The following is a 55327-nucleotide window of genomic DNA, read 5'->3' as shown; positions in this document are numbered from 1 at the left end:
TCGATCGGGTACTTGGTGGAGGAATTGTTCCAGGTTCGCTTGTACTTGTGGGTGGAGACCCTGGAATTGGGAAGTCAACGCTTTTGCTGCAACTTTCCTCTAAATTAGCAGAAACGAAGCACAAGGTTTTATATATTTCTGGGGAAGAGTCAGTAAAACAGACGAAATTACGTTCGGAACGGTTAGGTGTTTCTTCTGGAGATTTATACGTTTTGGCCGAGACGGATATCTCCTTTATAGAACGTGCGATAGATGAAGTGAAACCAACACTAGTTATTATTGACTCTATTCAAACAGTCTACCAAGAAGATATTACGTCTGCACCAGGAAGTGTGGCGCAAGTTAGAGAGTGTACGGCAGCCTTTATGAGAATTGCCAAAACAAGGGGAATTGCTATTTTTATTGTAGGGCATGTTACAAAACAAGGATCAATAGCAGGACCGAAATTGTTAGAACATATGGTTGATTCTGTTCTATACTTTGAGGGAGAACGCCACCATACGTATCGTATTTTACGGGCCGTGAAAAATCGGTTCGGTTCCACGAATGAAATGGGTATATTTGAAATGAAAGAAACTGGACTAGAAGAAGTTCTTAACCCTTCTGAGATTTTTTTAGAAGAACGGTCTCAAGGAGCAGCCGGATCAATTGTTGTTGCTTCCATGGAAGGAACAAGGCCTGTTCTCGTAGAATTACAAGCACTAATATCACCGACGAGCTTTGGAAACCCAAGACGAATGGCTACTGGAGTTGACCATAACCGGGTATCGCTGTTGATGGCTGTACTTGAAAAAAGAGTAGGGCTATTACTACAAAATCAGGATGCTTATTTAAATGTTGCTGGCGGAATTCGGTTAGATGAACCTGCAATTGACTTGGCTATTGCCCTTAGCATTGCTTCAAGCTTCCGTAATCAAATAACGAGTCCTACAGATGTTGCTATTGGTGAGGTAGGATTAACGGGAGAAATTAGGCGTGTTTCGCGAATTGACCAAAGGGTGAATGAGGCAGCCAAATTGGGATTTAAGCGGGCAATCATTCCAGAGAAGAATCTAGGGGGCTGGACGTATCCAAAGGACATTGAAGTCATTGGTGTACCAACATTAGAAAGAGCGTTAGAGGTCGGCTTAGGAGGTTAGTAAATGAATGAGGGGAAAAAGCGGCAAGCTTTTATCCAAAACGTACTGAAGTTAGTTGCGCCTGGAACGGATTTACGAGCAGGAATTGATAATGTTCTTCGTGCAAAAACGGGAGGTTTGATTGTCATTGGCTATGACAATGCAATGATTCCCGTTGTAGACGGTGGCTTTTTCATCAATTGTGATTTTTCCCCTGCCTACTTGTACGAACTGGCAAAAATGGATGGGGCCATCATTTTAAGTGAAGATGGAAAACGAATTTTATATGCGAATACGCAACTAGTACCAAACAATGGCATTACATCGAATGAAACGGGTATTAGACACCGTACAGCTGAACGGGTTGCTAAACAAACAGGTAACTTAGTGATTTCGATTTCACAAAGGCGGAATGTGATAACCCTCTATCAGGGAGATCATCGCTATTCTTTAAAGGATATTGGAGTTATTTTGACGAAGGCCAATCAAGCAATTCAGACGCTTGAAAAATATAAAGTCGTTCTAGATCAAGGGATCACCAATTTAGGGGCACTTGAATTTGAACAACTCGTTACTCTCCATGAAGTGACACAAGTCATTCACAGGGTACAGATGGTTTTAAGAATAAAAAGTGAGATACTAAATTATATTAACGAGCTCGGAAATGAAGGTCGACTCATTACGATGCAGTTAAATGAACTAGTAGCGAATACAGAAAAAGAAGCGATTCATTTGATAAAAGATTATATGAAAAACGATAGTCAAAACCCAAAAGAAATTTTAAAAGAACTAACGAAGTTCCAAACGGAAGAATTATTTGATGAACAAGAGATTGTGAAGACACTTGGTTATAGCAAAAGCATTAACATTCAAGAGCAAGCTGTTTCACCAAGAGGCTACCGGATCTTACACCGTATCCCGAGACTGCCATCAATTATTATAGAAAACCTAATTGAGAAATATGAGAACTTATCCAATATTATGTTTGCGAGTATTAATGAGTTAGACGAAGTGGAAGGAATTGGTGAACCGAGGGCTAAGATGATTAAAGATGGATTAAATCGTATTCAAGAACAATTGTTCGTAGATCGACATATTTAAGCATAACTTGACAACATGACGTCTTAACTGTATAATAATAGGTTTTCAAAATTGACAAACAATTAAGTGTTTGTTACGTTTAAGGGAGTATGGAAGAATTTTGAGAATTTATGTGAAATACAGTTTGATAGGTTTCAAATGAGCAATCTTGTCTATAATAATAAAAGGAGGTGAATATGGATGCTAAAGCGAATTGTACAGCTTTTCTTCGTTCTAGTTGGAGGCACTTTGGGTTTTATCTTCATTCCAGAACTTATCCATATATTAAATTTTGGCGAAGTCCCTGTTTGGGTTACAAGTTCTTATGCTGGTGCAGTATTCGGTGCTATTATTTTCTTTTTTGCTACGTTTTGGTTGGCTGACTATATCGTGAATCTCATGAAGCTTTTAGAGGAAGCGATTGTACGGGCTCCAGTCACAGATGTTTTGTTTGGTACGATGGGATTAATTGTTGGTCTAATTGTTGCTTATTTAATTGGTATTCCATTAAACGCCATCAACATACCGATTGTAAGTACGGTACTTCCTATTTTTGTGACGATTTTCGTTGGGTATTTTGGATTCCAAATTGGCTTCAAAAAACGGGATGAGCTTATTAATTTGTTTACATTAACAAGAAATTTAGGCAAGAAAAAAGAAGAAGAGGTTGATGTTTCCGTAGGGAAGCAATTAAAAATATTAGACACAAGTGTTATTATTGATGGGCGTATTGCAGATATTTGCAAAACCGGCTTCTTAGAAGGAACACTTGTTATTCCTGGGTTTGTGTTAGAAGAATTACAACATATAGCCGATTCATCTGATGTATTAAAACGCAATCGAGGACGTCGTGGGCTAGATATATTAAATAAAATTCAAAAAGAACTACCGATTAATGTCGAGATCTATGAAGGGGACTTTGAAGATATTTCTGAGGTAGATAGCAAATTAGTGAAATTAGCTAAAGTTTCCTCGGGAATGGTTGTAACAAATGACTTTAATTTAAATAAAGTATGTGAGTTGCAAGGAGTTTCTGTATTAAATATTAATGATTTAGCAAATGCAGTTAAGCCGGTAGTCTTGCCTGGTGAAGAGCTGAAAGTTCAAGTTATTAAAGATGGGAAAGAACAACATCAAGGGGTTGCTTATCTTGACGATGGCACGATGATTGTTGTAGAGGGTGGACGTGACTATATTGGAAAACAAATTGATGTAGTCGTTACAAGTGTGCTGCAAACGAGTGCGGGCCGAATGATTTTTGCCAAGCCTAAAGTACTTGAGAAAGCACTTTAAAGATGTTACCTGAGAATAGAAAAGAATGAAATTTCATAAGCGCTATGCTCTTAATAGAGGATAGCGTTTTTCTTTTTCGCTGGTTGTGTACAAGCTCTACTAAACAAACATATGCAATTAAATGGGAGATCATGCTAAAATAAATATCGGTTAAAAAAGTATGCCAATATGAGTAGTAAAGATCATTTGATAGGTATAATAAATGATTATTATATATTGCTTTTGATAGGAGAGAATGAAATGGAGTATCGTGTTGTCATCCCTGCAGCTGGACAAGGGAAAAGAATGAAGGCAGGGAAAAATAAGCAATTCCTTAAATTAAGAGGAGAACCGCTTATTGTGCATACTATTCGCTTGTTTCAGGAAGATCCTTGGTGCGAACAGGTGATCCTTGTAGCGAATCCCGAAGAGCTTGAAATCATGAATGAGTTAGCTAAGAAACACTCCCTATCGAAAGTAACAGTAGTTGAAGGTGGTAAAGAACGTCAGCATAGTGTGAGAAAGGGGATTAACTCTATTGAGGGAGATATGATTGTTTTGGTCCATGATGGGGCAAGGCCCTTTGTTACTAGGGATGTCATTCATTCTCTAGTACAAAAAGCTGCTGAGATGGGGGCTGTTACAGCAGCTGTACCCGTTAAAGAGACAATTAAACGAGTTCTCTCCAAAAGAGTTGTGAATACATTGAAGCGTGAGGAACTATGGACCATTCAAACACCACAAGCGTTTCAATTAAAGTTAGTAAAAGAAGCGCATGAAAAGGCACAAGCTGCTGATATGCTCGGAACCGATGATGCGAGTCTAGTTGAATGGTTAGGGCATGAGGTCGCAATTGTTGAAGGTGATTATCAAAACATTAAGTTAACGACCCCGGATGATCTGTTATTTGCTGAAGCGATTATGAAGGAAAGAGAGATGAGGAAGTCATGAGAATTGGACAAGGGTTTGATGTTCATCAGTTAGTAGAAGGAAGACCACTTATTCTAGGAGGGATTACGATTCCCTACGAATTAGGTCTCCTCGGGCATTCTGATGCAGATGTACTTTTGCATACAGTTGCAGATGCAGCACTAGGCGCAATTGGTGAAGGAGATATTGGTAAGCACTTTCCTGATACAGACAACGCGTTCAAAGATGCAGACTCTGCCAAACTTCTTACACATGTTTGGGAACTTGTGAAGGAAAAAGGATACAAATTAGGGAATATTGATTGTACAATCATAGCGCAAAAGCCGAAAATGGCTCCGCACATCGAAACGATGCGAGCTAGAATTGCTGAACTGTTAGAAGCGGATGTCAGTCAAGTAAACGTAAAAGCAACGACTACAGAAAAATTAGGGTTTACAGGGAGAGGCGAAGGAATTGCTTCACAGGCAACGATTCTTTTAGTCGAGCAGTCATAAAAAAAGCATAAGTTGACCAAAGTAGTGATATAGTGATATAGGTAATTAACATAATTAACATAAGCATGTTAATATGCATAATAGGATGATAGAAATGGAAGGTGTTTATTATGGGAAGTGACGTTCGCGTTCGTTTTGCTCCTAGTCCGACTGGACATTTACATATTGGTGGTGCTCGTTCTGCCTTATTTAATTATTTGTTTGCGAAAAGTCAGGGTGGGAAATTTATTTTACGTATTGAAGATACTGATCAAGCTCGGAATGTCGATCAAGCAAAAGAGAAACTATTAGATAGTTTGAAATGGCTCGGAATGGATTGGGATGAGAGTATCGATGTAGGTGGAGAGTATGGCCCGTATAGTTGTATGGAGCGTGTTGGGTTGTACAAAGAATATCTTGACCACCTTCTTAAAGAGGGAAAAGCATACTATTGTTATATGACGGAGGAAGAGTTAGAGGCAGAGCGTGAAGAGCAAAAAGCACGTGGGGAGTTACCTAAATATAGTGGCCGTGATCGAGACTTAACCGAAGAGCAACGTAAAGAATATGAAGAGAAAGGTCTTAAACCGGTAGTGCGTTTCCGTGTACCAGAAGGAAAGCTTATTCAAATAAAAGATGCAGTTCGGGGCGATGTAACGTTTGAATCAGACGGCATTGGGGATTTTGTTATTGCGCGTAAGGATGGCATTCCAATGTATAACTTTGCTGTAGTGATCGATGACCATCTAATGAAAATTTCTCATGTCATTCGTGGAGAAGAGCATTTATCAAATACACCTAGACAAGTATTGCTTTATGAAGCATTCGGATGGGATGTGCCAAAATTTGCTCATGCATCATTAATCTTAAATCCGGACCGTCAAAAAATGAGTAAGCGAGATGAGTCGATTATTCAATTTGTTGAGCAATATAAAGAACTTGGCTACATGCCAGAAGCAATCGTTAATTTCCTTGCATTATTAGGCTGGTCTCCTGTTGGGGAAGAGGAGATTTTCTCTGTAAAAGAGCTAGGAGAACAATTCACATTAGACCGAGTGGCAAAAGCTCCTGCTGTTTTTGATACAGACAAACTAGCTTGGATGAATAATCAATACATAAAAAATGCTGAACTTGATAAGGTCGTTGAGCTTGCGTTGCCACACTTAGTCAAAGCTGGAAAGCTGCCAGAAAACATGACAGACGAACAAAAAGACTGGGCTAAGCGTTTAATTGCTTTGTATCAAGAGCAAATGCATTATGGTGCAGAGATCGTTGAGTTAACAGAACTTTTCTTTAAAACAGAAATTGGGTATAATGAGGAAGCACAAACCGTTTTAGATGAAGAGCAAGTTCCTGAAGTGTTAGCTCAATTATTAAAAGAGCTAGAAGCGATTGAAGAGTTTACAGCTAGTAACATTAAAGCTGCTATGAAAGCAACTCAAAAAGCTACAGGTCATAAGGGCAAGAAATTATTTATGCCGATTCGTGTTGCAACGACAGGGCAAACTCATGGTCGTGACTTACCTGAATCAATGGAGCTTATAGGGAAAGATGTTGTCAATAGAAGAATTAAAAGCTTATTAAATAAATAATGTTACCGTGTTGAGAGGGAAAAGTAGAAGTGAGCCATTCCTTGCAGAGAGAACCATCAATGGCTGAGAGTGGTTTAGGGATCTCGCTTTGAACATGCACCCTTGAGTCTCTTTTTGAACGATTCATTCTAAGTAGGAAAGAGCGAGTTGCTTCGTTACAGGCTAGTAAAGATGAGTAGGTATTGCCTTCTCTAAGCAGAGTGGAACCGCGCAAAAAGCGCCTCTGTGCATCTAAGATGCACAGAGGCGCTTTTTATTTGCTAAGCACAGCTGGTTCCCTAAAAGGGGGATGAGAACACATGGGGAAAAAATTTCGCACTCTATTAAATGATGTAGACGTTGTATTTGAACAGGACCCTGCCGCGAGGAGTCGACTTGAAGTGATTTTTACGTACTCGGGTGTTCATGCAATATGGGCACATCGCGTGGCACACTGGCTTTGGAAAAGGAAAATGTGCTTCTTAGCTAGATCTATTTCACAAATTAGTCGTTTTTTTACAGGGATTGAAATTCATCCTGGTGCAGTGATTGGTCAACGCTTGTTTATTGACCATGGAATGGGAGTAGTTATCGGAGAAACATGTGAGATTGGAAATAATGTCACGATCTATCAAGGGGTCACTCTCGGAGGAACAGGAAAGGAAAAAGGGAAGCGTCATCCAACGGTAGAGGATGGTGTCTTGATTGCATCAGGGGCAAAAATACTTGGTTCGTTTACAATTGGAGAAAATGCGCGAATAGGTGCTGGTTCCGTTGTATTAAAAGAAGTTCCAGCTAATTCTACCGTTGTTGGCATTCCAGGTAAAATTGTTATCCAAGACGGAGTGAAGGTTGAACATGGACTGAATCACCATCTTTTGCCGGATCCAATTGCTGATAAATTGAAAGAATTGGAAGAAGAAATAAAAGCATTAAAAGAAGAACGAGAGCAATTGTTAAGGTCATCAACAAGAGATTAGCTATTTGCATACTGTAATAGAAATAAGAAAGAGGGAGTAGATCCAATGTCTATTCATGTTTACAACAGTTTAACAAAGAAGAAAGAACCTTTTATTCCGATGGAAGAAGGAAAAGTAAAGATGTATGTTTGTGGACCGACTGTATACAACTACATTCATATTGGGAATGCAAGGCCTCCGATTGTGTATGATATGGTCAGAAGATATTTAGAATACCGTGGGTATGATGTCACGTTTATTTCAAATTTTACAGATGTTGACGATAAAATTATTCGTGCAGCAAATGAACTGGGTGAAGATGTATTTCAAGTCGCAAACCGGTTTATTGAAGCGTATCACCAAGATACATGTGCACTTGGTGTGAAAGAGGCCGATATTCACCCTCGTGTTACAGAAACAATTCCAGAAATTATCTCATTCATTGACGCGTTAGTTCAAAAGGGATATGCATATGAATCAAGTGGTGATGTGTACTTTAGAACGAGAAAATTTAAGGACTATGGTAAATTATCCTCTCAATCGCTTGATGACTTACGATCTGGAGCTCGTATTGAAGTTGATGAAAGAAAAGAAGATGCTCTTGACTTTGTGCTTTGGAAGGCGGCAAAAGAGGGTGAAGTCTCATGGAAGAGTCCTTGGGGAGAGGGAAGACCAGGGTGGCACATCGAATGTTCTGCTATGGTCAAAAAATATTTAGGTGACACAATCGACATTCATGCAGGTGGGCAAGATTTATCTTTCCCTCATCATGAAAATGAAATTGCTCAATCGGAAGCATTAACAGAAAAACCAATGGCAAATTATTGGCTTCATAACGGTTTTATTAACATAGATAATGAAAAAATGTCGAAATCACTCGGAAATTTTGTTTTGGCAAAAGATATAATTCGACAACATTCAGCAGAAGTCGTACGTTTCTTCATGTTGACGGCCCATTATCGTAGCCCGATCAACTTTAGTGATGAGTTATTAGAGGGGGCAAAAAGTGGACTTGAGCGATTAAGGACAGCTGTGGCTAGTTTAGAACATAGGTTAGAGGAATCAGCTGGGTTTGGTGAGAAGGGGGATTGGTTAGAGAGAATCCATGCCTTAAAAGCCCGGTTTATTCAGGAGATGGATGATGACTTTAATAGTGCTAATGGAATCTCTGTTCTCTTTGATTTGGCAAAGGAAGCAAATCGTTACCTTCGTGAGGAGAAAACGTCAAAAGAAATATTAGAAGCATTTTTGCAGCAATTTACGGAGTTCTCTAATGTATTGGGTCTTACGCTACACTCACAAAAAGAGTTACTGGATGCTGATATTGAAGAGTTAATAGAAAAACGTAATGAAGCACGTAAACAAAAGGACTTTGCTCTTGCTGACCAAATTCGTGATGAGTTAAAAGAGCAAGGGATTGTGCTAGAGGATACAGCTCAAGGTGTTCGCTGGAAACGAGGCTAGTATGAAGATTATTGAAGCAAAGACAGACTTGAAACAGCTCAATGCGCTCGCGCTCGCTTACATGGGAGATTCGGTGCTTGATATGTATGTACGCTACTATTTAATTGCACAAGGAAACGTTAGACCGCACCGACTTCATGTTGAAGCAACAAAATACGTATCAGCTAAGTCACAAGCGTATATTATGGGCAGGCTATTAGAAGAAAAGTTTTTATCTGAAGATGAGATTTCTGTGTTTAAACGTGGACGCAATGCCAAATCAGGCTCGATACCTAAAAACACAGATTTAAACACATATCGTTATTCAACTGGGTTTGAAGCGATGTTAGGCTATCATTATTTTCAAGGCGAGCACGATCGTCTCGATGAAATCATTAAAAAAGCTGTTGAAGTTGTTGAAGCAAGATCACGGTTATAGAAAGGAGGAAATAAGATGAGTCAAGAATTTATTGTAGGTAAGAACCCTATTATTGAAGCTTTAAAAGCAGGACATTCGATCAATAAAATTTGGATTGCTGAAGGTTCGCAGAAAGGACAAATGACCAAGGTAGTGCAGCTTGCTAAGGAAAATGGCGTATTGATTCAACATGCTCCAAAAAAGAAATTAGCTCAACTTGTTGACACTGATAATCATCAAGGAGTGGTGGCATCCATTGCTGCCTATGAGTATGCAGAGATGGAGGATTTATTTCAAGCAGCAGAAAAGCGTGGGGAGGAGCCATTTTTCTTACTATTAGATGAAGTGGAAGATCCACATAATCTAGGATCAATTTTACGTACAGCAGATGCTGTTGGTGCTCACGGAGTTATTATTCCAAAACGCAGAGCGGTCGGGCTTACGCAAACGGTGGCGAAATCTTCAACGGGGGCAATTGAATATGTTCCGGTTGTACGTGTGACGAACTTAGCAAGAACAATGGATGACTTAAAGAAACGCGGTCTCTGGTTTGCTGGGACAGATGCAAAAGGAACAGCTGATTACCGCCAAGCATCATTTGATATGCCGATTGGCCTTGTCATTGGAAGTGAAGGGAAGGGAATAAGCCGTTTAGTTAAAGAGAAATGCGATTTTCTAATTCGGATTCCGATGGTTGGCCATGTTACATCGTTAAATGCTTCAGTTGCAGCTAGTTTGCTTATGTATGAAGTATACCGGAGACGTCATGAAGTAGGCAGTGAGTAGAATGAAAGATATTTTGCTCGTCGATGGCTATAACATGATTGGGGCCTGGCCTGAGCTTCGCGAGTTAAAAGACAAAGACCTTGGTTTAGCACGAGATCGCCTTGTGGAAATGATGGCTGAGTATCAAGCATATACTGGTTATCAGGTGAAGGTGATCTTTGATGCGCACATGGTTCAGGGGATAGGCAAGAGCTATAAGAACCACCGGGTTGATGTATTATATACCCGTAAAAATGAGACAGCGGATGAGCGAATTGAAAAGCTGGTTCTTGAATTAAAGCGAATCGATACAACGATTCATGTTGCTACCTCTGATATGGCAGAGCAATCGATGATCTTTGGGAGTGGAGCTTTGCGTAAGTCTGCCAGGGAATTATTAATGGAAATTGAAACGACAGAAAAAGGAATCGACAAAGAAGTCCAAAATACGCAAAAGAAGAAAAATTCGACAAAAATCCCGCTTAGTAAAGAAGTTGCTGAAATTTTTGAAAAATGGCGTCGACAGCGCTGATACGTGGTTGACCGGCTGGAAAACTGTGCTATATAATGGGTCTATAATTTAGACAACAGCCAAGGTCGGAGGGATTGTCATGAGCATGGGCCTTCAAGAAACCAAACTAAAACCAATTTATGACACTGTGGAAGATGATGAATTAGTCGTTCTTGTAAGAAATGGAGATAGTGGTGCACTCGAATACCTAATCAATAAATATAAGAATTTTGTTCGTGCAAAGGCAAGATCTTATTTTTTGATTGGTGCTGATCATGAGGATATTGTTCAAGAAGGAATGATCGGTCTTTACAAAGCAGTCCGTGACTTTAATGGGGACAAGCTCTCTTCCTTTAAAGCCTTTGCTGAACTTTGTATTACAAGACAAATCATTACTGCAATTAAGACGGCAACAAGGCAAAAGCACATACCGTTAAACTCCTATGTTTCACTGGACAAGCCGTTATACGATGAAGAATCAGACCGTACTTTGTTAGATGTAATTTGTGGTACGAGAGTAACCGACCCGGAAGAGTTGCTCATTAATCAAGAGGAATTTGAAGACATTGAGTTAAAAATGGGAGAACTTCTAAGTGATTTAGAAAGGCAAGTTCTTATGCTATACTTAGATGGCAGATCCTATCAAGAAATCTCTGCTGACTTAAATAGACATGTTAAATCTATCGATAATGCATTGCAACGAGTAAAACGAAAGCTAGAGCGCTATGTTGAGCTTAAAGGTGTTTCAATTTCATAAGTAGCTAGGGGTGGCGAAAGAATCTATTCGGCACCCTCTTTGCAACGCAAGAGCTTACAGATTGTTCTAATAATTGACACAGGAATTTCCGTGTGATAGATTTAGATAGTATGTACTTTGAGCGTTGGAGGTGCGTTATGCGAACAAAAGTAGTACTAGCTTGCGAGGTTTGTCAGTCAAGAAATTATGTAACAGAAAAGAATAAACAGTCGCATAGCAATCGCATTGAGATGAAGAAGTTTTGTAAAACCTGCCAAGAACACACCCTTCATCGTGAAACAAAGTAAATAGAATTCCTTAAATTGACTATACACATGTAAATATTTCGAATAGATGAACGTATATTTGTCTATATTGATTGATGCTGGAGGTGTCTTTGGTGGCTGGTGGAGAAAGAGGTGTCGGGAAGTTTTTCCGAGATGTAGTGCAAGAGATGAAACGCGTATCATGGCCTACTCGTAAGGAATTAACACGTTATACTTGGGTTGTTTTAGGAACGGTAGCTTTTATTTCTGTTTTCTTCTTTGTGGTTGATTACGGGATTTCTGAGCTTGTTCGAATCCTACTCGGGTAATTTATAAGTATAATCTTGGAACTGCTTCTAAAAGGCCGTTCAAAGTGAGAATTGCTTGGACAGCCTCGCTAATGAAGAGGAGGGAAGGACAAAACCGTCCTATTTAACATGGAAAAAAATTGGTATGTGCTTCATACGTATTCGGGGTACGAAAACAAAGTAAAGACAAATCTTGAAAAGCGCGTTGAATCTATGGATATGACGGACAAGATCTTTCGTGTGCTTGTGCCTGTTGAAGAAGAGACAGAAGTGAAAAACGGGAAAAGTAAAACGGTAACAAAAAAGGTATTCCCAGGGTATGTCATTGTGGAAATGATCATGACTGATGACTCGTGGTATGTTGTGAGGAATACCCCGGGAGTAACAGGGTTTGTTGGATCTGCGGGAGCGGGTTCTAAACCAACGCCGCTTTTACAAGAAGAAGTTGACTCTCTATTGAAACAGATGGGAGTAGAACAACCAAAGGCGGATATAGACTTTGAATTGAAAGAATCTGTCAAAGTAAAAGAAGGTCCGTTTGCTAACTTCGTTGGTTCGATTGAAGAGATTCAAGTGGACAAGCAAAAGGTAAAGGTTCATGTAAACATGTTTGGTCGTGAAACCCCTGTGGAACTGGACTTTAATCAAGTGGAAAAGATTTAATTCGAAAAAAACTTGCTATCTTTTGTTGAAAGTGATAGAATCTTCATGGTTGACAATGGTTTCAGTAAATGAGCCATCGGGTGCAGATGCATTGCATCCGTTTTTTGAGTGGGAGGGTGCAAATATAAACACCCGGATAACCACATCACGGACTTTAAGGAGGTGTGTCACGTGGCTAAAAAGGTAATTAAAATGGTTAAGTTACAAATTCCTGCTGGGAAAGCTAATCCAGCGCCACCAGTTGGTCCTGCATTAGGTCAAGCAGGTGTAAATATCATGGGATTCTGTAAGGAATTCAACGCTCGTACTTCAGATCAAGCAGGTCTTATCATCCCTGTTGAAATCACTGTATTTGAAGACCGTTCGTTTACATTCATCACGAAAACTCCACCTGCTGCTGTTCTTTTAAAGAAAGCTGCTGGGATTGAGTCGGGTTCTGGAGAGCCTCACATTAAGAAGGTTGCTACAGTAAAGCGTGATAAAGTACGCGAGATTGCTGAGACGAAAATGCCAGATCTTAACGCAGCTGATGTTGAAGCAGCTATGCGTATGGTAGAAGGTACTGCTCGCAGCATGGGTATTGTGATTGAAGACTAATTGGTAAGTGTTTCGGAGGTTGCGATGAGGTATGACCCTCTTTGCCTAGTTACTAGGTTCGCAACCTTTAATAGTGGGAGGTATTACCGCTAAAACCACATTCGAGGAGGAAATATAGCATGGCTAAGAAAAGTAAAAAGTATACAGATGCTCTTAAGCTTGTTGACCGTGAAACGGCATATCAAGTGGAAGAAGCAATTGAATTAGTAAAGAAAACTGCAACAGCGAAATTCGATGAAACTGTTGAAGTAGCTGTACGTCTTGGTGTTGATCCTAAGAAAGCAGACCAACAAATTCGTGGTGCTGTTGTACTTCCAAACGGAACTGGTAAAACACAACGCGTTCTAGTTTTCGCTAAAGGTGAAAAAGCAAAAGAAGCAGAAGCTGCTGGAGCTGATTTCGTAGGTGATGAGGATTTCATCAACAAGATCAACCAAGGTTGGTTCGAATTTGATGTTATCGTAGCTACACCAGACATGATGGCTCAAGTTGGTAAATTAGGTCGTGTCCTTGGACCAAAAGGCTTAATGCCAAACCCTAAAACTGGTACAGTAACATTTGATGTAACAAAAGCTGTAGCTGAAATCAAAGCTGGTAAAGTAGAATACCGCGTTGATAAAGCTGGTAACATTCACGTACCAATCGGGAAAGTTTCTTTTGAAACTGAAAAGCTAGTTGAGAACTTTAAGACAATCATTGAAACTCTTGTAAAGGTTAAACCTGCAGCTGCAAAAGGTACGTACATGAAGAATGTAGCGATTGCATCTACAATGGGACCTGGAGTTCGTGTAAATGCATCAGTTTTTGCAAGATAATGATTGACTTATTTGCTTAGTGTGTGTATACTCTTAAGAGTGTCTTACGCAAGGCGCATAAATTTGAATGTCATACCGTAGACCGTAGGGGTGTCTCGCACTTAATTTCCTACCGAGGTAAGCAATAGATACAGGAACTCTTAACTGTGTTTTTATGCCCTCATGTCTACATGGGGGCTTTTTATATGCTTCTTAAGCGGTATGGTGAAAAACCATAGGAGGTGTAAGGATGAGCGTATTAGAACAAAAAAAGCAAGTTGTTGCAGATATTGCGACAAAACTACGTGAAAGTAAATCAACAGTAGTTGTTGACTACCGTGGATTAACTGTTGCTGAAGTGACAGAACTTCGTAAGCAACTTCGTGAAGCTGGTGTTGAGTTCAAGGTGTATAAAAACACGTTAGCTCGTCGTGCAACTGCTGAGGCTGAATTAACTGCTCTTGATGAGCAATTAGTTGGTCCTACAGCAATTGCGTTTAGTACAGATGATGTTATTGCTCCTGCGAAGGTCATTAACGAATTTGCTAAAAAGAACGAAGCTCTTGAAATTAAAGCTGGTGTCATTGAAGGACAAGTAGCTTCAGTTGCTGAAGTAAAAGCTCTTGCAGAACTTCCATCACGCGAAGGACTACTTTCAATGCTTGCAAACGTACTTCAAGCTCCGGTTCGTCAGTTTGCTTTGGCTACAAAAGCTGTTGCAGAGCAAAAAGAAGAACAAGGCGCTTAATATTTTTCCTGCCTAAGGCTACCGCTGTGTAGATAGGTTGTGAATATTTACATCTAATTTGTATGCAAATATACAAAGAGTATGTGTGAAACAAAATGCGTTAATCAAATAAATTATCAAAACGATAACAGGGAGGATTTACAAAATGAGTAAAGATCAAATCATTGAAGCGATTAAAGAAATGACAGTTTTAGAACTTAACGACCTAGTTAAAGCAATTGAAGAAGAGTTTGGCGTAACTGCTGCTGCTCCTGTAGCTGTAGCTGCTGCTGGTGGAGACGCTGGTGCTGCTGAGCAAACTGAGTTTGATGTAGTTCTTGAATCTGCTGGTGGTTCAAAAATCAACGTTATCAAAGTTGTTCGTGAAATCACAGGCCTTGGTCTTAAAGAAGCAAAAGCACTTGTTGATGGTGCTCCTGCTCCAATTAAAGAAGGCGTTTCTAAAGAAGAAGCTGAAGAATTCAAAGCTAAGCTTGAAGAAGCTGGCGCATCTGTTGAAGTTAAGTAATAAACCTGCACATAAGGGGCTCGCTTTTTGCGAGTCCTTTTTGTTTCGGATTTTATTTGGTTATACTGTATATCGATGTTAAGAAAAGGAGCGATCATATGTCTAACCATTACTATTCGGAAAACCCAACAGTGGGTAGTGAGGAAAGAGATTGGACTTTTACGTTAAGGGGTCAAACGTTTAATTTCTATTCTGATCGAGGGGTTTTTTCGAAAAATGAGGTTGATTTTGGGAGTAAGCTATTAATTGATGCTTTTGAATTTCCTTCCATAGAAGGGGATCTGTTAGATGTTGGTTGCGGTTATGGACCGATTGGCTTATCGCTGGCTGCGAGTGAAAAAAATAGACTTGTGCATATGGTCGATGTAAATGAAAGGGCATTGCATTTATCAGAACGCAACGCCGAGCGGAACGCCATTAGCAATGTGGACATTTACAAAAGTAATTGTCTTGATGGTGTATCAAAAATAGACTTTGCAGTTATTTTGACGAACCCTCCTATTCGTGCGGGGAAAAAAGTGGTTCATACGATTTTTGAACAGTCTTATGGACATTTAAAGGAACAAGGTGAGCTTTGGGTTGTTATTCAGAAGAAGCAAGGGGCACCTTCTGCCATTGAAAAACTAGAATCTCATTTTGGAGAAGTGACTGTAGTAGAAAAGAAAAAAGGTTATTTTATTATAAAAGCAAAAAAAGTTTGACCCAGCTTGTCTTTTGTGATATTGTTATTTAATGCGTATAACTACCTATTTTTAGATCGTATTTTCAGGAAAAGTCAAGAGGAAATATATGAATAGCGATGGATGATAGTGGTTATACTGGTATAATCGTTGAATTTTATGAAATAGATATCTATCTATTTCTTGTTATTAAGAAAGAAATCGAACTTTCTTTTAACGTCCGTACATAATTAGTGTGCGAGTTCTGCTTAATCTATAAAAATGTATAACCTAGCTTTACTTTTAGGTTTTATTCTTTTAAGTGGATAGGTTGCATTTTTAGATACTATAACGCGAGATTTGAGGGGTGAATCAGTTGACAGGTCAACTAGTTCAGTATGGACGCCACCGCCAGCGAAGAAGCTATGCAAGGATTAACGAAGTATTGGAGCTGCCGAATTTAATTGAGATTCAAACAGCATCCTATCAGTGGTTTCTTGATGAGGGCCTTAGAGAGATGTTCCAAGATATTTCTCCTATTCAAGACTTCACAGGAAACTTGGTTCTAGAATTTATTGACTATAGTCTTGGAGAGCCAAAATATCCAGTGGATGAATCAAAAGAGCGTGATGTGACGTTTGCGGCACCATTACGTGTGAAGGTTCGTTTAATTAATAAGGAAACTGGAGAAGTAAAGGAACAAGAAGTGTTCATGGGTGATTTCCCATTAATGACTGAGACAGGGACGTTTGTTATCAATGGGGCAGAGCGTGTCATTGTATCTCAGCTTGTTCGTTCGCCAAGTGTATACTACAGTCAAAAAACGGATAAGAACGGTAAGAAAGGTTTTACAGCTACTGTTATCCCAAACCGTGGTGCATGGTTGGAACTTGAAACAGATGCCAAAGATATCGTTTACGTTCGTATCGACCGCACAAGAAAAATACCAGTGACGGTTCTTTTGCGTGCATTAGGTTTTGGATCTGATCAAGAGATCATTGATTTACTTGGCGAAGATGAGTACCTTCGCAATTCGTTAGAAAAAGACAACACCGATGGAACAGATAAAGCGTTACTAGAAATTTATGAGCGCCTACGTCCAGGTGAGCCTCCAACAGTAGAAAACGCGAAAAGTCTTTTAGATTCACGTTTCTTTGATCCGAAACGTTATGACTTAGCGAATGTTGGACGTTATAAGATTAATAAGAAGCTTCATATAAAAAATCGTTTGTTTAACCAACGTCTAGCAGAAACTTTAGTAGACCCTGAAACAGGAGAAGTGATTGCTGAAGAAGGAACTCTACTAGATCGTCGTACACTTGACCGTATTTTGCCTTACCTTGAAAATAACGTAGGGTTCCGTCATGTACATGCTTCAGGCGGCGTTGTTGAAGACGATGATATTGCACTACAATCAATTAAAATTTACGCTCCTGATGATCAAGATGGAGAAAAGACAATCCGTGTTATTGGAAATGGAATGGTAGAGCGCGATGTGAAGCACATTACACCTTCAGATATCATTGCATCGATTAACTATTTCTTCAATCTATTACATGGTGTAGGGGACACGGATGACATTGACCATCTAGGAAACCGTCGTCTTCGTTCTGTCGGCGAACTTCTTCAAAATCAATTCCGTATTGGTTTATCTCGTATGGAACGTGTTGTTCGTGAGCGTATGTCGATTCAAGATCCGAATATGATTACACCTCAGGCGCTAATTAATATTCGTCCGGTGATTGCCTCTATTAAAGAGTTCTTTGGTAGCTCGCAATTATCGCAGTTCATGGATCAGACGAATCCTTTAGCAGAATTAACGCACAAACGTCGTCTATCGGCGTTAGGTCCAGGTGGTTTGACACGTGAACGTGCCGGCTTTGAGGTGCGTGACGTTCACTATTCTCACTATGGCCGTATGTGTCCGATTGAAACTCCTGAGGGACCGAACATCGGGTTAATTAACTCACTTTCATCTTTTGCGAAAGTGAATGAATTTGGATTTATGGAAACACCTTACCGTAGAGTAGATCCTGAAACAGGAAAAGTAACATCACAAATTGATTACTTAACTGCGGACGAAGAGGACAACTATGTTGTTGCCCAAGCAAACGCTCGCCTTGCTGAGGATGGTTCATTTATTGATGATAATATCATTGCTCGTTTCCGTGGGGAAAACACTGTTGTACCACGTGAGCGTCTAGATTACATGGATGTATCACCAAAGCAAGTAGTTTCTGCTGCGACTTCATGTATTCCGTTCTTAGAAAACGATGACTCAAACCGTGCCCTTATGGGAGCGAACATGCAACGTCAAGCAGTTCCATTGCTAGTTCCGGAATCACCGATTGTTGGTACTGGTATGGAACATGTATCTGCAAGAGATTCAGGTGCTGCCATTGTTGCTAAGACAAGAGGAATTGTTGAGCGTGTTACAGCGAAGGAAATCTGGGTTCGCAGACTTGAAGAAGTCGATGGCCAAGAAGTTAAGGGAGACTTAGATAAGTATAAACTTCAAAAATTTATCCGTTCTAACCAAGGAACGAGCTATAATCAACGTCCAATCGTAGCTGAAGGAAACGTCGTTGAAAAACGTGAAATTTTAGCTGATGGGCCGTCTATGGAACTAGGAGAAATGGCTCTAGGACGTAATGTTATGGTCGGGTTCATGACATGGGATGGGTATAACTATGAGGATGCAATCATCTTAAGTGAGCGACTCGTAAAAGACGATGTTTATACATCTGTACACATTGAGGAATATGAATCAGAAGCTCGTGATACGAAGCTTGGACCTGAAGAAATCACACGTGATATCCCGAACGTTGGGGAAGATGCTCTTAAAAATTTAGATGAGCGCGGAATTATCCGTGTTGGTGCGGAAGTAAAAGATGGAGATATTCTAGTTGGTAAAGTTACACCTAAAGGGGTAACAGAATTAACTGCTGAAGAACGTCTATTACATGCTATCTTCGGTGAAAAAGCTCGTGAAGTACGTGATACATCTCTACGTGCGCCGCACGGTGGAGACGGAATTGTTCTTGATGTAAAAATCTTCAACCGTGAAGATGGAGATGAGCTTCCTCCTGGTGTGAATCAGCTTGTTCGTGTTTATATCGTTCAGAAACGTAAAATTCACGAAGGAGATAAGATGGCCGGTCGTCACGGAAACAAAGGGGTTATCTCTCGTATTCTTCCGGAAGAGGATATGCCTTATTTACCAGATGGTACGCCGATTGATATCATGTTAAACCCACTAGGGGTTCCATCTCGTATGAATATCGGTCAGGTGCTAGAGCTACATTTAGGCATGGCTGCACGTAAACTAGGTATTCATGTTGCATCTCCGGTATTTGATGGTGCGAACGAGGAAGATGTTTGGGGCACGATTGAAGAAGCGGGTATGGCACGCGATGGAAAAACAATTTTATATGATGGTCGTACGGGTGAACCGTTTGATAACCGTGTATCAGTTGGGATCATGTACATGATCAAACTTGCTCACATGGTTGATGATAAGTTGCATGCACGTTCTACTGGACCATACTCTCTAGTAACACAGCAACCACTAGGTGGTAAAGCGCAGTTTGGTGGACAGCGTTTTGGAGAGATGGAAGTTTGGGCTCTTGAAGCTTATGGAGCGGCGTATACATTGCAAGAAATATTAACTGTTAAATCCGATGATGTTGTTGGACGTGTGAAGACGTATGAAGCGATTGTTAAAGGGGAAAATGTCCCAGAGCCAGGTGTACCAGAATCATTCAAGGTACTTATTAAAGAGCTTCAATCGCTAGGTATGGATGTTAAGATGCTTTCAAGTAACGAAGAGGAAATTGAGATGAGAGAGCTTGATGATGAAGACGATCAAACGAGTGAAAAGCTCAATTTGAATTTTGAGTCAAGTGAATCGAATGTGTAATATAAGCTTGGGAGCTAGTATTAGCTAGTTCCCTAAAGCTTTCTTTAAAGACACGATTACTTTTGTATCAGGCATAAATATGTGCTCGAATAGACATGGAAACGAAAAGGGAGGTTAGCCCCTTGATAGATGTAAACAACTTCGAATATATGAAAATTGGTCTTGCTTCACCAAATAAAGTCCGCTCTTGGTCAAGAGGGGAAGTTAAGAAGCCTGAAACAATCAACTATCGTACGTTAAAACCGGAAAAGGACGGCCTTTTCTGTGAGCGTATTTTTGGACCCACTAAGGACTGGGAATGTCACTGTGGAAAATACAAACGCGTCCGTTATAAAGGTGTCGTTTGTGACCGCTGTGGTGTAGAAGTAACACGTGCGAAAGTACGTCGTGAACGTATGGGACACATTGAATTAGCTGCTCCTGTGTCTCACATTTGGTACTTTAAAGGGATCCCAAGCCGTATGGGGCTTGTTTTAGATATGTCACCTCGTTCGCTTGAAGAAGTTATTTACTTTGCTTCCTATGTAGTGACAGACCCAGGTGATACACCTCTTGAGAAGAAACAACTACTTTCTGAAAAAGAATATCGTACATACCGTGACAAATACGGTCGTTCGTTTAATGCACAAATGGGTGCAGAAGCGATTCGTAAGTTGCTTTCCGATATTGACTTAGAAAAAGAAGTTGGTTTATTAAAGGAAGAGCTTGTTACAGCGCAAGGGCAACGCCGTACACGTGCGGTAAAACGTCTTGAAGTGTTAGAAGCTTTCCGTCATTCTGGTAATGAACCATCTTGGATGATCCTTGATGTTCTTCCGGTTATTCCTCCTGAATTACGTCCAATGGTTCAATTAGATGGTGGTCGTTTTGCGACTTCTGATTTGAATGATCTATATCGTCGTGTGATTAACCGTAACAACCGCTTAAAGCGTCTTCTTGACTTAGGGGCACCGAATATCATTGTTCAAAATGAAAAGCGTATGCTTCAAGAAGCTGTTGATGCACTAATCGATAATGGCCGTCGTGGACGTCCAGTTACAGGACCAGGTAATCGCCCGCTTAAATCTCTTTCACATATGTTAAAAGGGAAGCAAGGGCGCTTCCGTCAAAATCTACTCGGTAAGCGTGTTGACTACTCAGGTCGTTCAGTTATCGTAGTAGGACCAAATTTAAAGATGTACCAATGTGGTCTTCCAAAAGAGATGGCACTTGAGTTATTTAAACCTTTTGTTATGAAAGAGCTTGTATCAAAAGGCCTTGCTCATAACATTAAGAGTGCAAAGCGTAAAGTAGAGAAAGTACAGCCGGAAGTTTGGGATGTGTTAGAAGAAGTAATCCGTGAACATCCTGTTCTTCTAAACCGAGCACCAACGCTTCACCGTCTAGGTATTCAAGCTTTTGAACCAACACTAGTTGAAGGTCGTGCAATCAAGCTTCATCCGCTTGTATGTACAGCTTATAATGCTGACTTTGATGGTGACCAAATGGCGGTACACGTACCTTTATCTGCCGAAGCACAAGCCGAAGCACGTATTTTAATGCTTGCTGCTCAAAACATTTTGAATCCAAAAGACGGGAAACCTGTTGTTACTCCATCACAGGATATGGTTCTTGGTAACTATTATTTAACGATGGAACGTGATAACGCAAAAGGTCAAGGGAAGATCTTTAAGGATACAAACGAAGCGCTAATCGCATATCAAAATGGATATGTTCATTTGCATTCTCGTATTGCTATTCCTGTTTCTTCATTAAATAAACCAACGTTCCGTGAAGATCAAAATGATAAGCTGTTATTAACGACAGTTGGTAAATTAATCTTCAATGAAATTTTACCTGAGTCGTTCCCGTATATTAATGAGCCGACAATGTATAACTTAGAGCAAGAGACTCCTGAGAAGTATATTGTTCCTAGTACAACAGACGTGAGTGAATATTTCGAAAACAACGAACTTGTTTTGCCGTTTAAGAAAGGTTTCTTAGGAAACGTTATCGCTGAAGTCTTTAAGAAGTTTGCGATTGCAGAAACTTCAAAAATGTTAGACCGAATGAAAGAATTAGGATTTAAATATTCTACAAGAGCTGGTATTACGGTTGGGGTTGCTGACATTGTCGTACTAGCAGAGAAGAAAGAAATCCTTGCAGAAGCTGAACAAAAAGTAGAGAAGATTTTAAAGCAGTTCCGTCGTGGTTTAATTACAGAGGAAGAGCGTTATGATCGTGTTATCTCAGTTTGGAGTGAAGCGAAGGATGTTATTCAAAATAAACTAATGGGAACACTTGACCGCTCGAACCCAATCTTCATGATGAGTGACTCTGGTGCCCGTGGTAACGCATCTAACTTTACTCAGCTTGCTGGTATGCGTGGTCTAATGGCGAACCCGTCTGGTCGTATTATTGAGTTACCGATCAAGTCAAGTTTCCGTGAGGGTCTTACCGTACTCGAGTACTTTATCTCGACACACGGTGCGCGTAAAGGTCTTGCCGATACAGCCCTTAAGACAGCTGACTCAGGTTACTTAACTCGTCGACTTGTTGACGTTGCTCAAGATGTTATTGTTCGTTCAGATGATTGTGGAACAGACAGAGGTTTAGCTGTTCAAGCAATTAAAGAAGGCAATGAAGTAATTGAGAATTTGTATGACCGTCTTGTTGGTCGTGTGGCATTTAAAACACTTAAGCACCCTGAAACTGGGGAAGTGTTGATTAAGAAGAACGAATTAATACATGAAGACATTGCAAAAACAATTGTTGATGCAGGCGTAGAAGAAGTGACGATTCGTTCAGTATTTACTTGTGATACTAGACACGGTGTGTGTAAGAAGTGTTACGGACGTAACTTAGCAACTGGTAGCGATGTAGAAGTTGGGGAAGCGGTAGGTATAATCGCTGCTCAATCAATCGGTGAGCCAGGAACTCAGCTTACAATGCGTACTTTCCATACCGGTGGGGTAGCAGGTGACGATATCACACAAGGTTTACCACGTATCCAAGAGTTATTTGAAGCGCGTAATCCAAAAGGTCAAGCGGTTATCTCTGAAATCGATGGTGAAATTATTGATTTCAAAGAAGGAGATAAGCGTGAAATTACAATTAAGAGTGAGATGGAAACGAAGAACTATGCGATTCCTTATGGCGCTCGTCTTAAGGTATCTGTTGGAGACTTCATTAAATTTGGTGAGCCAATCACGGAAGGTTCCATAGATCCTAAAGAATTATTGAAAGTAAAAGGCATGAGTGGTGTTCAAGAGTACCTACTTCGTGAGGTACAAAAGGTTTACCGTATGCAAGGGGTTGAAATCGGTGATAAGCACGTTGAAGTAATGGTTCGCCAAATGCTTCGTAAAGTACGTGTTGTTGATGCTGGTGAAACAAAGGTATTACCAGGTGCTCTAATTGAGATTCAACAGTTTAACGATGAGAATAAGAAAGTTCTTCTTGAACAACAACGCCCTGCAACAGGGAAGCCAGTGCTACTTGGTATTACAAAGGCGTCTCTTGAGACAGATTCATTCTTATCTGCTGCATCATTCCAAGAAACAACTCGTGTGTTAACAGATGCTGCAATTAAAGGTAAGCGCGATGAACTACTTGGCTTAAAAGAGAATGTTATTATTGGTAAGCTTGTACCAGCTGGAACAGGTATGCCAAGATACCGTCATTTAAATATTACTTCTGAATACGATCAAGTAGAAACTGAAGATTCAGAAGAAAAAATCGCTGAGGGTGCACTTACTCACGAATAATTTTTTAAAAAAGTTGACAGTGTTGTGCGAGAGTGGTAATATATCAAAGTGTGCCTGAGAGAAACCTGTTACTTTGGAGGATGAAAGATGTCTTATGATAAAGTTTTACAGGCAAAAGAACTGATTATAGGTACCAAACAAACGCTTAAGGCGCTTGATGATGGTATAGTTTCAGAGGTTTTAATTGCAAAAGATGCAGAATACCGTGTGATATACAAAGTAGAAGCATTAGCTAAGACCAAAGAAATACCACTTTTATATGTCGACTCAATGAAGAAGCTTGGAAAAGCATGTGGAATTGATGTCGGTGCTGCCACTGTTGCTTTAAGGAAATAATATGTTTTTGCCAGTCGGTGACATCCGCTTGGCAAAAACTTTCCTTTTGCCTAATAATGAACCACCAGGACCAGTGGTCTTAAATATTTTGAAGAGAGGAGGAAACAAAATGCCTACAATTAATCAATTGATTCGTAAAGGTCGTGTTGCGAAAGTTAAGAAGTCTGATTCACCAGCTCTTAACAAAGGGTTCAACAGTTTCAAAAAGTCTCAAACTAACCTATCATCTCCACAAAAACGTGGTGTTTGTACTCGTGTTGGTACAATGACTCCAAAGAAACCGAACTCAGCACTTCGTAAATATGCACGTGTACGTTTAACTAACCAAATCGAGGTAACAGCTTACATCCCAGGGATTGGTCACAACCTTCAAGAGCACAGTGTTGTTCTTATCCGTGGTGGACGTGTAAAGGATTTACCAGGGGTTCGTTATCACATCGTACGTGGAGCACTTGATACGGCAGGAGTTCAAAACCGTATGCAAGGTCGTTCTAAATATGGAACTAAGCGTCCAAAAGATAAAAAGTAATATTAACTAGTATGGAAGGGAGGGTAAATTATGCCTCGTAAAGGACCAGTCGCTCGTCGCGATGTATTACCAGATCCAATTTACAAGTCGAAGCTTGTTACACGTTTAATCAACCGTATTATGGAGGATGGAAAGCGTGGAAAAGCTCAAACAATTCTTTATAATGCATTTGAAATCGTTAAAGAACGTAGCGGAAATGACCCTATGGAAGTTTTCGATCAAGCATTAAAGAACATTATGCCAGTACTTGAGGTTAAAGCACGCCGTGTCGGTGGTGCTAACTATCAAGTGCCAATCGAAGTTAAGCCTGAGCGTCGTACAACATTAGGTCTTCGTTGGTTAGTAAACTATTCACGCCTTCGTGGTGAGAAGACAATGGAAGAGCGTCTAGCTAATGAAATTCTTGATGCTGCGAACAACACAGGTGCTTCTGTTAAGAAGCGTGAAGATACTCACAAGATGGCAGAAGCGAACAAAGCATTCGCTCACTATCGCTGGTAGGATTTATATTAATCTAAATAAAATGTTTCTTATAGGAAGGAGAAATACCCTATGGCAAGAGAGTTCTCCTTAAAAGATACACGTAATATCGGCATCATGGCTCACATCGATGCCGGTAAAACAACAACAACAGAACGTGTTCTTTTCTACACAGGACGTATCCATAAAATTGGTGAAACTCATGAAGGTGCATCTCAAATGGACTGGATGGCACAGGAGCAAGAGCGTGGTATCACAATCACTTCTGCTGCAACAACAGCATCATGGAAAGATCACCGTATTAATATCATCGATACACCTGGACACGTAGACTTCACGGTAGAAGTAGAACGTTCTTTACGTGTATTGGACGGAGCTGTAGCAGTACTTGATGCTCAATCTGGTGTTGAGCCTCAAACAGAAACAGTTTGGCGCCAAGCTACTACTTATGGTGTACCACGTGTCGTATTTGTTAACAAAATGGACAAGACAGGTGCAGATTTCCTTTATTCATTAGGAACTCTTCGTGATCGTCTACAAGCAAATGCACATGCAATCCAATTACCAATTGGTGCAGAAGACGAGTTTGAAGGAATCATTGATCTAGTTGAGATGGTTGCTTACTTCTATGAAGATGATCTTGGTACTCGTACTGAAGCAAAAGAAATTCCTGCTGAGTACAAAGATAAAGCTCAAGAATTACATGAGCAACTTGTTGAAGCAGTAGCTGAACTTGATGAAGAATTAATGATGAAATACCTAGAAGGTGAAGAATTAACGAAGGAAGAAATCAAAGCTGCAATCCGTAAAGGTACTTGTAACGTTGAGTTCTACCCAGTAATTTGTGGTTCTGCATTTAAGAACAAAGGTGTTCAACTTATGCTTGACGCTGTTCTTGATTACTTACCATCACCTTTAGATGTACCAGCGATCAAAGGTATTGTGCCTGAAACTGAGGAAGAAGTAACTCGTGAATCTAGCGATGAAGGTCCGTTCTCTGCTTTAGCATTTAAAGTTATGACTGACCCTTATGTTGGTAAACTTACATTCTTCCGTGTGTACTCTGGTACATTAAATTCAGGTTCTTATGTTAAGAACTCTACGAAAGACAAGCGTGAGCGTGTTGGACGTATCCTACAAATGCATGCGAACTCTCGTGAAGAGATCTCTACAGTTTATGCTGGCGATATCGCTGCTGCAGTAGGTTTGAAAGATACAACTACTGGTGATACTCTATGTGATGAAAAGAATCTTGTTATTCTAGAATCTATGGATTTCCCAGAGCCAGTTATCTCATTATCAGTTGAGCCTAAATCTAAGGCTGACCAAGATAAAATGGGTATGGCTTTAGCGAAGCTTGCTGAAGAGGATCCAACATTCCGTACTGAAACAAACGAAGAAACGGGACAAACAATTATTTCTGGTATGGGTGAGCTTCACCTTGATATCATTGTTGACCGTATGAAGCGTGAGTTTAAAGTGGAAGCTAACGTTGGTGCGCCTCAAGTATCTTATCGTGAAACAATTCGTCAAGCAGCTCAGGTTGAAGGTAAGTTCGTTCGTCAATCTGGTGGTCGTGGACAATTTGGTCACGTATGGGTTGAGTTCTCTCCGAATGAAGAGGGCGCAGGTTTTGAATTTGAAAATGCAATTGTCGGTGGTTCAGTACCACGTGAATACATTGGTTCTGTAGAACAAGGTATTGAAGAAGCTCTTGTTAACGGTATGATCGCTGGTTACCCAGTAATCGATATTAAAGCTAAGCTTTATGATGGTTCTTACCATGATGTCGATTCAAGTGAGATGGCGTTTAAGATCGCTGCTTCAATGGCACTGAAAAATGCAAAATCGAAATGTAGCCCAGTTTTACTTGAGCCATTAATGAAAGTTGAAATTGTTGTACCTGAAGAGTACATGGGAGACGTAATGGGTGACGTTACAGCTCGTCGTGGACGCGTAGAAGGTATGGAAGCTCGCGGTAACGCTCAAATCGTTAAAGCATTTGTTCCACTTGCTGAAATGTTTGGTTATGCGACTTCACTTCGTTCTCGTACGCAAGGTCGCGGAACTTACTCAATGTTCTTTGATCATTATGAGGAAGTACCTAAGAGTGTTGCTGAAGAGATCATCAAGAAACAAACTGGACAATAATTTTTGTTTATAATTGTTTCTAAAGTCTTTTTGTTGTAAGCTAAGAAAGGTGTGAATTTCGTAACGATATTTCACCTTTCTTATCCATAAAAATTATTTACATTATACTTATGTTCAATTAAGGGAGGAAATGAATCATGGCTAAAGAAAAATTCGACCGTTCCAAAACGCATGCCAATATCGGTACTATTGGACACGTTGACCACGGTAAAACTACACTTACTGCTGCAATCACAACAGTATTAGCTAAAAGATCTGGTAAAGGTAACGCAATGGCGTATGACGCTATTGATGGTGCTCCAGAAGAGCGTGAGCGTGGAATCACAATCTCAACTGCACACGTTGAGTACGAAACTGACAACCGTCACTATGCACACGTTGACTGCCCAGGACACGCTGACTATGTTAAAAACATGATCACTGGTGCTGCTCAAATGGACGGAGGAATCCTAGTAGTATCTGCTGCTGATGGTCCAATGCCACAAACTCGTGAGCACATCCTATTATCTCGTCAAGTAGGTGTACCTTACCTAGTTGTATTCTTAAACAAATGTGACATGGTAGACGACGAAGAGCTACTTGAATTAGTAGAAATGGAAGTTCGCGACCTACTTTCTGAGTACGATTTCCCTGGTGATGACGTACCAGTTATCCAAGGTTCTGCTCTTAAAGCTCTTGAAGGAGATGCTGAGTGGGAAGAAAAAATCATCGAGCTTATGGCTGCAGTTGATGACTACATCCCAACTCCTGAGCGTGACAAAGAGAAGCCTTTCATGATGCCAGTTGAGGATGTATTCTCAATCACTGGTCGTGGTACAGTTGCTACTGGTCGTGTTGAGCGTGGACAACTTAACGTTGGTGACACTATCGACATCATCGGTATCACTGAAGAGCCAAAATCAACTACTTGTACTGGAGTAGAAATGTTCCGTAAGCTTCTTGACTATGCTGAAGCTGGAGATAACATTGGTGCACTTCTTCGTGGGGTTGCTCGTGATGAAGTACAACGTGGTCAAGTACTTGCTAAGCCAGGTACAATCACTCCACACACAAACTTCAAAGCTGAAGTTTACGTTCTTTCTAAAGAAGAGGGTGGACGTCACACTCCATTCTTCACTAACTACCGTCCTCAGTTCTACTTCCGTACAACTGACGTAACTGGAATCGTTCAACTTCCAGAAGGCGTTGAGATGGTAATGCCTGGTGACAACATCGAGATGACTGTTGAGCTTATCGCTCCAATCGCTATCGAAGAAGGTACTAAGTTCTCTATCCGTGAGGGTGGACGTACTGTTGGTGCCGGCGTTGTTGCATCAATTCAAAAGTAATTACATTTATAAAGACACCTTGGTTTAATCCAAGGTGTCTTTTAGTGCTTAAACTAACTTTAATTTAATTAAGAGGTTTTCACTTTATTATTACGCTCTCTAGACAGAAGAATCATACAGATGGGAGCTACTAACGCAACTAAACCAATCGAAGTAAATGCTATTCCCCAAGAATAGTAATCTAAGATTATCCCAAAGATTAATGGTGCGAAGATTGTTGCACTAAATCCTAATACAGACTGTATACCTAAAGCGATTCCTAATAATTCAGGATCTGTCACGTCACTAATGGCTGTATTATAAATAGGGGAATCAGCAACAATTGTAAATCCGTATATGAAAGCAATTACTAACATAATAATTATAGGAACAAACGTCAGCCAACCAATAATAAGTGAGCACATAATACTAATAAGAAGAAACACAGTTGCCGTTTGCCCTCTTCCAAACTTATCCGATAGTCTTCCGCCTAAATATGTAGCAAGCCCACCAATAATAATTATTAGCGCACCTGTTGTATTGCCAAACTGTAGTGCAGCATCTTCTTCATAACCTTGATTGCTAAAATAAAAAACTAAAAACGGACCGATCCACGACCACATTGCATATAGTTCCCAGCAGTGACCGGTGTACCCTCCATTAATAAGTAGATTTTTCTTCTTAAACACACTTCTCATTTTAATTAGCGTTAAATTATATCCTTCTATTCTTATAGATGGTGGTATTCGAATAGATAAAATAAGTATGGCAGCAAAGATACTTAAAGACGATGTTAAAAGAATGACTCCTTGCCAGCCAATCCATTTAATGAATAAACCAGATATAAGAAGCGAACTACCAGAACCAACAACTAAAGATCCAACATAAATGCCGAGTGCTCGTCCGCGTTTCTCTGCTGGAAATAATTCAGCTACAATCTTCATTCCAGGAACATAAATACCAGCAACGCCTATACCAGACAACGTTCTAAGTAACAATGCAGACCAAAAGCCATCTGCTATAAGCGCGAATGCAATTCCGGAGGCTCCAGCTAGAAAAGCACCAACCACAAAGGAATATTTAGGATTATATGCTGTAATTAAAAAACTATAAAAGATAATAGCAATGACATAACCAATATGAAAGAATGCTAATATAAATCCAGACTGACTCGAAGTTAATCCCCACTCAACCTCAATTATCGGAATAATCGAAGAATAGTTAAACCAAACTTGCATGACGAAAAATTGTGCTAATGATAACACCCATAGTAATCGAACAGATCTCTCCATAAAACCTCCTATAGCCATTGCAAATAAACTACATAATTGTAGTTTACAACATTTGCTATTGGAAACTTAGAAATACATTGCATAAAGAAGTTGATTTTTAATAAAAAGGGCTATATAATAGTAAAAGTGTGATCAGCGTAGGTTTTCCACTTGCACTGGTTTTTATTTTTGTGTATAATGTGGAATGTTGGTCATTGGCAGCGATGATGTGGAAGGTTGCTGACACACCCGGCCCCATTGCCATGGCAGGGTGTAGGAAATTTCCACGGAGTATGTCTGTTTATAAAATGGACGAAAAAGGAGGGGCTATAATGGCAAAGCAAAAGATTCGCATTCGTTTGAAAGCATATGATCATAGAGTCCTTGATCAATCTGCAGAAAAGATTGTTGAAACAGCAAAACGTTCAGGTGCAAGTGTATCGGGTCCGATTCCACTTCCAACTGAGAAGTCTGTATATACAATCCTTCGTGCGGTTCACAAGTACAAAGATTCTCGTGAACAGTTCGAAATGCGTACTCACAAGCGTCTAATTGACATTGTGAATCCAACACCACAAACTGTGGATGCTTTAATGCGTTTGGATTTACCATCTGGTGTCGATATCGAAATTAAGCTTTAGTACTAACATTTAATTTAACTAATGAGTAATTAACTCATTATTATGATATGAAAAATGGCATAAAAATATGATTTTTATTAGGAGGTGTAACGGATGTCCAAAGGAATCTTAGGTAGAAAAATTGGTATGACACAAGTATTTGCTGAGAATGGTGAAGTAATCCCTGTAACAGTTATTGAAGCTGAACCAAACGTGGTTCTTCAAAAGAAAACTGTTGACTCTGATGGTTACGAAGCAATCCAAGTTGGATTTGCTGACCAAAAGAAAGCAAACACAAACAAACCAGCTGAAGGCCACGCGGCGAAAGCTAACACGGCTCCTAAGCGCTTCATCAAGGAAATCCGTAACGTAAATCTTGACGAGTATGAAGTAGGTCAAGAAGTTAAGGTAGATACATTTGCTGAAGGTGATGTAGTAGACGTAACAGGAACATCGAAAGGGAAAGGTTTCCAAGGTGCTATTAAGCGTCATAACCAATCTCGCGGACCGATGTCTCACGGTTCTCGCTATCACCGTCGCCCAGGTTCAATGGGTCCAGTTGCTCCAAACCGTGTATTCAAAGGGAAATTACTTCCTGGACGTATGGGTGGAGAAACGATCACAGTTCAAAATCTTGAAATCGTAAAAGTGGATGCAGAACGCAATCTTCTTTTAGTGAAAGGTAACGTACCTGGAGCTAAGAAGAGCTACGTGTCTATCCAAAGTGCGGTTAAAGTAAAATAAAGATTGAAAGAAAGGAGGACACATCATGCCGAAAGTAGCATTATTTAACCAAGCAGGTTCACAAGTTGGAGATATCGAACTGAATGATTCTGTATTTGGAATTGAACCAAACAAAAGTGTGCTTCATGACGCTGTAGTTATGCAACAAGCATCTCTTCGTCAAGGAACACACAAAACAAAAGGACGTTCTGAAGTACGTGGTGGTGGTCGTAAACCATGGCGTCAAAAGGGAACTGGTCGTGCACGTCAAGGGTCGATCCGTTCACCACAATGGGTAGGTGGTGGTGTAGTATTTGGTCCAACGCCAAGAAGCTACAGCTACAAATTACCTAAAAAAGTTCGTCGTTTAGCTATCAAATCTGCTCTTTCTAGTAAAGTGCAAGCTGAGGAAATCGTAGTACTTGATAACTTAGCATTTGATGCGCCAAAGACTAAGGAAATGGCTGCAGTACTTTCTAGCCTATCTGCTGACCGTAAAGCATTAGTAGTAACTGCTGACTATAATGAAGCTGTTGCTCTATCTGCACGTAACTTACCTGGTGTAACATTTGTTACAGCTGACGGAGTAAGTGTGCTTGATGTGCTTAAGCATGATAAGCTTGTTATTACGAAAGACGCCGTTGAAAAGGTAGAGGAGGTGCTTGCGTAATGTCAAACGCTCGTGATATCATTAAGCGCCCTGTGATTACTGAACGTTCAACAGATCTAATGAGTGAAAAGAGATATACGTTCGAAGTTGATGTTCGTGCTAATAAAACTCAAATTAAAGATGCGATCGAAGAAATCTTTGAAGTAAAAGTTGATAAAGTGAACACAATGAACTACAAAGGAAAATCAAAACGTTTTGGTCGTTACACGGGTTACACTGCTCGTCGTAAAAAAGCCATCGTTACATTAACACCTGAGAGCAAAGAACTTGAGTTCTTTGAAGGTGTATAAAAACACTAGCGAAGGAGGGAACTGAAAATGGCGATTAAAAAGTATAAACCAACCAGTGCCGGTCGTCGTGGTATGTCAGTATTAGACTTTGCTGAAATCACAACGGATAAACCGGAAAAATCGTTACTAGCACCTATACACAAAAAAGGCGGACGTAACAACCAAGGTAAATTAACTGTTCGTCACCAAGGTGGCGGTCATAAACGTCAATACCGTGTTATTGACTTCAAACGTAACAAAGATGGAATTCCAGGCCGCGTTGCTACGATCGAATACGATCCAAACCGTTCTGCAAACATCGCACTAATCAACTATGTTGATGGTGAAAAACGTTACATCCTAGCGCCAAAAGGCCTTAAAGTTGATATGATGATTGAATCAGGAGCTGAAGCGGATATCAAAGTAGGTAATGCATTACCACTTAAAAATATCCCTGTAGGTACTGTTATCCATAACATCGAGCTTAAGCCAGGGAAAGGCGGACAATTAGTTCGTTCTGCTGGAACTGAAGCACAACTATTAGGTAAAGAAGGCGATTACGTTCTTGTTCGTTTAAACTCTGGCGAGACTCGCTACATCTTAGCTACTTGCAGAGCTACAATCGGTCAAGTTGGTAATCTAGAGCATGAGCTTGTTAATATTGGTAAAGCAGGTCGTTCACGTTGGTTAGGCAAACGTCCAACTGTTCGTGGATCTGTTATGAACCCTAACGATCACCCACACGGTGGTGGTGAAGGTCGCTCACCAATCGGACGTAAGTCTCCAATGTCTCCATGGGGTAAACCAACTCTTGGATACAAGACTCGTAAGAAGAACAAAGCATCTGATAAGTATATTGTACGTCGTCGTAAAAAATAACGGGATTGCACTACGGTTCTAATTAGAACCGTGGGTAATCACGAAGGGAGGTTTTCTCATGGGTCGTAGTTTAAAAAAGGGACCTTTTGTCGATGATCATTTGATGAAAAAGGTTGAAGCAATGAACGAAGGGTCTGATAAGGACAAACGCGTTATCAAGACTTGGTCTCGCCGCTCAACAATTTTCCCTGAGTTTATTGGTCATACTATCGCAGTATATGATGGCCGTAAACACGTGCCTGTTTACGTTTCTGAGGACATGGTAGGACACAAACTAGGTGAATTCGCACCAACTCGTACGTATAAAGGTCATGCAGCTGATGATAAGAAAACAAGACGTTAATAGGTAAGTAAGAGAGGAGGTCAATCCTATGCAAGCTAAAGCGGTAGCAAAACAAGTTCGTATTGCTCCTCGTAAAGTTCGTTTAGTTATAGACTTGATTCGTGGAAAGCAAGTTGGTGAAGCTGTAGCAATCCTGCGTCACACACCAAAAGCTGCTTCTCCTGTTGTAGAAAAGCTTTTAAATTCTGCAATCGCGAATGCTGAACATAACTATGAAATGGAGCCAAACAACCTTGTAATTAGTGAAGCGTATGTTGATGAGGGTGTTACGTTGAAACGTTTCCGTCCACGTGCGATGGGTCGTGCAAGCCGAATTAACAAACGTACTAGTCATATTACATTAGTTGTAACTGAAAAGAAGGAGGGATAAGACGTGGGTCAAAAAGTTAATCCTACTGGACTTCGAGTTGGCGTTATTAAAGACTGGGAGTCAAAATGGTACGCTGATAAAGATTACGCTGATTTATTACACGAAGACATTAAAATTCGTGAGTATGTAGAAAAACGTTTAAAAGATGCATCTGTATCTAAAGTAGAAATCGAACGTGCTGCTAACCGTGTTAACATCACAATTTCTACTGCTAAGCCAGGAATGGTGATCGGAAAAGGCGGTTCAGAAGTTGAAGCGTTACGTAAAGCACTTAATTCATTAACTGGTAAGAGAGTTCACATCAACATCCTTGAAATTAAGCAAGCTGACTTAGATGCGAAGCTTGTTGCAGAAAATATTGCTCGTCAATTAGAAAATCGTATTTCGTTCCGTCGTGCGATGAAACAAGCAATCCAACGTACAATGCGTTCTGGTGCTAAGGGTATTAAAACTCAAGTATCTGGTCGTCTTGGCGGTGCTGATATCGCTCGTGCAGAACATTACAGTGAGGGAACTGTTCCACTTCACACACTTCGCGCTGATATCGATTATGGTACAGCTGAAGCTGATACAACATACGGTAAACTAGGTATTAAAATCTGGATTTATCGTGGTGAAGTCCTTCCAACGAAAGGAACGAAAAAAGAGGAAGGAGGCAACTAATTATGTTAATGCCTAAACGTGTTAAATATCGTCGCGAACACCGTGGGAAGATGCGCGGTCGTGCGAAAGGCGGTACTGAAGTACATTTTGGTGAGTATGGTTTACAAGCTCTTGAAGCTTCTTGGATTACAAACCGTCAAATCGAATCTGCTCGTATTGCAATGACTCGTTACATGAAACGTGGTGGTAAGGTTTGGATTAAGATTTTCCCATCTAAGCCATACACTGCTAAGCCGTTAGAAGTTCGAATGGGTTCTGGTAAAGGTGCTCCTGAAGGATGGGTAGCAGTTGTCAAGCCTGGTAAAATCATGTTTGAAATCTCTGGTGTTTCAGAAGAAGTTGCTCGTGAAGCTTTACGTCTTGCTTCTCATAAATTACCGGTTAAATGTAAGTTTGTAAAACGCGAAGAAGTGGGTGGTGACGCAAATGAAAGCTAATGATATTCGTAACTTAACCACTGCTGAAATTGAGCAAAAAACGAAATCACTTAAAGAAGAGTTGTTCAACCTTCGCTTTCAACTAGCGACTGGACAATTAGATAACCCAGCCCGTATTCGTGAAGTTCGTAAAGCAATCGCTCGTGCAAAAACAGTTTTGCGTGAACGTGAGCTTGGAATTAACAACGGCTAAAAAGGAGGTTTGCTTAAATGGAACGCAACCAACGTAAAGTTTACAGAGGACGTGTTGTTTCTGACAAAATGGACAAAACAATCTCAGTTCTTGTAGAAACTTACAAAAAAGATCGTTTATACGGAAAGCGTGTAAAGTACTCAAAGAAGTTTAAAGCTCATGATGAGAACAATAGCGCAAAAGTTGGCGATATCGTAGAAATTATGGAAACTCGTCCGCTTTCTAAAGACAAACGTTTCCGCTTAGTACAGATCGTAGAAGAAGCGGTAATTATCTAATAGAATACTGGTTTCGAAGGGAGGTAAGTTTGTATGATTCAACAAGAATCCCGTTTAAAAGTTGCAGATAACTCTGGTGCTCGTGAGGTACTTTGTATTAAAGTACTTGGTGGTTCTGGTCGTAAGACAGCTAATATTGGTGATGTTATTGTTTGTTCGGTAAAACAAGCAACACCAGGTGGCGTTGTCAAGAAAGGTGACGTTGTTCGAGCTGTAATCGTACGTACTAAGAGCGGTGCTCGTCGTAATGACGGTTCATACATCAAATTTGATGAAAATGCTGCTGTAATTATTCGTGATGATAAGAGCCCACGTGGTACTCGTATTTTTGGACCTGTTGCACGTGAACTTCGTGATAACCAATTCATGAAGATTGTGTCTCTTGCTCCGGAAGTTCTTTAATAGAAGATTATTGAAAGGCCCTGTCAAGGAGGTGCGAACATGGCAAATATGCATGTCAAAAAAGGTGATACTGTTAAGGTCATCTCTGGAAAAGACAAAGGGAAACAAGGTGTAATCCTTGAGGCGTTCCCAAAGAAGAACCGTGTACTTGTTGAAGGTGTTAACATTGTAAAGAAGCATGCTAAACCTTCTCAAGATAACCCACAAGGTGGAATCTTGAACCAAGAAGCACCAATTCATTCTTCTAACGTTATGCCTATCGACCCTAAGTCTGGTGAACCTACACGTGTAGGTCATAAGGTAGAGAACGGTAAAAAGGTACGTATTGCTAAGAAGTCTGGCGAATCTTTAGATAAGTAAGTCAGTGTGTGAAAGGAGGTCAATCGTATGAGTCGATTAAAAGAAAAGTATACAAGTGAAATTGTTCCTTCTCTAGTAGAGAAGTTCAACTATTCATCTGTTATGGGTGTTCCGAAGCTTGAGAAAATCGTTGTTAACATGGGTGTTGGTGACGCAGTATCAAATGCTAAGGCACTTGACAAAGCAGTTGAAGAATTATCTGAAATTACAGGTCAAAAACCTTTAGTTACTAAGGCGAAAAAATCAATTGCGGGATTCAAACTACGTGAAGGTATGCCTATCGGCGCGAAAGTAACACTTCGTGGAGAGCGTATGTATGATTTCCTTGATAAATTAATCTCTGTATCACTGCCACGTGTACGTGACTTCCGCGGTGTTTCTAAAAAAGCATTCGACGGTCGTGGGAACTACACTTTAGGTGTAAAAGAGCAATTGATCTTCCCTGAAATTGATTACGATAAAGTGGATAAAGTTCGTGGTATGGATGTTGTTATCGTAACTACAGCTAACACGGATGAAGAAGCTCGTGAACTTTTAACACAAATGGGAATGCCATTTCAAAAATAATCGAAGTCGTTTCGAAGAGGAGGGAAAACGTTGGCGAAGAAATCAATGATTGCAAAGCAAAAACGCACACAGAAGTATAAAGTACAAGAATATACACGCTGTGAACGTTGCGGTCGTCCTCATTCAGTATTACGTAAGTTTAAACTTTGCAGAATTTGCTTCAGAGAACTTGCTCACAAAGGGCAAATTCCTGGTGTGAAAAAAGCTAGTTGGTAATCCCAAGAACGGGAAGGAGGTAAATAATATGGTCATGACAGATCCAATTGCAGATATGCTTACTCGCATTCGTAATGCTAACACGGTTCATCACGAGAAGCTTGAACTACCTGCTTCTAAGGTGAAGAAAGAAATCGCTGAAATCCTTAAGCGTGAAGGTTTCATCCGTGATTTTGAATATATCGAAGATAACAAGCAAGGTGTAATCCGCATCTTCTTAAAATATGGTGCTACAAATGAGCGTGTAATTACTGGACTTAAGCGTATTAGTAAACCAGGACTTCGCGTTTATGCGAAAGCTGGCGAACTTCCACGTGTACTAGGTGGTCTTGGTATCGCATTAGTTTCAACATCTAAAGGCGTAATGACAGACAAGGATGCGCGTCAACAACAAATTGGTGGCGAAGTTTTAGCTTACGTTTGGTAAGACAATCCTTGAATTGAACGGAGGTGCAAAAGAATGTCTCGTATTGGTAAAAAGCCAGTAGAAGTCCCTAGTGGAGTTACTATCACGCTTGATGGTACGTTAATGACTGTAAAAGGTCCTAAAGGCGAACTTAAGCGTAATCTCCATGAAGATATGAAAATCAATATCGAAGAAAATCAAGTAACAGTTGAGCGTCCTTCTGATAATAAGGAGCACCGTGCACTTCACGGTACAACTCGTAGCTTGATCAACAACATGGTTGAAGGTGTAACAAAAGGTTTCGAACGTTCACTTGAACTTGTCGGTGTCGGTTACCGTGCTACTAAGTCAGGTCAGAAACTAGTTCTTAACGTTGGTTACTCTCACCCAGTTGAGATCGTACCTGAAGAGGGTATTGAGGTTGAAGTTCCTTCTAACACGAAGGTAACTGTAAAAGGAATTGACAAGGAGCGTGTAGGTGCACTTGCATCTAACATCCGTTCTGTACGTTTACCTGAGCCTTATAAAGGAAAAGGTATTCGTTACGAAGGCGAATATATTCGTCGTAAAGAAGGTAAGACTGGTAAATAATCACTAACTCACGGAAAGGAATGACGTTCAATGATTACGAAGCGTAATAAAAACGTAGCTCGTAAGAAGCGACATGCACATGTTCGTCGTGCGATTACAGGAACACCTGAACGTCCTCGTCTAAATGTTTTCCGTTCATCTAAACATATTTACGCTCAGCTTATTGATGACGTAAATGGTGTTACACTTGCTTCTGCATCTACTCTTGATCCAGAGGTAGCTGCAGATGCGACGAAAACAGATGCGGCCAAACTTGTAGGTGAACTCGTAGCGAAACGCGCGATTGAAAATGGACATAAAGTAGTTGTATTTGACCGTGGTGGTTATTTATATCACGGACGTGTTGCAACACTTGCAGCAGCAGCTCGCGAAGCTGGCTTGCAATTCTAAGAAAAAAAGGAGGGAAAACGAATGCGTCGTATTGACCCTAATACGTTGGAACTTGAAGAAAAAGTAGTAGCAGTCAATCGTGTAGCTAAAGTAGTTAAAGGTGGACGTCGTTTCCGCTTTGCTGCATTAGTTGTAGTTGGCGATAAAAATGGCCATGTTGGATTCGGTATGGGTAAAGCTCAAGAAGTTCCGGAAGCGATCCGTAAGGCTGTAGAAGATGCAAAGAAAAATCTTATTGAAGTACCTGTTGTAGGCACGACAATCCCTCATGAGATTGTTGGACATTTTGGTGCAGGACGTGTCCTACTTAAAAATGCTTCAGAAGGTACAGGAATTATTGCTGGTGGACCAGTACGTGCGGTGCTAGAGTTAGCTGGTATCGGTGATATTCTTTCAAAATCTCTTGGTTCAAATAACCCGATCAACATGGTTCGTGCAACTATGGAAGGTCTTAAAGGTTTAAAACGTGCTGAAGATGTTGCTAAACTTCGCGGCAAATCCGTGGAAGAACTGTTAGGATAAGGAGGGAAAGTAAATGGCTAAGAAATTAGAAATTACCCTCACTCGTAGTCTTATCGGGCGCCCGGAAGACCAACGCGTTACTGTGAATACTCTTGGTTTGCGTAAGATGCACCAAACAGTAGTTCAACAAGATAACGCTGCGATTCGCGGTATGGTAAACAAGGTATCTCACCTTTTAACTGTAAAAGAAATCGAAGCTTAATTGATAATATTTAAATACGAGGAGGTGTCGACATGAAACTTCATGAGTTGAAACCTGCAGAAGGATCACGTAAAGTTCGTAACCGTGTAGGTCGCGGAATTGGTTCTGGAAACGGTAAGACAGCAGGTAAAGGACATAAAGGACAAAACGCTCGTTCAGGCGGTGGAGTACGTCCTGGTTTTGAGGGTGGACAAAACCCTTTATACCGTCGTCTACCGAAACGTGGGTTCACAAACCCAACTCGTAAGGAGTATACAGTAGTTAACCTTGATACGCTTAATCGCTTTGATGCGGGTACTGAGGTAACTCCTGAACTTCTTATTGAATCGGGTACAGTGAAAAACGTAAAGGTTGGTATCAAGGTTCTAGGTAATGGAAAACTTGAGAAAAACTTAACTGTTAAAGCACATAAGTTCTCAGCGTCTGCAGTAGAAGCTATCGAAGCTGCTGGCGGTAAAACTGAGGTGATTTAATGTTCCGGACTATCTCCAACATTATGCGCGTGGGTGATTTACGCCAAAAGGTGATTTTCACCCTCCTTATGCTCATTGTCTTTCGTATCGGAAGTTTTATTCCTGTTCCAGGAGCGAACAAGGATGTACTGAATTTTCATGATCAAGCGAATGCATTTGGGTTTTTGAATACGTTTGGTGGTGGAGCTTTAGGGAACTTTTCAATCTTCGCAATGGGTATTATGCCATATATTACTGCTTCAATCGTTGTGCAGTTATTACAAATGGATGTCGTACCTAAGTTTGCTGAATGGGCGAAAGAAGGGGAAGCTGGTCGACGTAAATTAGCTCAGTTTACCCGTTATGGAACAATCGTGTTAGGTTTTATTCAAGCGCTAGGGATGTCTATTGGTTTTAATTCCTTATTTCCAGGTTTAATTCCTAATCCTAGTGTTCCAACTTATCTTTTTATTGCTTTAGTGTTAACTGCAGGTACTGCTTTCTTAATGTGGTTAGGTGAACAGATTACAGCTAAGGGTGTAGGTAATGGAATTTCGATTATTATCTTTGCAGGTATTGCTGCTGGGATTCCAAATGGAATTAACCAAATCTATGCTACTCAAATTGAAGGTGCTGGTGAGCAACTTTTCCTAAGTATTGTTACCGTCCTTCTTATTGCGCTTGCTGTATTAGCAATCATCGTGGCTGTTATCTTCGTTCAACAAGCATTAAGAAAAGTACCAGTCCAATACGCTAAGCGTCTTGTAGGGCGCAGTCCTGTAGGCGGCCAGTCTACACATTTACCGTTAAAGGTAAATGCTGCAGGTGTAATTCCGGTTATCTTTGCACTTTCCTTGTTTATCTTTCCGCCAACCGTAGCCGGTTTCTTTGGAACTGATAATCAGATCGCTGCTTGGGTAACAAGAGTATTTGACTATACTCAACCAATTGGAATGGTCGTTTATGCACTTCTTATCATTGGGTTTACGTATTTCTATACGTTTATTCAAGTTAATCCGGAAAAAATGGCTGACAACCTCAAAAAGCAAGGTGGGTATATCCCAGGCATTCGTCCCGGTAAGACAACACAGACTTACTTAACACGTATTTTATATCGATTAACGTTTGTTGGTGCACTCTTTCTTGCTATTGTTTCCATTATTCCTGTATTCTTCACTAGATTGATGGATTTACCACCTGCTGTTCAGATTGGTGGTACTGGATTATTAATCGTTGTTGGTGTAGCATTAGACACGATGAAGCAAATTGAAAGTCAGCTAATTAAACGTTCTTATAAAGGGTTTATTAAGTAATAAGGGGATCTGGGAAGTAATTTTTCTTCCCGTTCGCCTTCTGTTGTTAAATCGGAGCGATGGAGGGAGATTGGAATGAATCTAATTTTAATGGGACTACCTGGTGCTGGTAAAGGCACACAAGCTGAGAGAATTGTTAAGGAGTACGGCATTCCTCATATTTCAACAGGCGATATGTTTCGCGCTGCGATTAAAGGGGAAACCGAACTTGGTTTAAAAGCTAAATCTTTCATGGATGCTGGCGAACTTGTACCTGATGAAGTAACAATCGGGATTGTAAGAGATCGTTTAGCAGAAGATGACTGCCAAAAGGGTTTCTTGTTAGACGGATTTCCTCGTACAGTTGCTCAAGCAGAAGCGTTAGAAGAGTTATTAGAATCTCTTGGACGTAAGATTGATTTTGTCTTAAACGTTGATGTTCCTGAACAACTTTTAATGGATCGTTTAACTGGACGTCGTGTTTCTCCTACTTCTGGTAGAACTTATCATGTCATTTTCAATCCACCTAAAGTGGAAGGGATTTGTGATGTTGACGGAAAAGAATTAGTTCAGCGTGATGATGATAAGCCAGAAACAGTGAAAAAGCGTCTTGAAGTAAACCAAAAGCAAGCAAAGCCTTTAGTAGATTTCTACACAGAAAAAGGCTACCTGCGTGATATAAATGGTGATCAAGATATAGATAAAGTATTTGAAGATATTGATCAGCTGTTGAAAGGACTTCATGCATGATCATTTGTAAGACGGAAAGAGAAATTGAAATCATGCGCGAAGCTGGAAAGATTGTTGCTTTAACGCATCAAGCGTTAAAAGAACATATTCAGCCTGGCATATCTACAAAAGATTTGGATGAGATTGCTGAAAAGTTGATTCGTTCTCACGGAGCAACTCCCTCATTCAAAGGTTATAATGGGTTTACAGGCAGCATCTGTGCTTCGGTAAATGAGGAACTAGTACACGGTATTCCTGGGAAGAGAGTGCTTAAAGATGGAGATGTCATTAGCGTTGACATCGGAGCTTATTATAATGGTTATCACGGTGATTCTGCATGGACATATGCAGTTGGCGAGATTTCTAAAAAAGATCAAGAACTGTTAGATGTTACAGAAGCTTCTCTATTTAAAGGTTTAGAGTTTGCTAAGCCAGGGAATCGACTGTCAGATATCTCACATGCGATTCAATCGTATGCAGAACCATTAGGATATTCGATTGTTCGTGAGTATGTTGGACACGGTGTTGGGCAAGACTTGCATGAGGACCCTCAAATTCCTCATTATGGTCCGCCAGGCAAGGGTCCAAGACTCAAACCAGGAATGGTTTTGGCTATTGAACCGATGATTAATGCTGGTACACGCTATGTACGTACTCTTTCTGATAACTGGACAGTTGTGACTGTTGACGGAAAGAATTGTGCACACTTTGAGCATACAATTGCTATTACGGATTCAGGTTTTGAAATCTTAACGAAAGCTTAAATGTAGGTGATGATGTCTATGCAAGACTCTGGTTCTTCTCCGGAGATTGGTCAGATCGTTTTGATTACGAAAGGACGTGATCAAGGTCAGTTAGGGATTATAGTTGAACTAATTGATGATCGCTTTGTGAAAATTGCAGATGGCGACAGACGAAAAGTTGACCGAATGAAGAAAAAGAACATGAATCACCTAGAGTTACTTGATTACATTGCTGATGAAGTGAAGAACAGCTTTGTTGAAACAGGACGTGTTACTAATGGAAAGTTACGTTATGCGATAACGAATTTCTTAGAGTATCATTCTGATTTACTGAAGGAAGGAGAGTGAGCCCATGGCTAAAGAAGATGTTATTGAGGTAGAAGGTACAGTTATTGAACCTCTTCCAAATGCAATGTTTCGTGTTGAATTAGAAAATGGTCATAAGATTCTTGCCCACGTTTCTGGAAAGATTCGTATGCATTTCATTCGAATTCTTCCTGGTGATAAGGTGACTGTCGAACTATCTCCTTATGATTTAACACGTGGACGAATCACATATCGATACAAATAATACGTTGCGAGAGCGACTAGCATGATAATCTTTGATTGTCCTGCTTTATACTGATTAGTTGTAATCAGAGCACTCCGTACCATATAGGAGGTAAAAAAAATGAAGGTAAGACCATCAGTCAAGCCTATTTGTGAAAAATGTAAAGTTATCCGTCGTAAAGGGACGGTCATGGTTATTTGTGAAAACCCTAAGCATAAGCAAAAACAAGGCTAATTAACAAGGAGGTGCTGCACATGGCACGTGTTGCAGGCGTCGATATTCCTCGTGATAAACGCGTAGTAATTTCACTTACGTATGTTTACGGGATCGGCAAAGCTAAGTCGTCTGAAATTCTAGCGAAAGCAGGTGTATCTGAAGATACTCGCGTTCGTGATCTAACAGAAGAAGAATTAGGGCGCATTCGTGAAGCAGTTGAAGGCTACAGAGTAGAAGGTGACCTTCGTCGTGAAGTTTCACTTAACATTAAACGTCTAATTGAAATTGGTTCATATCGTGGTATCCGCCACCGTCGTGGTTTACCTGTTCGTGGACAAAATTCTAAAAACAATGCTCGTACGCGTAAAGGTCCTCGTCGTACAGTAGCAAATAAGAAAAAGTAGTAAAGGAGGTCGCATAAAAAATGGCTAAGAAAACGAATACTCGTCCAAAGCGTCGTCAACGTAAAAATGTTGAAGCTGGAGTTGCTCACATTCGTTCAACATTCAACAATACGATCGTGACAATTACAGATACGCATGGTAATACAATTTCTTGGGCTAGTGCTGGTGGATTAGGATTCAAAGGTTCTCGTAAGTCAACTCCATTCGCTGCTCAAATGGCAGCTGAAACTGCTGGTAAAACAGCAATGGAGCATGGCATGAAGACTATCGAAGTTTCTGTTAAGGGACCTGGTGCTGGTCGTGAAGCGGCAATCCGTTCTTTACAAGCTGTTGGACTTGAAGTTAACATGATCAAAGATGTTACTCCAGTTCCTCACAACGGTTGTCGCCCACCAAAACGTCGTAGAGTATAACGGAAAAAATCTTTGTATAGATTTTCCTGACTTTGTCAATAATGGATAGAGCGATAACAGTCCTGTTGGCAAAATTGGTGTAAGCTTAGGAATTGCCTGCTGGTTATCCGGTAAGGCAATCCTTGCAGTCTACCGGAGTTCGACGTTTTGAAGGAGGGTTTGTTTAATGATAGAAATTGAGAAGCCAAATATTGAAGCGGTTGAAGTAAGTGAAGACGCAAAGTATGGGAAGTTTGTGATAGAACCATTAGAACGTGGGTATGGTACTACGCTAGGTAACTCCTTACGTCGTATTCTTCTTTCCTCTTTACCAGGCGCTGCTGTAACATCTGTTCAAATTGATTCTGTATTACATGAGTTCTCTACAATCGAAGGTGTTGTAGAAGATGTAACGACAATCATTTTGAACCTAAAGAAGCTTGCTCTTAAAATCTATTCTGATGAAGAGAAGACCCTTGAAATCGACATCCAAGGTGAGGGTGTTGTAACAGCAAATGACTTAACACATGACAGTGATGTGGAAGTTCTAAATCCTGATCTTCACATTGCAACACTTGCACAAGGTGCACATCTTCGTATGCGACTTGTAGCAAAGCGTGGTCGTGGTTATGTTCTTGCTGAGGGCAATAAGAATGACGATCAACCAATTGGAGTACTTCCTATTGATTCGATTTACACACCAGTTTCACGTGTGAATTATCAAGTTGAGAATACACGCGTCGGTCAAGTAACCAACTATGACAAACTAACTCTTGATGTCTGGACTGACGGAAGCATCCGTCCTGAAGAAGCTGTTTCTTTAGGTGCTAAGATCTTAACTGAGCATTTAAACATTTTTGTTGGAATGACGGACCAAGCACAAAATGCTGAAATTATGGTTGAAAAAGAAGAAGATCAGAAGGAGAAAGTTCTTGAAATGACAATTGAAGAACTTGATCTATCGGTTCGTTCTTATAACTGTTTGAAGCGTGCTGGTATTAATACGGTTCAAGAATTGACTCATAAGTCAGAAGAAGACATGATGAAAGTTCGTAATCTTGGTCGTAAGTCATTAGAAGAAGTTCAAGAGAAGCTTGGAGAGCTAGGACTCGGTCTTCGTAAAGAAGAATAGTACTACCCCTCAACTTTTCTATTACGTTTTATATAGTGTTGCTCGATTATTCGAGCAGGTAACAAAGGAGGGAAACGAACATGGCATACGCAAAATTAGGTCGTGATAGCGCTGGTCGTAAGGCTCTATTCCGTGATTTAGCAACTGATCTTATTATTAACGAGCGTATCGAAACAACTGAAGCGAAAGCGAAAGAGCTTCGTTCAATCGTTGAGAAAATGATTACACTTGGTAAGCGTGGAGATTTACACGCACGTCGTCAAGCCGCTGCTTTCATCCGTAGAGAAGTAGCAAATGAAGAGACTGGCGAAGACGCTATCCAAAAACTTTTCTCTGATATTGCAACTCGTTATGAAGAGCGTCAAGGTGGTTATACACGTATCCTTAAAATGGGTCCTCGTCGTGGTGACGGTGCACCTATGGTTATTATCGAGCTTGTATAATTGAATTGATACATGAGTGAATAGATGAGGCGACAAAGGGCAAATCAGATCTGAGCACGTATGCTCTGACTCTGGGCCCTTTTTTGTTTGCTCATTTTTCTAAGAGGGTGAAGATGTGTCCGCTTTAATTTCTTTAGATAATGTCACTTTTCAGTATGAAAATGCTGATGATTATGCGTTAAGGGATCTTACTGTCAGTATTGAGGCTAACGAATGGGTAGCTATACTTGGTCGGAATGGATCAGGTAAATCAACGTTTGGTAGGCTTCTAAACGGATTACACTTACCTTCGAAAGGTACGGTAATGGTCTCTGGCATGTCTACTAAAAACGAAAGTGAGCTTTGGTCCATTCGTAATGTAGTAGGGATGGTTTTTCAAAATCCCGAGCATCAATTCGTAGCCACGACCGTAAGAGATGATTTAGCTTTCGGGTTAGAAAATTTAGGCGTGAGTCGTGAAATTATGGAAGAGAGAATAACAAAGTACGCTTCACTAGTCGGAATCGCTCATCTTCTTGAATCTGAACCGCATCGTTTATCTGGTGGTCAAAAACAACGAGTGGCCATTGCAGGGATTATGGCTATGGAGCCAGAAGTGATTGTCTTTGACGAAGCGACATCCATGCTTGATCCGATTGGCAGAAAAGAAGTGATGGAAACAATTCAAATGCTGCACCAAAGAGGGGTCACAATTATTTCTATTACTCACGACATGGATGAAGCAGTGCTGGCTAGTCGTTTGCTTCTCTTTCATGAGGGCAGGCTCGCATTAGAAGGGCGCCCAGAAGAATTGTTTTCTAAAAAAGAAAGATTAACAGAGTTAGGATTATCTCTTCCTTTTTCGGTTGAATTGCAGCATGAGCTTGAAGAAGAAGGAATTACTTTACGTAAGACATGCCTGAGTGAAAGCGAGCTGATGAATGAGTTATGGACATTGTATTCAGCGAAGTAGAATATCGCTATATGAAAGGTACACCTTTTGAGAAGGTTGCGCTCAAAGATTTTTCTGTAACCATTCCGTCAGGCTCATTTACTGCTGTAATTGGCCATACTGGCTCTGGTAAGTCAACGTTTATCCAACATATTAATGGATTGTTACGCCCTAGTGCTGGCTCGGTTAAGGTTGGTAACTATGAGTTAAAAGCTGGCGAGAAGAAAGTAAATTTAAAAGGATTAAGAAAACGAGTCGGTTTAGTTTTTCAATACCCAGAGCATCAACTATTTGAAGAGACGGTAGAAAAGGATATTTGCTTTGGTCCTATTAACTTTGGGTTACCTAAAGAGAAGGCAACCAGGCGAGCGAAGGATCTTCTTCCACTCGTTGGATTAAAAGAAGACATTCTATCAACCTCTCCCTTTCAATTAAGTGGTGGTCAAATGCGCAGAGTTGCGATTGCGGGAGTGCTAGCTGTTCAACCATCGGTGCTTGTGTTAGATGAACCTGCTGCAAGTCTTGATCCAGAGGGCCGGGATCAAATGATGAAGCTGTTTTATAATTATCATAAAACAAACGAAACAACGACCGTTCTTGTCACTCATCATATGGAGGATGCGGCTAAGTATGCAGATCTAATTATAGTGCTGCATAATGGCTCTATTGAAATGGTAGGGGGACGAGAACTTATTTTTGAGCAAGCGGCAAGATTGCATGAAATTGGCCTCGATTTGCCTAAGTCTGTCCGTTTTCTCCAAAGTATAAAAGAGAAGTTTGGCTTAGATGAGGTACCTATGCATTTTGATACAAAAGGCACTTCTCATTTCTTAGGAAATTTAATTAAGCAAAAAGGGGAGTAGATCAATGTTACAAAATGTCATTATTGGACAATATGTATCTACTTCTTCGATCTTACATCGTCTTGACCCACGGTCAAAGTTAATTAGTGTTTTTTTATTAGTTCTCATTATCTTTCTTGCGAATAATTGGCTAACTAATTTATTAATTATTTTATTTACAATTGGTATGGTAATTTTATCACGTGTACCGCTTACGTTTATATATAAAGGGATTCGGCCAATTCTATGGTTAGTTTTGTTCACGTTTCTTCTTCATCTCTTTCTAACAAGAGAAGGAGAGGTGCTCTTCCGAATAGGCTTTTTTACTCTTTATGAGGAAGCACTTCGACAAGGGGTTACAATTGCTATTCGTTTAATAACGATTATTTTGCTTACTTCACTCGTAACTCTGACAACAAGACCGATTGATCTGACAGATGGGCTTGAAAGCTTATTTAGTCCATTAAAGAAAGTTCGTTTACCTGCGCATGAGCTAGCTCTTATGATGTCAATCGCTTTGCGGTTTATTCCAACCTTTATGCAGGAAACGGAAAAAATTATGAAGGCTCAGATGGCAAGGGGTGTCGATTTCACATCGGGTCCTATCAGTCAACGGATTAAGGCCTTACTGCCGCTTCTAGTTCCATTGTTTATTAGTGCATTTAACCGAGCAGAGGATTTAGCTCTTGCTATGGAGTCACGTGGCTATCGTGGAGGCGAGGGACGTACAAAATATAGAGTACTTCTATGGAAGTGGAGAGATACAATTGCATTCCTTTTTTGTGTTAGCTTTGGTGCAGTGATCATTTTGTTACGGTTTATATGAAAGGGAGGATGAAGGTGAAGCGAGTTGCTTTATGGGTCACATACGAAGGTACAAGCTTTTCAGGTTATCAAGTGCAGCCTAATAGTCGAACCGTTCAGGAAGAAATAGAGACGGCGGTTTCTCGAATTCATAAAGGCGAGCAAATCCGAATCCATTCATCTGGTCGCACAGACACCAGCGTACATGCAAGAGGACAGGTTGTTCATTTTGATACAACATTAGCCATTCCTGCTGATCGTTGGCCTAAAGCGTTAAATGCTTGTCTTCCGGATGATATTCGTATTATAGAAGCTAGTTATGTCTCTTCGGACTTTCATTCTCGCTATCTTGCAGTAAAGAAGGAATATCGCTATCGTGTTTTACTTAGGCAAGAAGGTGATGTGTTCAGACGAAATGTAACTCATCATGTACCGTATCAAGTCTCAATCTCACGGATGCAGAAGGCAGCCGAAACGCTTATTGGGACACATGACTTTTCGTCTTTTTGTGCCGCTAACACAAGTGTAGTAGACAAAGTGCGGACGTTATTTGCTATTTCCATTGAGCAAGACCATGACGAACTCGTCTTTAAGTTGGTTGGAAATGGTTTTTTGTACAACATGGTTCGAATTATTGTGGGAACTTTGTTAGAAATTGGTGCAGGGAAACGCGAAGTGAACGAACTTTCTTCGATTCTTGCTGCAAAGGACAGGACCATTGCAGGAAAAACAGCTCCTGGAACTGGACTATTTCTCTGGAAAGTATCTTACGCAGAGCCTATTTTTAGTGAATTATATTAGTCTTATAAAAAAATCATATAACAACGATGCCTAGTGTAACATTTTGTTGACATTGGGTTTTGAATATTATATGATGTTAGATGGTAATTCCAAAACCCACTAGCCCCGGGTTCGGAATGTTACATTAGACATTGGTTTTAACATTTTAGATTTTATTTTGACAATACGAAAGTGATCGTTTCTTTAGGAGGGAAATTCATGCGTACAACATATATGGCAAAGCCAAACGAAGTTGAGCGTAAGTGGTATGTAGTAGACGCTGAAGGTCAAACGCTTGGTCGTTTAGCTTCAGAAGTTGCTTCTATCCTACGTGGTAAGAACAAACCAACTTTTACTCCTCACGTTGACACTGGTGATCATGTAATCATCATTAACGCTGAGAAAATTGAACTAACAGGTAACAAATTAAATGACAAGATTTACTACCGTCATACAAATCACCCAGGTGGTTTAAAAGCAACGAAAGCAGCTGATATGCGTGCTAACAAGCCTGAGCGTATGCTTGAGCTTGCAATCAAAGGAATGCTTCCAAAGAACACTCTTGGACGCGCACAAGGCATGAAGCTTCATGTATATGCAGGACCAGAACACAAACATCAAGCTCAAAAACCAGAAGCTTACACGCTTCGTGGTTAATCGATAGGAGGGTATTATTTTGGCACAAGTACAATATTATGGTACAGGTCGCCGTAAGCACTCTGTTGCTCGCGTTCGCCTTTTACCAGGTGATGGCCGTATCGTTATTAACGGTCGCGAATTAGATGAATACTTCAATCTTGAAACTTTAAAGCTTATCGTTAAACAACCACTTGTTGAGGTTGGCGTAGAAGGTCAATACGACGTTCACGTTAATGTAGATGGTGGTGGTTACACAGGACAAGCGGGCGCTATCCGTCATGGTGTTGCTCGTGCTCTACTTCAAGTAGATCCTGACAACCGTCCTGCTCTTAAAACTGCAGGTTTCTTAACTCGTGATGCACGTGCGAAAGAGCGTAAGAAATACGGTCTTAAAGCAGCACGTCGTGCACCTCAGTTCTCAAAACGTTAATATACTGGCGTTTGGAAGGCTCTCATCCATTTTGGATGGGGGTCTTTTTTTGTAGAAGTAGGTTCCATTTCATTTTACAAATCATGTGCAACATATGAAGTCTTCAGAGATAGTTTATTCGTTAAGTTGACTTATTATGTTTGAAGGAAGTCAACCAATGGAAATGTAATGTGTTTGTTTCTGTAAAGGGGAGAGGATAATTGCTGGAATTAGACAGAGCCTTTATTGAATTAATGATTCTAAATTATCAAACACTTGGACAATATCGACAGTATTTCCACTGCATGCTCCTAGTTTTTCCTCCTCATACTAATGAGAAAGAAAATGAAATGATAGGAGCGGAGGATTATGACCGTAACTTTGCTTTCAGAAAAACGAAGGGAAAAGCAATGGAAATTTGAACGAAGCGTACTTCGAAGCCTTTCCTTGAAGAAGCTTCAAGTGAATGTTGAAGAGCATTTCAAGACTGTTGTCCCTTTTCATTTTCTTTCTCACCCTTTTTTATTAGACCCATGTATGGATATGGCTATTGATGCTTATTTGTTAGGAGCTGAATACGGAAAGTTTGGCTATCTAGGTGAGTCCATTGCAGACGTAAAGCGAAGATGTGATGATGATGTTACAGAAATAAGCCACTGTATTTTTAATCTTCTCCAAGGTTGGTTAATTGAATCTGATTATTTGCTTGATTCCTTACAGATTGCCACTGAAGCCTTTGTAGATCATTGGTGGACAAAAGGTTTTATTGAAGGGGAGAAAAGGTACCGCTTGAGGTTGCATTAATAAATGATTTTTCTTTATAATATGCGTGGCTTACCACTGCTTTTGAGAGGAATGCAAAGAAGAGAAAAATATGAGGCCACTGAAAAAGCCCTTGAAAGTTATTCAAGGAAGCTGCAATGGCTACACATGTTGCGCGCCTGCTACGAGAAACCCACTCATAGCGGGCTTTAAAAAATTGCAACGGTTCCGCTCATTGCATAGAGTGCACTAAAAAAGGGAAAATCACCTTTTTCAGTGCACTTGAAAACATCTACTTTTTGTATTCCTTTTTCATATTCTGCTCCTTGTCCCAATATATATAAATGGACGAGGAGGGATGGTAGTGAATTTGATAAAGTGGTTAAAAGGTGCGGCCTTTGCTCTAGGTGTAGTCAGTTTGTTATTTATTATTCAATATCAATTTGTAAGTAATGATTCATGGTCTACTTGGAACTTGCCATTGTCAGGTAAAATCATAGTAGTTGATCCAGGGCATGGAGGAATTGATGGCGGAGCTGTTTCAAAAAGTGGAATGCTTGAAAAGGATGTTACATTATTAATAAGCGAGCAGCTTAGAGATTATTTACAAGAAGCCGGAGCGCTTGTGTTAATGACGAGGGAAGATGATCACGATTTGGCAAATGCAGATACGAAAAAGATAAGACAAAGAAAAAATGAAGATTTAAGACGGCGTGCGGAAATTGTAAATGATTCAGATGCTGATATGTTTGTAAGTCTTCATTTAAATGCAATTCCTTCGCCTAGATGGAGTGGCGCACAAACGTTCTATAACCGAGCGATACCAGAAAATGAGCGCCTGGCTAAACTCGTCCAAGATGAAGTCATTCGTAATTTAGAAAATACGACAAGGCAAGCTAAGCCGATTCATAACGTATATTTATTAAAACAAGCATCAATTCCTGGTGTTTTAATTGAAGCTGGGTTTTTATCGAATCCAACGGAAGCAGAGTTATTAAATACCGAGGAATATCAACAGAAGGTTGCGGCATCAATCTATCAAGGGATCTTACGTTATTATACAGATGAAAAAGTTCCAGAATAAACAATGTGGAACCGGATTCACGCTCGCCTTTACTCCTATGCTATACTAGGGATATAACTGGAAAAGGAAGGTGTCCGTATTGGTATCAGAAGCAGTAGTCATCGAAGCATTAAAGCGAGTAAAAGATCGAGACTTAAATAAAAATCTTGTCGAAACGGGTGGCATCCGCGAAATAAAGGTAAAAGAAGGAAATGTTAGTTTGAAAATTGCTTTAGCAAAAACTGGAACCGCTGAACAAATGGAAGTGCAGCAAGAGATCGTTAATGTTGTTAAGGGAGAAGGAGCTACTTCAGTAGGTCTTAGATTTGAAGAGCTTTCAGAAGAGGAGCTTCAAAAGTTAGGTGGAGTGAGTGAACCTGCTTTTTTAGGTCCTCAAATTTTAGCTCCTAATAGCAAAACGACATTTATTGCCGTAACTAGTGGAAAAGGTGGAGTAGGAAAATCTACGGTTTCAGTGAATCTAGCTACGACACTTGCTCGTTTAGGTAAAAAAGTGGGAATCATAGATGCTGATATTTACGGTTTTAGTGTACCTGATATGATGGGAATTGAAGAACGTCCGAAGGTGATTGCCGATCGAATCTATCCAGTTGAGCGTTTCGATGTAAAAGTCATTTCAATGGGATTTTTTGTTGAAGATAATGCTCCTGTTATCTGGAGAGGACCGATGCTTGGAAAGATGTTAAATCAATTCTTCACGGAAGTAGAATGGGGAGATTTAGATTATTTAGTACTAGATTTGCCGCCTGGAACAGGTGATGTTGCATTAGATCTTCATACGATGCTTCCTCATTCAAAAGAGATACTTGTAACGACTCCTCATGCTACTGCGGCATTTGTGGCTGCAAGGGCAGGAACAATGGCAATTAAAACACATCATGAAATTTTAGGTGTTGTTGAAAATATGGCTTATTTTGAAAGCCGTGTAACAGGTGAAAAAGAGTATGTCTTTGGTACGGGTGGAGGCGAAAGGCTAACAGAGGAATTAAAGACTGATTTATTAGGACAAATTCCTCTAGGGCAGCCAGAGATTAATAAAGATGACTTTGCTCCATCTGTCTATGCTGCGGATCATCCAATTGGACAAATTTATGAACAGATTTCTAAAAGAGTGATTGAAAAAACTAGCTAACAAAAAAAGCCCTCATGAGGGCTTTTTTTGTTGATTTAATATGATACATTGTTGAATTATGTTGAAAGTGGTAATGAGTAACTCTGAAGCTAGTTCCCCCCACCACCTTCATCGCCGCCGCCTTCTCCACCGCCTTGGGCAGGCTGATCTTGTTTTTCCATTTGTTGCTCGGCGACCTTGGTAAGAATTTCATTTATTTTCGCTGTGAAATAAGGGCTTTCAAAAGACTCTGACATGATAGCCATAACTTGTGTCCGATACTCCTTGGATTTCATTGTTTCTAAAAAGGCATCTTCCATTTCTGGATCTTGCAGCACAGTAATCATCATAGCTTGGTATTCAGGATCTTTCATTAAACTTTTAAGCATCTTTTCATTTTCCGTTTGCATGCTTTCTGCGAAGGTTTGTGCAAACTCAGGATCTTTCATTACCTCTTGCCAAAAGGTTTTCCCTTCCTCAGACGTGAGCGTTGTTTGGATTGTTTCTTTTACAAAGGCTGTATCCATAACGATTTCCTTTTTTACTTCTTCATCTGCTAAAACTTCTTGAACTGCTTTTTTTCCTTCATCGGTCTGTAGCATATCAACCATCATTTTTTTTGTGGTGTCGTAGTCAGGACTGTTATTGCCACCACTATTGTCAGCTGCTGCACAACTAGCTAGAGTTACTAGAAGGAAACTAATTACAATTACAGATAAAGTTTGTCTCATGCTGTGCGGCTCCTTTCGGTCATTTTGTCATTAATTTGAGATATTTGTCGCTCAATTATTCATGACAAACAGAGAAGTTCTAGCATTTTTTTTAGGAGATTGTTACAATCATGTAAGCATAATTGAATATTGGGGGATTTGTCTGTGAACAGTCGAAAAGTTGTTTACTTGTTTTTTTCCACTCTTTTAGTTGGTAGCATTAGTGGTGCAATTGTAGGATTTATATTGGATTTCCACGTATATACAGAAGGTTCATTTTTGAATTTATTTTTCGGACTAATATGGCTACTCGGTATTTGTGCAGCCTTTAGTTTAATTAGTCAAATGGGTTTCTTTGCGTATTTAACGCTTCATCGTTTTGGTCTTGCATTATTTAAATCACAGAAGCTTTGGAATTATGTACAAGTGATTCTTGTCGGGTTTGTTGTGTTTGATTTAATTTACTTTAGGTACATTGCGTTTGCTGAACCAGGTGAAACGATTTTAAATTATATGATTATGCCATTTTTGTTACTTATCTACGGACTTATAATTGCTTATTTGAAGGCGAAAGGTACAAACCAAGGTGCGTTTATCCCTGCTTTATTCTTTATTGTTGTCGTTACCTCTATTGAATGGGTTCCGGCATTAACGGTAAATGACCCTAAATGGTTATGGCTCTATTTTACTCCTTTAATTACAGCAAATACATGGCAGCTCTTAACGTTGCATCGTTTGACAAAGAAAGAAAATTAGTAGAACTTAATCCAAAGAAGGGCACTCTGTGTTATACAGGGTGCCCTCTTACTTTCTTTTTATTTGATTTCTTCGTTTTCTGATATTGTACTTGCTATTAAATCTTCAACTGTAGTGAAGGAAAATCCTTTGCCTCGAAGTTGATCAATGATAATAGGCAGAGCTTTGTGCGTCTGTTTGACTGAATCAGAAGCATGAAACAAAATGACGTCACCAGATCCTGTTTTAGGTACTACAGCATTCACAATCGCGTCAACTCCAGGGTTTTGGTAGTCTTTTGAGTTAACACTCCAGTGAACAACGCTATATCCTTGTTTATCAGCCAAGTTTAATACACGCTTGTCAAATGAACCATTGGGAGGACGCAAAAGCGTAGGTTTGTCCCCAGTAAGGTCAGACAAAATTTGAGTACTCTGATTGATATCTTTTCTTATTTTTTCATCTTCCCAACTTGTATAGTCTTTATATTGATAACCATGGCTTCCAACTGTGTGGCCTCTTTCTTTAATCTCTTTTACAACATCAGGGTAGCGTTCTGCCCAAGAAGCAGAAACAAAAAAGTTTGCATGATCTACTTCCTTTTGGTCTAGAATGTCTAAAATCGGGCCAATACGATTTTCTCCCCAGCTAATGTTAAACGTTAGTGCTACTTGCTTATCATCAGTCTCGGCCTTATAAAAAGCTTGCGGTCCATCTGGGGTAGAGAAGACGGCTATTTGAGAGCGTTCTACATAAAGTAAACCAGCCGTAAAAAAGGCAGCGATGATAATTAGTGATAATTGCTTAATTCGTTTGGCATGAAAGATCCAAAAGAAATTCATTTCTTACCCTCCTTGTCCATTGTTATGAACAATCTATGGTGTAAACATAGAAGATATGAATAAAATTGGAACAAATTGAAAACAATTTAAAAGAGTTTTTGAGAGAAGAACTGGAGATCATCAAGTAAAGAGATTTTGTAGTTGTTAGTCACAATAGTCGAGGTGGTTTAGTGTTAGGGGTTATTTTAAACGAAAAAGAGGTACAAGAAGTAGAATATATGTTAAAAAGAGAGATGGAAGAGTTACTGTTAGACCTATCTGATCCGCGGATTGATGATGTAGTAAAGCGTGCAATGGAGGAAAAGTACCAGATTGTTTTTAAAATCTATAAAAGATTCGTGCCTCCTAAGGAAACCATGAAATATGTTCTAAACAAACGCAGCACACAGTAAATTGTGTGCTGGTTCTTTTTTGTTACAGGATAGAAACGGCACAAAAGGTGTTACTGCTTAGTTTTTTATTAATTTTCTTTTTAGTGTTGACTTTCATTATAGGCAAATGTTATATTATTTCTTGCCGCAAATAGTTCTTTAAAAGTGGTGTTGACCACTAAAACTGTTTGTGTTATAGTAAGACGAGTCGCTAGTGAAGTGACATTTAGTTCTTTGAAAACTGAACAAAAGCCAAGCGAAATAGAGATACATGATATCTCAGGGATTTTTAAGG

73 protein-coding genes and 2 other annotated features (1 of these 75 cut by a window edge) are annotated in these 55327 nt (G+C 40.1%); of the genes, 69 read left to right on the top strand and 4 right to left on the bottom strand.

The window, feature by feature from the left end; translation table 11 throughout:
* The 27 genes from radA to tuf all read left to right on the top strand — a co-directional run.
* Positions 1-1139, top strand: partial view of a DNA repair protein RadA gene (gene radA / locus MF646_RS18490; RefSeq protein WP_250097982.1) — the 3' portion only. 235 nt of this gene lie to the left of the window's left edge; only the last 1139 of its 1374 coding nucleotides appear in the window; the start codon falls outside the window, past its left edge; the stop codon is at positions 1137-1139.
* Between the two features lie 3 nt (positions 1140-1142).
* On the top strand, positions 1143-2219 hold the full coding sequence (gene disA, locus MF646_RS18485; protein WP_250097981.1) for a DNA integrity scanning diadenylate cyclase DisA: 1077 nt from the start codon (positions 1143-1145) through the stop codon (positions 2217-2219).
* A 180-nt stretch (positions 2220-2399) separates the two neighbouring features.
* The gene (locus tag MF646_RS18480; RefSeq protein WP_250097980.1) at positions 2400-3491 is read left to right on the top strand and encodes a PIN/TRAM domain-containing protein; all 1092 of its coding nucleotides are present in this window, start codon (positions 2400-2402) and stop codon (positions 3489-3491) included.
* A 240-nt stretch (positions 3492-3731) separates the two neighbouring features.
* Complete coding sequence (gene ispD / locus MF646_RS18475; RefSeq protein WP_250097979.1) at positions 3732-4421, top strand: 2-C-methyl-D-erythritol 4-phosphate cytidylyltransferase; 690 nt, start codon at positions 3732-3734, stop codon at positions 4419-4421.
* On the top strand, positions 4418-4894 hold the full coding sequence (gene ispF / locus MF646_RS18470) for a 2-C-methyl-D-erythritol 2,4-cyclodiphosphate synthase (protein WP_250097978.1): 477 nt from the start codon (positions 4418-4420) through the stop codon (positions 4892-4894). Before ispD ends, ispF begins: the two co-directional genes overlap by 4 nt.
* 110 nt (positions 4895-5004) lie before the next feature.
* Positions 5005-6465, top strand: a complete 1461-nt coding sequence (gene gltX / locus MF646_RS18465; protein WP_250097977.1) for a glutamate--tRNA ligase — start codon at positions 5005-5007, stop codon at positions 6463-6465.
* A 1-nt stretch (position 6466) separates the two neighbouring features.
* Positions 6467-6693, top strand: a binding site (T-box leader).
* Positions 6694-6764: 71 nt separating this feature from the next.
* Positions 6765-7424 carry a serine O-acetyltransferase gene (gene cysE, locus MF646_RS18460; RefSeq protein WP_250097976.1) on the top strand — a complete coding sequence of 220 codons (660 nt, stop codon included), beginning with the start codon at positions 6765-6767 and terminating at the stop codon, positions 7422-7424.
* Between the two features lie 45 nt (positions 7425-7469).
* Entirely contained in the window at positions 7470-8867 is a 1398-nt protein-coding gene (cysS, locus tag MF646_RS18455; protein ID WP_250097975.1) for a cysteine--tRNA ligase, read from the top strand.
* A gap of 1 nt (position 8868) precedes the next feature.
* The gene (locus MF646_RS18450) at positions 8869-9285 is read left to right on the top strand and encodes a Mini-ribonuclease 3 (protein ID WP_250097974.1); all 417 of its coding nucleotides are present in this window, start codon (positions 8869-8871) and stop codon (positions 9283-9285) included.
* A gap of 15 nt (positions 9286-9300) precedes the next feature.
* Positions 9301-10050 carry a 23S rRNA (guanosine(2251)-2'-O)-methyltransferase RlmB gene (rlmB, locus tag MF646_RS18445; protein WP_250097973.1) on the top strand — a complete coding sequence of 250 codons (750 nt, stop codon included), beginning with the start codon at positions 9301-9303 and terminating at the stop codon, positions 10048-10050.
* A gap of 1 nt (position 10051) precedes the next feature.
* Positions 10052-10561 carry an NYN domain-containing protein gene (locus tag MF646_RS18440; RefSeq protein WP_250097989.1) on the top strand — a complete coding sequence of 170 codons (510 nt, stop codon included), beginning with the start codon at positions 10052-10054 and terminating at the stop codon, positions 10559-10561.
* 79 nt (positions 10562-10640) lie between these two features.
* Positions 10641-11297, top strand: coding sequence for an RNA polymerase sporulation sigma factor SigH (gene sigH, locus MF646_RS18435; protein ID WP_250097972.1), 657 nt, complete (start codon positions 10641-10643; stop codon positions 11295-11297).
* A 137-nt stretch (positions 11298-11434) separates the two neighbouring features.
* Positions 11435-11584: a 50S ribosomal protein L33 gene (gene rpmG / locus MF646_RS18430; protein ID WP_250097971.1), complete on the top strand. Its 150-nt coding sequence runs from the start codon at positions 11435-11437 to the stop codon at positions 11582-11584.
* Positions 11585-11676: 92 nt separating this feature from the next.
* Positions 11677-11871, top strand: coding sequence for a preprotein translocase subunit SecE (gene secE, locus MF646_RS18425; RefSeq protein WP_250097970.1), 195 nt, complete (start codon positions 11677-11679; stop codon positions 11869-11871).
* Positions 11872-11979: 108 nt separating this feature from the next.
* Positions 11980-12513 (top strand): transcription termination/antitermination protein NusG, encoded by a 534-nt coding sequence (gene nusG / locus MF646_RS18420; protein ID WP_250097969.1) that lies wholly within the window; start codon positions 11980-11982, stop codon positions 12511-12513.
* A 171-nt stretch (positions 12514-12684) separates the two neighbouring features.
* Positions 12685-13110, top strand: a complete 426-nt coding sequence (gene rplK, locus MF646_RS18415; protein WP_012957124.1) for a 50S ribosomal protein L11 — start codon at positions 12685-12687, stop codon at positions 13108-13110.
* A 119-nt stretch (positions 13111-13229) separates the two neighbouring features.
* Positions 13230-13925, top strand: a complete 696-nt coding sequence (rplA, locus tag MF646_RS18410) for a 50S ribosomal protein L1 (RefSeq protein WP_250097968.1) — start codon at positions 13230-13232, stop codon at positions 13923-13925.
* Between the two features lie 57 nt (positions 13926-13982).
* Positions 13983-14118: a sequence feature (ribosomal protein L10 leader region), on the top strand.
* A 36-nt stretch (positions 14119-14154) separates the two neighbouring features.
* Complete coding sequence (gene rplJ / locus MF646_RS18405) at positions 14155-14652, top strand: 50S ribosomal protein L10 (RefSeq protein ID WP_250097967.1); 498 nt, start codon at positions 14155-14157, stop codon at positions 14650-14652.
* A gap of 145 nt (positions 14653-14797) precedes the next feature.
* On the top strand, positions 14798-15160 hold the full coding sequence (rplL, locus tag MF646_RS18400; RefSeq protein WP_250097966.1) for a 50S ribosomal protein L7/L12: 363 nt from the start codon (positions 14798-14800) through the stop codon (positions 15158-15160).
* 98 nt (positions 15161-15258) lie between these two features.
* Entirely contained in the window at positions 15259-15861 is a 603-nt protein-coding gene (locus MF646_RS18395; RefSeq protein WP_250097965.1) for a class I SAM-dependent methyltransferase, read from the top strand.
* Between the two features lie 334 nt (positions 15862-16195).
* On the top strand, positions 16196-19738 hold the full coding sequence (gene rpoB / locus MF646_RS18390; protein WP_250097964.1) for a DNA-directed RNA polymerase subunit beta: 3543 nt from the start codon (positions 16196-16198) through the stop codon (positions 19736-19738).
* A gap of 122 nt (positions 19739-19860) precedes the next feature.
* Complete coding sequence (rpoC, locus tag MF646_RS18385; protein WP_250097963.1) at positions 19861-23484, top strand: DNA-directed RNA polymerase subunit beta'; 3624 nt, start codon at positions 19861-19863, stop codon at positions 23482-23484.
* Between the two features lie 87 nt (positions 23485-23571).
* A complete protein-coding gene (locus tag MF646_RS18380; RefSeq protein ID WP_250097962.1) occupies positions 23572-23820 on the top strand; it encodes a 50S ribosomal protein L7ae-like protein in 249 nt (82 codons plus the stop codon).
* Between the two features lie 109 nt (positions 23821-23929).
* Entirely contained in the window at positions 23930-24349 is a 420-nt protein-coding gene (gene rpsL, locus MF646_RS18375) for a 30S ribosomal protein S12 (RefSeq protein WP_034631505.1), read from the top strand.
* Positions 24350-24379: 30 nt separating this feature from the next.
* Entirely contained in the window at positions 24380-24850 is a 471-nt protein-coding gene (rpsG, locus tag MF646_RS18370) for a 30S ribosomal protein S7 (RefSeq protein ID WP_066159544.1), read from the top strand.
* Between the two features lie 51 nt (positions 24851-24901).
* A complete protein-coding gene (fusA, locus tag MF646_RS18365) occupies positions 24902-26980 on the top strand; it encodes an elongation factor G (RefSeq protein ID WP_250097961.1) in 2079 nt (692 codons plus the stop codon).
* A gap of 137 nt (positions 26981-27117) precedes the next feature.
* On the top strand, positions 27118-28308 hold the full coding sequence (gene tuf, locus MF646_RS18360) for an elongation factor Tu (protein WP_250097960.1): 1191 nt from the start codon (positions 27118-27120) through the stop codon (positions 28306-28308).
* Positions 28309-28376: 68 nt separating this feature from the next.
* Here the strand turns inward: tuf and MF646_RS18355 are convergent, their stop codons facing one another.
* Positions 28377-29579 (bottom strand): MFS transporter, encoded by a 1203-nt coding sequence (locus MF646_RS18355; RefSeq protein WP_250097959.1) that lies wholly within the window; start codon positions 29577-29579, stop codon positions 28377-28379.
* Positions 29580-29890: 311 nt separating this feature from the next.
* Here MF646_RS18355 and rpsJ point away from each other — a divergent pair, with 311 nt between their 5' ends.
* The 40 genes from rpsJ (at position 29891) to MF646_RS18155 (ending at position 52395) form a co-directional block, all read left to right on the top strand.
* Positions 29891-30199: a 30S ribosomal protein S10 gene (gene rpsJ / locus MF646_RS18350; protein ID WP_017729599.1), complete on the top strand. Its 309-nt coding sequence runs from the start codon at positions 29891-29893 to the stop codon at positions 30197-30199.
* 93 nt (positions 30200-30292) lie between these two features.
* Positions 30293-30922 (top strand): 50S ribosomal protein L3, encoded by a 630-nt coding sequence (rplC, locus tag MF646_RS18345; protein WP_250097958.1) that lies wholly within the window; start codon positions 30293-30295, stop codon positions 30920-30922.
* 25 nt (positions 30923-30947) lie between these two features.
* Positions 30948-31571 (top strand): 50S ribosomal protein L4, encoded by a 624-nt coding sequence (gene rplD, locus MF646_RS18340; RefSeq protein ID WP_250097957.1) that lies wholly within the window; start codon positions 30948-30950, stop codon positions 31569-31571.
* The gene (rplW, locus tag MF646_RS18335) at positions 31571-31861 is read left to right on the top strand and encodes a 50S ribosomal protein L23 (RefSeq protein ID WP_034631495.1); all 291 of its coding nucleotides are present in this window, start codon (positions 31571-31573) and stop codon (positions 31859-31861) included. The genes rplD and rplW overlap by 1 nt, the downstream gene beginning before the upstream one ends.
* 27 nt (positions 31862-31888) lie before the next feature.
* Positions 31889-32719: a 50S ribosomal protein L2 gene (gene rplB / locus MF646_RS18330; RefSeq protein WP_250097956.1), complete on the top strand. Its 831-nt coding sequence runs from the start codon at positions 31889-31891 to the stop codon at positions 32717-32719.
* 58 nt (positions 32720-32777) lie between these two features.
* Entirely contained in the window at positions 32778-33062 is a 285-nt protein-coding gene (rpsS, locus tag MF646_RS18325; protein WP_034745219.1) for a 30S ribosomal protein S19, read from the top strand.
* 28 nt (positions 33063-33090) lie between these two features.
* On the top strand, positions 33091-33432 hold the full coding sequence (rplV, locus tag MF646_RS18320; protein WP_250097955.1) for a 50S ribosomal protein L22: 342 nt from the start codon (positions 33091-33093) through the stop codon (positions 33430-33432).
* Positions 33433-33435: 3 nt separating this feature from the next.
* Positions 33436-34095, top strand: a complete 660-nt coding sequence (rpsC, locus tag MF646_RS18315) for a 30S ribosomal protein S3 (RefSeq protein ID WP_034631487.1) — start codon at positions 33436-33438, stop codon at positions 34093-34095.
* Between the two features lie 2 nt (positions 34096-34097).
* Positions 34098-34532 (top strand): 50S ribosomal protein L16, encoded by a 435-nt coding sequence (gene rplP / locus MF646_RS18310; protein WP_250097954.1) that lies wholly within the window; start codon positions 34098-34100, stop codon positions 34530-34532.
* Positions 34522-34725, top strand: a complete 204-nt coding sequence (gene rpmC / locus MF646_RS18305; RefSeq protein ID WP_003322618.1) for a 50S ribosomal protein L29 — start codon at positions 34522-34524, stop codon at positions 34723-34725. Before rplP ends, rpmC begins: the two co-directional genes overlap by 11 nt.
* A gap of 17 nt (positions 34726-34742) precedes the next feature.
* Entirely contained in the window at positions 34743-35003 is a 261-nt protein-coding gene (rpsQ, locus tag MF646_RS18300) for a 30S ribosomal protein S17 (RefSeq protein WP_250097953.1), read from the top strand.
* A gap of 33 nt (positions 35004-35036) precedes the next feature.
* Complete coding sequence (gene rplN / locus MF646_RS18295; protein WP_035664749.1) at positions 35037-35405, top strand: 50S ribosomal protein L14; 369 nt, start codon at positions 35037-35039, stop codon at positions 35403-35405.
* A gap of 48 nt (positions 35406-35453) precedes the next feature.
* Complete coding sequence (rplX, locus tag MF646_RS18290; RefSeq protein WP_250097988.1) at positions 35454-35765, top strand: 50S ribosomal protein L24; 312 nt, start codon at positions 35454-35456, stop codon at positions 35763-35765.
* Positions 35766-35792: 27 nt separating this feature from the next.
* Complete coding sequence (gene rplE, locus MF646_RS18285) at positions 35793-36332, top strand: 50S ribosomal protein L5 (protein WP_250097952.1); 540 nt, start codon at positions 35793-35795, stop codon at positions 36330-36332.
* 30 nt (positions 36333-36362) lie between these two features.
* Positions 36363-36548, top strand: a complete 186-nt coding sequence (locus MF646_RS18280; protein WP_012957149.1) for a type Z 30S ribosomal protein S14 — start codon at positions 36363-36365, stop codon at positions 36546-36548.
* A gap of 28 nt (positions 36549-36576) precedes the next feature.
* Positions 36577-36975 carry a 30S ribosomal protein S8 gene (gene rpsH, locus MF646_RS18275; protein WP_250097951.1) on the top strand — a complete coding sequence of 133 codons (399 nt, stop codon included), beginning with the start codon at positions 36577-36579 and terminating at the stop codon, positions 36973-36975.
* Between the two features lie 33 nt (positions 36976-37008).
* A complete protein-coding gene (gene rplF, locus MF646_RS18270; RefSeq protein ID WP_250097950.1) occupies positions 37009-37545 on the top strand; it encodes a 50S ribosomal protein L6 in 537 nt (178 codons plus the stop codon).
* A gap of 30 nt (positions 37546-37575) precedes the next feature.
* On the top strand, positions 37576-37935 hold the full coding sequence (gene rplR / locus MF646_RS18265) for a 50S ribosomal protein L18 (RefSeq protein WP_250097949.1): 360 nt from the start codon (positions 37576-37578) through the stop codon (positions 37933-37935).
* A gap of 21 nt (positions 37936-37956) precedes the next feature.
* Positions 37957-38457, top strand: coding sequence for a 30S ribosomal protein S5 (gene rpsE, locus MF646_RS18260; protein ID WP_250097948.1), 501 nt, complete (start codon positions 37957-37959; stop codon positions 38455-38457).
* Positions 38458-38470: 13 nt separating this feature from the next.
* Positions 38471-38659, top strand: coding sequence for a 50S ribosomal protein L30 (gene rpmD, locus MF646_RS18255; RefSeq protein ID WP_034631470.1), 189 nt, complete (start codon positions 38471-38473; stop codon positions 38657-38659).
* A 32-nt stretch (positions 38660-38691) separates the two neighbouring features.
* Positions 38692-39132 carry a 50S ribosomal protein L15 gene (gene rplO / locus MF646_RS18250; RefSeq protein WP_250097947.1) on the top strand — a complete coding sequence of 147 codons (441 nt, stop codon included), beginning with the start codon at positions 38692-38694 and terminating at the stop codon, positions 39130-39132.
* Positions 39132-40424, top strand: coding sequence for a preprotein translocase subunit SecY (gene secY, locus MF646_RS18245; RefSeq protein ID WP_250097946.1), 1293 nt, complete (start codon positions 39132-39134; stop codon positions 40422-40424). Before rplO ends, secY begins: the two co-directional genes overlap by 1 nt.
* 75 nt (positions 40425-40499) lie before the next feature.
* Entirely contained in the window at positions 40500-41153 is a 654-nt protein-coding gene (locus MF646_RS18240) for an adenylate kinase (RefSeq protein WP_250097945.1), read from the top strand.
* Positions 41150-41896 (top strand): type I methionyl aminopeptidase, encoded by a 747-nt coding sequence (gene map, locus MF646_RS18235; RefSeq protein ID WP_250097944.1) that lies wholly within the window; start codon positions 41150-41152, stop codon positions 41894-41896. Before MF646_RS18240 ends, map begins: the two co-directional genes overlap by 4 nt.
* Positions 41897-41914: 18 nt before the next feature.
* Positions 41915-42223, top strand: a complete 309-nt coding sequence (locus tag MF646_RS18230) for a KOW domain-containing RNA-binding protein (RefSeq protein ID WP_250097943.1) — start codon at positions 41915-41917, stop codon at positions 42221-42223.
* Between the two features lie 4 nt (positions 42224-42227).
* Positions 42228-42446, top strand: coding sequence for a translation initiation factor IF-1 (gene infA, locus MF646_RS18225; protein WP_010896341.1), 219 nt, complete (start codon positions 42228-42230; stop codon positions 42444-42446).
* A gap of 99 nt (positions 42447-42545) precedes the next feature.
* On the top strand, positions 42546-42659 hold the full coding sequence (gene rpmJ, locus MF646_RS18220) for a 50S ribosomal protein L36 (protein ID WP_003322638.1): 114 nt from the start codon (positions 42546-42548) through the stop codon (positions 42657-42659).
* A 20-nt stretch (positions 42660-42679) separates the two neighbouring features.
* The gene (rpsM, locus tag MF646_RS18215; RefSeq protein ID WP_250097942.1) at positions 42680-43045 is read left to right on the top strand and encodes a 30S ribosomal protein S13; all 366 of its coding nucleotides are present in this window, start codon (positions 42680-42682) and stop codon (positions 43043-43045) included.
* Between the two features lie 20 nt (positions 43046-43065).
* On the top strand, positions 43066-43458 hold the full coding sequence (gene rpsK / locus MF646_RS18210) for a 30S ribosomal protein S11 (protein ID WP_034631459.1): 393 nt from the start codon (positions 43066-43068) through the stop codon (positions 43456-43458).
* Between the two features lie 166 nt (positions 43459-43624).
* Positions 43625-44569, top strand: coding sequence for a DNA-directed RNA polymerase subunit alpha (locus tag MF646_RS18205; protein ID WP_250097941.1), 945 nt, complete (start codon positions 43625-43627; stop codon positions 44567-44569).
* 80 nt (positions 44570-44649) lie between these two features.
* A complete protein-coding gene (gene rplQ / locus MF646_RS18200) occupies positions 44650-45012 on the top strand; it encodes a 50S ribosomal protein L17 (protein ID WP_034631456.1) in 363 nt (120 codons plus the stop codon).
* Positions 45013-45127: 115 nt separating this feature from the next.
* Complete coding sequence (locus MF646_RS18195; RefSeq protein WP_250097940.1) at positions 45128-45964, top strand: energy-coupling factor transporter ATPase; 837 nt, start codon at positions 45128-45130, stop codon at positions 45962-45964.
* Complete coding sequence (locus tag MF646_RS18190) at positions 45940-46806, top strand: energy-coupling factor ABC transporter ATP-binding protein (RefSeq protein ID WP_250097939.1); 867 nt, start codon at positions 45940-45942, stop codon at positions 46804-46806. Before MF646_RS18195 ends, MF646_RS18190 begins: the two co-directional genes overlap by 25 nt.
* A 4-nt stretch (positions 46807-46810) precedes the next feature.
* A complete protein-coding gene (locus tag MF646_RS18185) occupies positions 46811-47611 on the top strand; it encodes an energy-coupling factor transporter transmembrane component T family protein (protein WP_250097938.1) in 801 nt (266 codons plus the stop codon).
* A gap of 14 nt (positions 47612-47625) precedes the next feature.
* A complete protein-coding gene (gene truA, locus MF646_RS18180) occupies positions 47626-48390 on the top strand; it encodes a tRNA pseudouridine(38-40) synthase TruA (protein ID WP_250097937.1) in 765 nt (254 codons plus the stop codon).
* A 198-nt stretch (positions 48391-48588) separates the two neighbouring features.
* Positions 48589-49026, top strand: a complete 438-nt coding sequence (gene rplM / locus MF646_RS18175) for a 50S ribosomal protein L13 (protein ID WP_034631444.1) — start codon at positions 48589-48591, stop codon at positions 49024-49026.
* Positions 49027-49045: 19 nt separating this feature from the next.
* Positions 49046-49438: a 30S ribosomal protein S9 gene (rpsI, locus tag MF646_RS18170; protein ID WP_034631441.1), complete on the top strand. Its 393-nt coding sequence runs from the start codon at positions 49046-49048 to the stop codon at positions 49436-49438.
* A gap of 348 nt (positions 49439-49786) precedes the next feature.
* On the top strand, positions 49787-50221 hold the full coding sequence (locus MF646_RS18165; protein WP_250097936.1) for a YbaK family protein: 435 nt from the start codon (positions 49787-49789) through the stop codon (positions 50219-50221).
* Between the two features lie 316 nt (positions 50222-50537).
* Positions 50538-51263, top strand: coding sequence for an N-acetylmuramoyl-L-alanine amidase CwlD (gene cwlD, locus MF646_RS18160; protein WP_250097935.1), 726 nt, complete (start codon positions 50538-50540; stop codon positions 51261-51263).
* Positions 51264-51342: 79 nt separating this feature from the next.
* Positions 51343-52395 carry an Mrp/NBP35 family ATP-binding protein gene (locus MF646_RS18155; RefSeq protein ID WP_250097934.1) on the top strand — a complete coding sequence of 351 codons (1053 nt, stop codon included), beginning with the start codon at positions 51343-51345 and terminating at the stop codon, positions 52393-52395.
* Between the two features lie 89 nt (positions 52396-52484).
* Here MF646_RS18155 and gerD read toward each other — a convergent pair whose 3' ends face one another.
* The gene (gene gerD, locus MF646_RS18150; RefSeq protein WP_250097933.1) at positions 52485-53105 is read right to left on the bottom strand and encodes a spore germination lipoprotein GerD; all 621 of its coding nucleotides are present in this window, start codon (positions 53103-53105) and stop codon (positions 52485-52487) included.
* Positions 53106-53249: 144 nt separating this feature from the next.
* On the opposite strand from gerD, the gene MF646_RS18145 reads away from it, so the two are divergent.
* Positions 53250-53840 (top strand): KinB-signaling pathway activation protein, encoded by a 591-nt coding sequence (locus MF646_RS18145; RefSeq protein WP_250097932.1) that lies wholly within the window; start codon positions 53250-53252, stop codon positions 53838-53840.
* Between the two features lie 59 nt (positions 53841-53899).
* Here the strand turns inward: MF646_RS18145 and pdaB are convergent, their stop codons facing one another.
* The gene (gene pdaB, locus MF646_RS18140) at positions 53900-54661 is read right to left on the bottom strand and encodes a polysaccharide deacetylase family sporulation protein PdaB (protein ID WP_250097931.1); all 762 of its coding nucleotides are present in this window, start codon (positions 54659-54661) and stop codon (positions 53900-53902) included.
* A 170-nt stretch (positions 54662-54831) separates the two neighbouring features.
* Here pdaB and MF646_RS18135 point away from each other — a divergent pair, with 170 nt between their 5' ends.
* A complete protein-coding gene (locus MF646_RS18135; protein ID WP_250097930.1) occupies positions 54832-55053 on the top strand; it encodes a hypothetical protein in 222 nt (73 codons plus the stop codon).
* An 80-nt stretch (positions 55054-55133) separates the two neighbouring features.
* Here the strand turns inward: MF646_RS18135 and MF646_RS18130 are convergent.
* The coding region (locus MF646_RS18130) for a hypothetical protein (protein WP_250097929.1) at positions 55134-55327 on the bottom strand (194 nt) is incomplete at its 5' end.

The organism is Halalkalibacter alkaliphilus, from assembly GCF_023555415.1.
GTDB lineage: Bacteria > Bacillota > Bacilli > Bacillales > Bacillaceae_D > Halalkalibacter > Halalkalibacter alkaliphilus.
This window is presented reverse-complemented; position numbering and strand designations above follow the sequence as displayed.

Excerpts from the sequence above, each read along its gene's own strand:
- disA (WP_250097981.1), top strand. The coding sequence starts at position 1,143 with ATGAATGAGGGGAAAAAGCGGCAAGCTTTTATCCAAAACGTACTGAAG.
- MF646_RS18480 (WP_250097980.1), top strand. The coding sequence starts at position 2,400 with ATGCTAAAGCGAATTGTACAGCTTTTCTTCGTTCTAGTTGGAGGCACT.
- ispD (WP_250097979.1), top strand. The coding sequence starts at position 3,732 with ATGGAGTATCGTGTTGTCATCCCTGCAGCTGGACAAGGGAAAAGAATG.
- ispF (WP_250097978.1), top strand. The coding sequence starts at position 4,418 with ATGAGAATTGGACAAGGGTTTGATGTTCATCAGTTAGTAGAAGGAAGA.
- gltX (WP_250097977.1), top strand. The coding sequence starts at position 5,005 with ATGGGAAGTGACGTTCGCGTTCGTTTTGCTCCTAGTCCGACTGGACAT.
- cysE (WP_250097976.1), top strand. The coding sequence starts at position 6,765 with ATGGGGAAAAAATTTCGCACTCTATTAAATGATGTAGACGTTGTATTT.
- cysS (WP_250097975.1), top strand. The coding sequence starts at position 7,470 with ATGTCTATTCATGTTTACAACAGTTTAACAAAGAAGAAAGAACCTTTT.
- MF646_RS18450 (WP_250097974.1), top strand. The coding sequence starts at position 8,869 with ATGAAGATTATTGAAGCAAAGACAGACTTGAAACAGCTCAATGCGCTC.
- rlmB (WP_250097973.1), top strand. The coding sequence starts at position 9,301 with ATGAGTCAAGAATTTATTGTAGGTAAGAACCCTATTATTGAAGCTTTA.
- MF646_RS18440 (WP_250097989.1), top strand. The coding sequence starts at position 10,052 with ATGAAAGATATTTTGCTCGTCGATGGCTATAACATGATTGGGGCCTGG.
- sigH (WP_250097972.1), top strand. The coding sequence starts at position 10,641 with ATGAGCATGGGCCTTCAAGAAACCAAACTAAAACCAATTTATGACACT.
- rpmG (WP_250097971.1), top strand. The coding sequence starts at position 11,435 with ATGCGAACAAAAGTAGTACTAGCTTGCGAGGTTTGTCAGTCAAGAAAT.
- nusG (WP_250097969.1), top strand. The coding sequence starts at position 11,980 with ATGGAAAAAAATTGGTATGTGCTTCATACGTATTCGGGGTACGAAAAC.
- rplA (WP_250097968.1), top strand. The coding sequence starts at position 13,230 with ATGGCTAAGAAAAGTAAAAAGTATACAGATGCTCTTAAGCTTGTTGAC.
- rplJ (WP_250097967.1), top strand. The coding sequence starts at position 14,155 with ATGAGCGTATTAGAACAAAAAAAGCAAGTTGTTGCAGATATTGCGACA.
- rplL (WP_250097966.1), top strand. The coding sequence starts at position 14,798 with ATGAGTAAAGATCAAATCATTGAAGCGATTAAAGAAATGACAGTTTTA.
- MF646_RS18395 (WP_250097965.1), top strand. The coding sequence starts at position 15,259 with ATGTCTAACCATTACTATTCGGAAAACCCAACAGTGGGTAGTGAGGAA.
- MF646_RS18380 (WP_250097962.1), top strand. The coding sequence starts at position 23,572 with ATGTCTTATGATAAAGTTTTACAGGCAAAAGAACTGATTATAGGTACC.
- rpsL (WP_034631505.1), top strand. The coding sequence starts at position 23,930 with ATGCCTACAATTAATCAATTGATTCGTAAAGGTCGTGTTGCGAAAGTT.
- rpsG (WP_066159544.1), top strand. The coding sequence starts at position 24,380 with ATGCCTCGTAAAGGACCAGTCGCTCGTCGCGATGTATTACCAGATCCA.
- fusA (WP_250097961.1), top strand. The coding sequence starts at position 24,902 with ATGGCAAGAGAGTTCTCCTTAAAAGATACACGTAATATCGGCATCATG.
- tuf (WP_250097960.1), top strand. The coding sequence starts at position 27,118 with ATGGCTAAAGAAAAATTCGACCGTTCCAAAACGCATGCCAATATCGGT.
- MF646_RS18355 (WP_250097959.1), bottom strand. The coding sequence starts at position 29,579 with ATGGAGAGATCTGTTCGATTACTATGGGTGTTATCATTAGCACAATTT.
- rpsJ (WP_017729599.1), top strand. The coding sequence starts at position 29,891 with ATGGCAAAGCAAAAGATTCGCATTCGTTTGAAAGCATATGATCATAGA.
- rplC (WP_250097958.1), top strand. The coding sequence starts at position 30,293 with ATGTCCAAAGGAATCTTAGGTAGAAAAATTGGTATGACACAAGTATTT.
- rplD (WP_250097957.1), top strand. The coding sequence starts at position 30,948 with ATGCCGAAAGTAGCATTATTTAACCAAGCAGGTTCACAAGTTGGAGAT.
- rplW (WP_034631495.1), top strand. The coding sequence starts at position 31,571 with ATGTCAAACGCTCGTGATATCATTAAGCGCCCTGTGATTACTGAACGT.
- rplB (WP_250097956.1), top strand. The coding sequence starts at position 31,889 with ATGGCGATTAAAAAGTATAAACCAACCAGTGCCGGTCGTCGTGGTATG.
- rpsS (WP_034745219.1), top strand. The coding sequence starts at position 32,778 with ATGGGTCGTAGTTTAAAAAAGGGACCTTTTGTCGATGATCATTTGATG.
- rplV (WP_250097955.1), top strand. The coding sequence starts at position 33,091 with ATGCAAGCTAAAGCGGTAGCAAAACAAGTTCGTATTGCTCCTCGTAAA.
- rplP (WP_250097954.1), top strand. The coding sequence starts at position 34,098 with ATGTTAATGCCTAAACGTGTTAAATATCGTCGCGAACACCGTGGGAAG.
- rpmC (WP_003322618.1), top strand. The coding sequence starts at position 34,522 with ATGAAAGCTAATGATATTCGTAACTTAACCACTGCTGAAATTGAGCAA.
- rpsQ (WP_250097953.1), top strand. The coding sequence starts at position 34,743 with ATGGAACGCAACCAACGTAAAGTTTACAGAGGACGTGTTGTTTCTGAC.
- rplN (WP_035664749.1), top strand. The coding sequence starts at position 35,037 with ATGATTCAACAAGAATCCCGTTTAAAAGTTGCAGATAACTCTGGTGCT.
- rplX (WP_250097988.1), top strand. The coding sequence starts at position 35,454 with ATGCATGTCAAAAAAGGTGATACTGTTAAGGTCATCTCTGGAAAAGAC.
- rplE (WP_250097952.1), top strand. The coding sequence starts at position 35,793 with ATGAGTCGATTAAAAGAAAAGTATACAAGTGAAATTGTTCCTTCTCTA.
- rpsH (WP_250097951.1), top strand. The coding sequence starts at position 36,577 with ATGGTCATGACAGATCCAATTGCAGATATGCTTACTCGCATTCGTAAT.
- rplF (WP_250097950.1), top strand. The coding sequence starts at position 37,009 with ATGTCTCGTATTGGTAAAAAGCCAGTAGAAGTCCCTAGTGGAGTTACT.
- rplR (WP_250097949.1), top strand. The coding sequence starts at position 37,576 with ATGATTACGAAGCGTAATAAAAACGTAGCTCGTAAGAAGCGACATGCA.
- rpsE (WP_250097948.1), top strand. The coding sequence starts at position 37,957 with ATGCGTCGTATTGACCCTAATACGTTGGAACTTGAAGAAAAAGTAGTA.
- rpmD (WP_034631470.1), top strand. The coding sequence starts at position 38,471 with ATGGCTAAGAAATTAGAAATTACCCTCACTCGTAGTCTTATCGGGCGC.
- rplO (WP_250097947.1), top strand. The coding sequence starts at position 38,692 with ATGAAACTTCATGAGTTGAAACCTGCAGAAGGATCACGTAAAGTTCGT.
- secY (WP_250097946.1), top strand. The coding sequence starts at position 39,132 with ATGTTCCGGACTATCTCCAACATTATGCGCGTGGGTGATTTACGCCAA.
- MF646_RS18240 (WP_250097945.1), top strand. The coding sequence starts at position 40,500 with ATGAATCTAATTTTAATGGGACTACCTGGTGCTGGTAAAGGCACACAA.
- map (WP_250097944.1), top strand. The coding sequence starts at position 41,150 with ATGATCATTTGTAAGACGGAAAGAGAAATTGAAATCATGCGCGAAGCT.
- MF646_RS18230 (WP_250097943.1), top strand. The coding sequence starts at position 41,915 with ATGCAAGACTCTGGTTCTTCTCCGGAGATTGGTCAGATCGTTTTGATT.
- infA (WP_010896341.1), top strand. The coding sequence starts at position 42,228 with ATGGCTAAAGAAGATGTTATTGAGGTAGAAGGTACAGTTATTGAACCT.
- rpmJ (WP_003322638.1), top strand. The coding sequence starts at position 42,546 with ATGAAGGTAAGACCATCAGTCAAGCCTATTTGTGAAAAATGTAAAGTT.
- rpsM (WP_250097942.1), top strand. The coding sequence starts at position 42,680 with ATGGCACGTGTTGCAGGCGTCGATATTCCTCGTGATAAACGCGTAGTA.
- rpsK (WP_034631459.1), top strand. The coding sequence starts at position 43,066 with ATGGCTAAGAAAACGAATACTCGTCCAAAGCGTCGTCAACGTAAAAAT.
- MF646_RS18205 (WP_250097941.1), top strand. The coding sequence starts at position 43,625 with ATGATAGAAATTGAGAAGCCAAATATTGAAGCGGTTGAAGTAAGTGAA.
- rplQ (WP_034631456.1), top strand. The coding sequence starts at position 44,650 with ATGGCATACGCAAAATTAGGTCGTGATAGCGCTGGTCGTAAGGCTCTA.
- MF646_RS18190 (WP_250097939.1), top strand. The coding sequence starts at position 45,940 with ATGGACATTGTATTCAGCGAAGTAGAATATCGCTATATGAAAGGTACA.
- MF646_RS18185 (WP_250097938.1), top strand. The coding sequence starts at position 46,811 with ATGTTACAAAATGTCATTATTGGACAATATGTATCTACTTCTTCGATC.
- rplM (WP_034631444.1), top strand. The coding sequence starts at position 48,589 with ATGCGTACAACATATATGGCAAAGCCAAACGAAGTTGAGCGTAAGTGG.
- MF646_RS18165 (WP_250097936.1), top strand. The coding sequence starts at position 49,787 with ATGACCGTAACTTTGCTTTCAGAAAAACGAAGGGAAAAGCAATGGAAA.
- cwlD (WP_250097935.1), top strand. The coding sequence starts at position 50,538 with ATGGTAGTGAATTTGATAAAGTGGTTAAAAGGTGCGGCCTTTGCTCTA.
- gerD (WP_250097933.1), bottom strand. The coding sequence starts at position 53,105 with ATGAGACAAACTTTATCTGTAATTGTAATTAGTTTCCTTCTAGTAACT.
- pdaB (WP_250097931.1), bottom strand. The coding sequence starts at position 54,661 with ATGAATTTCTTTTGGATCTTTCATGCCAAACGAATTAAGCAATTATCA.